At 48.0% G+C, this 51,618-nt stretch carries 44 protein-coding genes, 1 pseudogene and 1 riboswitch; of the genes and pseudogenes, 23 read left to right on the top strand and 22 right to left on the bottom strand.

Annotation, left to right across the window (positions count from 1 at the left end):
* Positions 1–215: 215 nt before the first annotated feature.
* From B5G09_RS12185 to B5G09_RS12145, 9 genes are all read right to left on the bottom strand, one after another.
* Positions 216–890 (bottom strand): DUF4304 domain-containing protein, encoded by a 675-nt coding sequence (locus B5G09_RS12185; RefSeq protein WP_087405381.1) that lies wholly within the window; start codon positions 888–890, stop codon positions 216–218.
* Positions 891–940: 50 nt separating this feature from the next.
* The gene (locus B5G09_RS12180; RefSeq protein WP_162608280.1) at positions 941–1,969 is read right to left on the bottom strand and encodes a DKNYY domain-containing protein; all 1,029 of its coding nucleotides are present in this window, start codon (positions 1,967–1,969) and stop codon (positions 941–943) included.
* Between the two features lie 103 nt (positions 1,970–2,072).
* Positions 2,073–3,476, bottom strand: coding sequence for a mobilization protein (locus B5G09_RS12175; protein WP_087405380.1), 1,404 nt, complete (start codon positions 3,474–3,476; stop codon positions 2,073–2,075).
* Positions 3,477–3,701: 225 nt separating this feature from the next.
* On the bottom strand, positions 3,702–4,661 hold the full coding sequence (locus B5G09_RS12170) for a toprim domain-containing protein (RefSeq protein ID WP_087405379.1): 960 nt from the start codon (positions 4,659–4,661) through the stop codon (positions 3,702–3,704).
* A 207-nt stretch (positions 4,662–4,868) separates the two neighbouring features.
* Positions 4,869–5,945: an AAA family ATPase gene (locus B5G09_RS12165; protein ID WP_087405378.1), complete on the bottom strand. Its 1,077-nt coding sequence runs from the start codon at positions 5,943–5,945 to the stop codon at positions 4,869–4,871.
* A gap of 14 nt (positions 5,946–5,959) precedes the next feature.
* Positions 5,960–6,268 carry a DUF3853 family protein gene (locus B5G09_RS12160; RefSeq protein WP_008145895.1) on the bottom strand — a complete coding sequence of 103 codons (309 nt, stop codon included), beginning with the start codon at positions 6,266–6,268 and terminating at the stop codon, positions 5,960–5,962.
* A gap of 223 nt (positions 6,269–6,491) precedes the next feature.
* Entirely contained in the window at positions 6,492–7,511 is a 1,020-nt protein-coding gene (locus tag B5G09_RS12155; protein ID WP_087405377.1) for a hypothetical protein, read from the bottom strand.
* A gap of 7 nt (positions 7,512–7,518) precedes the next feature.
* Positions 7,519–8,814, bottom strand: coding sequence for a PDDEXK nuclease domain-containing protein (locus B5G09_RS12150; RefSeq protein ID WP_087405376.1), 1,296 nt, complete (start codon positions 8,812–8,814; stop codon positions 7,519–7,521).
* A gap of 69 nt (positions 8,815–8,883) precedes the next feature.
* Positions 8,884–10,167: a site-specific integrase gene (locus tag B5G09_RS12145; RefSeq protein WP_087405384.1), complete on the bottom strand. Its 1,284-nt coding sequence runs from the start codon at positions 10,165–10,167 to the stop codon at positions 8,884–8,886.
* 421 nt (positions 10,168–10,588) lie between these two features.
* Here B5G09_RS12145 and B5G09_RS12140 point away from each other — a divergent pair, with 421 nt between their 5' ends.
* The gene (locus B5G09_RS12140; protein WP_087405375.1) at positions 10,589–11,917 is read left to right on the top strand and encodes a phage integrase SAM-like domain-containing protein; all 1,329 of its coding nucleotides are present in this window, start codon (positions 10,589–10,591) and stop codon (positions 11,915–11,917) included.
* 106 nt (positions 11,918–12,023) lie between these two features.
* Here the strand turns inward: B5G09_RS12140 and B5G09_RS12135 are convergent, their stop codons facing one another.
* From B5G09_RS12135 to B5G09_RS12115, 5 genes are all read right to left on the bottom strand, one after another.
* Positions 12,024–13,307: a DUF5074 domain-containing protein gene (locus tag B5G09_RS12135; RefSeq protein ID WP_143256558.1), complete on the bottom strand. Its 1,284-nt coding sequence runs from the start codon at positions 13,305–13,307 to the stop codon at positions 12,024–12,026.
* A 21-nt stretch (positions 13,308–13,328) separates the two neighbouring features.
* Positions 13,329–14,804, bottom strand: coding sequence for a DUF5074 domain-containing protein (locus tag B5G09_RS12130; protein ID WP_087405373.1), 1,476 nt, complete (start codon positions 14,802–14,804; stop codon positions 13,329–13,331).
* A 24-nt stretch (positions 14,805–14,828) separates the two neighbouring features.
* Positions 14,829–15,854 carry a PKD domain-containing protein gene (locus B5G09_RS12125; protein WP_087405383.1) on the bottom strand — a complete coding sequence of 342 codons (1,026 nt, stop codon included), beginning with the start codon at positions 15,852–15,854 and terminating at the stop codon, positions 14,829–14,831.
* A gap of 21 nt (positions 15,855–15,875) precedes the next feature.
* Positions 15,876–16,949 (bottom strand): DUF5074 domain-containing protein, encoded by a 1,074-nt coding sequence (locus tag B5G09_RS12120; protein WP_232009258.1) that lies wholly within the window; start codon positions 16,947–16,949, stop codon positions 15,876–15,878.
* Positions 16,950–17,036: 87 nt separating this feature from the next.
* Positions 17,037–19,043: a TonB-dependent receptor gene (locus B5G09_RS12115; protein WP_087405372.1), complete on the bottom strand. Its 2,007-nt coding sequence runs from the start codon at positions 19,041–19,043 to the stop codon at positions 17,037–17,039.
* Positions 19,044–19,081: 38 nt separating this feature from the next.
* A riboswitch (cobalamin riboswitch) is annotated at positions 19,082–19,280 on the bottom strand.
* 277 nt (positions 19,281–19,557) lie between these two features.
* Here B5G09_RS12115 and B5G09_RS14430 point away from each other — a divergent pair.
* Positions 19,558–19,698, top strand: a pseudogene (locus B5G09_RS14430) (AAA family ATPase); the annotation flags it as partial.
* Positions 19,699–20,104: 406 nt separating this feature from the next.
* On the opposite strand, the gene B5G09_RS12105 reads toward B5G09_RS14430, so the two are convergent.
* Positions 20,105–20,446, bottom strand: a complete 342-nt coding sequence (locus tag B5G09_RS12105) for a hypothetical protein (RefSeq protein WP_143256557.1) — start codon at positions 20,444–20,446, stop codon at positions 20,105–20,107.
* A 370-nt stretch (positions 20,447–20,816) separates the two neighbouring features.
* Here B5G09_RS12105 and B5G09_RS12100 point away from each other — a divergent pair, with 370 nt between their 5' ends.
* A complete protein-coding gene (locus B5G09_RS12100) occupies positions 20,817–23,291 on the top strand; it encodes a tetratricopeptide repeat protein (RefSeq protein WP_087405369.1) in 2,475 nt (824 codons plus the stop codon).
* Here the strand turns inward: B5G09_RS12100 and B5G09_RS12095 are convergent, their stop codons facing one another.
* From B5G09_RS12095 to B5G09_RS14560, 6 genes are all read right to left on the bottom strand, one after another.
* Entirely contained in the window at positions 23,292–24,401 is a 1,110-nt protein-coding gene (locus tag B5G09_RS12095; RefSeq protein WP_087405368.1) for a carboxypeptidase-like regulatory domain-containing protein, read from the bottom strand.
* Positions 24,394–25,464 carry a hypothetical protein gene (locus B5G09_RS12090; RefSeq protein ID WP_087405367.1) on the bottom strand — a complete coding sequence of 357 codons (1,071 nt, stop codon included), beginning with the start codon at positions 25,462–25,464 and terminating at the stop codon, positions 24,394–24,396. Before B5G09_RS12090 ends, B5G09_RS12095 begins: the two co-directional genes overlap by 8 nt.
* A gap of 1 nt (position 25,465) precedes the next feature.
* The gene (locus B5G09_RS12085; protein ID WP_087405366.1) at positions 25,466–27,487 is read right to left on the bottom strand and encodes a hypothetical protein; all 2,022 of its coding nucleotides are present in this window, start codon (positions 27,485–27,487) and stop codon (positions 25,466–25,468) included.
* 32 nt (positions 27,488–27,519) lie between these two features.
* Positions 27,520–27,804: a RyR domain-containing protein gene (locus tag B5G09_RS12080; protein WP_087311504.1), complete on the bottom strand. Its 285-nt coding sequence runs from the start codon at positions 27,802–27,804 to the stop codon at positions 27,520–27,522.
* 73 nt (positions 27,805–27,877) lie between these two features.
* Positions 27,878–28,135: a hypothetical protein gene (locus B5G09_RS12075; RefSeq protein WP_087405365.1), complete on the bottom strand. Its 258-nt coding sequence runs from the start codon at positions 28,133–28,135 to the stop codon at positions 27,878–27,880.
* 13 nt (positions 28,136–28,148) lie between these two features.
* Positions 28,149–29,090, bottom strand: a complete 942-nt coding sequence (locus B5G09_RS14560) for a hypothetical protein (RefSeq protein ID WP_343285490.1) — start codon at positions 29,088–29,090, stop codon at positions 28,149–28,151.
* Positions 29,091–29,804: 714 nt separating this feature from the next.
* Here B5G09_RS14560 and B5G09_RS12065 point away from each other — a divergent pair.
* From B5G09_RS12065 to B5G09_RS14425, 20 genes are all read left to right on the top strand, one after another.
* A complete protein-coding gene (locus B5G09_RS12065) occupies positions 29,805–30,917 on the top strand; it encodes a transcriptional regulator (protein WP_087405364.1) in 1,113 nt (370 codons plus the stop codon).
* Between the two features lie 52 nt (positions 30,918–30,969).
* Entirely contained in the window at positions 30,970–32,907 is a 1,938-nt protein-coding gene (locus tag B5G09_RS12060; protein ID WP_087405363.1) for a nucleoside-diphosphate sugar epimerase/dehydratase, read from the top strand.
* The gene (locus B5G09_RS12055) at positions 32,894–34,108 is read left to right on the top strand and encodes a glycosyltransferase (protein WP_087405362.1); all 1,215 of its coding nucleotides are present in this window, start codon (positions 32,894–32,896) and stop codon (positions 34,106–34,108) included. Before B5G09_RS12060 ends, B5G09_RS12055 begins: the two co-directional genes overlap by 14 nt.
* Positions 34,105–35,145: an EpsG family protein gene (locus B5G09_RS12050; protein WP_087405361.1), complete on the top strand. Its 1,041-nt coding sequence runs from the start codon at positions 34,105–34,107 to the stop codon at positions 35,143–35,145. The genes B5G09_RS12055 and B5G09_RS12050 overlap by 4 nt, the downstream gene beginning before the upstream one ends.
* The gene (locus B5G09_RS12045; protein ID WP_143256556.1) at positions 35,138–36,316 is read left to right on the top strand and encodes a glycosyltransferase family 4 protein; all 1,179 of its coding nucleotides are present in this window, start codon (positions 35,138–35,140) and stop codon (positions 36,314–36,316) included. Before B5G09_RS12050 ends, B5G09_RS12045 begins: the two co-directional genes overlap by 8 nt.
* The gene (locus tag B5G09_RS12040; protein ID WP_087405359.1) at positions 36,303–36,893 is read left to right on the top strand and encodes a hypothetical protein; all 591 of its coding nucleotides are present in this window, start codon (positions 36,303–36,305) and stop codon (positions 36,891–36,893) included. Before B5G09_RS12045 ends, B5G09_RS12040 begins: the two co-directional genes overlap by 14 nt.
* Entirely contained in the window at positions 36,877–37,545 is a 669-nt protein-coding gene (locus B5G09_RS12035; protein ID WP_087405358.1) for a DUF1919 domain-containing protein, read from the top strand. The genes B5G09_RS12040 and B5G09_RS12035 overlap by 17 nt, the downstream gene beginning before the upstream one ends.
* Positions 37,542–38,522 (top strand): glycosyltransferase, encoded by a 981-nt coding sequence (locus B5G09_RS12030; protein WP_087405357.1) that lies wholly within the window; start codon positions 37,542–37,544, stop codon positions 38,520–38,522. Before B5G09_RS12035 ends, B5G09_RS12030 begins: the two co-directional genes overlap by 4 nt.
* Positions 38,519–39,697, top strand: coding sequence for a polysaccharide pyruvyl transferase family protein (locus B5G09_RS12025; RefSeq protein WP_087405356.1), 1,179 nt, complete (start codon positions 38,519–38,521; stop codon positions 39,695–39,697). The genes B5G09_RS12030 and B5G09_RS12025 overlap by 4 nt, the downstream gene beginning before the upstream one ends.
* A 2-nt stretch (positions 39,698–39,699) precedes the next feature.
* Positions 39,700–40,683 carry a glycosyltransferase family 2 protein gene (locus tag B5G09_RS12020; protein ID WP_087405355.1) on the top strand — a complete coding sequence of 328 codons (984 nt, stop codon included), beginning with the start codon at positions 39,700–39,702 and terminating at the stop codon, positions 40,681–40,683.
* The gene (locus B5G09_RS12015; protein WP_087405354.1) at positions 40,683–42,119 is read left to right on the top strand and encodes a lipopolysaccharide biosynthesis protein; all 1,437 of its coding nucleotides are present in this window, start codon (positions 40,683–40,685) and stop codon (positions 42,117–42,119) included. The genes B5G09_RS12020 and B5G09_RS12015 overlap by 1 nt, the downstream gene beginning before the upstream one ends.
* 7 nt (positions 42,120–42,126) lie before the next feature.
* Complete coding sequence (locus B5G09_RS12010; protein ID WP_087405353.1) at positions 42,127–43,200, top strand: polysaccharide biosynthesis protein; 1,074 nt, start codon at positions 42,127–42,129, stop codon at positions 43,198–43,200.
* 93 nt (positions 43,201–43,293) lie between these two features.
* Positions 43,294–44,496, top strand: coding sequence for a capsular polysaccharide biosynthesis protein CapF (locus B5G09_RS12005; RefSeq protein WP_087405352.1), 1,203 nt, complete (start codon positions 43,294–43,296; stop codon positions 44,494–44,496).
* Positions 44,497–44,541: 45 nt separating this feature from the next.
* Entirely contained in the window at positions 44,542–45,462 is a 921-nt protein-coding gene (locus B5G09_RS12000) for a hypothetical protein (protein WP_206384447.1), read from the top strand.
* Between the two features lie 4 nt (positions 45,463–45,466).
* Positions 45,467–46,654, top strand: a complete 1,188-nt coding sequence (wecB, locus tag B5G09_RS11995) for a UDP-N-acetylglucosamine 2-epimerase (non-hydrolyzing) (protein WP_087405350.1) — start codon at positions 45,467–45,469, stop codon at positions 46,652–46,654.
* Positions 46,655–46,657: 3 nt separating this feature from the next.
* Positions 46,658–47,584: a glycosyltransferase gene (locus tag B5G09_RS11990; protein ID WP_087405349.1), complete on the top strand. Its 927-nt coding sequence runs from the start codon at positions 46,658–46,660 to the stop codon at positions 47,582–47,584.
* A gap of 7 nt (positions 47,585–47,591) precedes the next feature.
* Positions 47,592–48,737 carry a glycosyltransferase family 4 protein gene (locus B5G09_RS11985; protein ID WP_087405348.1) on the top strand — a complete coding sequence of 382 codons (1,146 nt, stop codon included), beginning with the start codon at positions 47,592–47,594 and terminating at the stop codon, positions 48,735–48,737.
* An 8-nt stretch (positions 48,738–48,745) separates the two neighbouring features.
* A complete protein-coding gene (locus B5G09_RS11980; protein WP_087405347.1) occupies positions 48,746–49,708 on the top strand; it encodes a glycosyltransferase family 4 protein in 963 nt (320 codons plus the stop codon).
* 2 nt (positions 49,709–49,710) lie between these two features.
* A complete protein-coding gene (locus B5G09_RS11975) occupies positions 49,711–50,097 on the top strand; it encodes a WbuC family cupin fold metalloprotein (protein WP_087405346.1) in 387 nt (128 codons plus the stop codon).
* A gap of 199 nt (positions 50,098–50,296) precedes the next feature.
* Positions 50,297–51,280 (top strand): SDR family NAD(P)-dependent oxidoreductase, encoded by a 984-nt coding sequence (locus tag B5G09_RS14425; RefSeq protein WP_087405344.1) that lies wholly within the window; start codon positions 50,297–50,299, stop codon positions 51,278–51,280.
* Here the strand turns inward: B5G09_RS14425 and B5G09_RS14225 are convergent.
* A complete protein-coding gene (locus B5G09_RS14225; RefSeq protein ID WP_143256554.1) occupies positions 51,264–51,500 on the bottom strand; it encodes a hypothetical protein in 237 nt (78 codons plus the stop codon). The two genes, B5G09_RS14425 and B5G09_RS14225, sit on opposite strands and share 17 nt — an antisense overlap.
* Positions 51,501–51,618 lie beyond the last annotated feature (118 nt).

The following is a 51,618-nucleotide window of genomic DNA, read 5'->3' as shown; positions in this document are numbered from 1 at the left end:
CATGGGATTGTGTGGTATTGTAGAATATCACCATTTTGGGCGAACAAGAAAATTCATTTAAGCGACAAGGATTTTGGCATTGTATGATATTCTATGATATACAAGTTATTAGTGCCTCTCTCTCCGCAATAAACATTGAAAATCAATGTTTTACAAATTAAACACCCGATTTTACACCCAAGAATGTAAAGTCGGGTGTTTTCTTATTTAAAGGGTTATGGGCTAATCCCCCTGCTTTTATACATTTCGTCTATTTTGTCTAATAATGAAGTGTTTGCCTTTCGTTGCTCCATTTTGCTTCTCAACGATTTTGCCTTTTTCGCTTTTCCTGTCGCAAGGCACAACATATACAAGCCGATAGGGGTAGCCCAAAAGACTTTTTGTTTAGACCTGACATGAAACAGTTTAATTAGGAAAGTGTGTATTGAGTGATTGTCCTCTATTAAATCCCATAAATCATTCAAGCATTGATGTTGTTTTAATAAGGGCAAGACTCTATTCTGTAGTATAGAGCAAATCAAATCTTTTATTGGTGAGCAATCTTGATTTGGGTGCAAAATGAACCAATAATCCTCTTTTCCAATAAAATTCCCTATACGAGTTCTTATCGGACAGGAATTTTCCAAAGGAAAATCACAGACCTCATTAAACAAACACATTGCATAATCTCCCCAAGTTACACCAATGTTGATTGTGAATTGCCATGTGTTTGAAGAATCATCAAATCCCCATCTGTCTTTTTGCATATTGATACACCAATCTAATTCTCCTACATGAGCATAAAAGTTATTGCCGTTTTTCTTAAACTCAGCGGATTTTAAAATAGGTGCTATACCTTCTTTGATAATATCGTAGAATTGTTTCTTAATATTTAGTTTTTCTTCTGTCATATTAACCTAGACTTTATTCATTGGGGAAATATCTGTTTATGATTGATTTCTTAATACTCTTTCTTCTTTTTATCGAACGGATATTCATCGTTCCATGAATTTTCTTTTATAGTATAGATGTAGTTTCTATCTTCAAAGACTTCATCGCTAATTTGATGAAAAGTAGCGGCGTTAATGTCATTTAGTTGCTTCCTGTCAAAGAATACATACTGTTTGTCGGTTGCAATACGCCCGTAAAAATAGAACGTGGCATTTTCTACATCTAATGAGTCTTTGAGGAAAGGTTCTCCATTCAAGAAGAGCATATCATTAACTAAATATTTGCCGACACCGATTTCCTCAAAACGTTTAATATCTATATTCCGAACGATTACAGAATCACCATAAATAACATTTCTGCCATTGCGGAAATATTGATACCCCGGCTCAACAGGATGTTGCAAGGAATCTATACGCTGTAGTTCCCACTGTCCTGTTTTAGAATTAGGTACAGTCTGATAGACATAGTTCTTGTCTATAAACCAATCCTCGCCTATAATCCTAAAACTGTTTCTATCGACATCAGTTCTCTTATCATTGTAGTAAACGTAATTTTTGTCTCGTATCCACTCATCCGACCTGCGGCCAAGACGATACACGAAATATTCGGCAGTTTCAGCATCTATGCTGCTATGGGAAGGTCTTATGAATGAACTGCTGCTGGAGAAATCGCGGATATAGACATTGTTTTTATCACACGCAACTCCGTTGGCATTGATATGGAATGTTTTGGCATCTACGTTTTCTATCAACTTGCTTCCAAACCAGACATGTGTTGCATCCTTTGCCAAGTTGTCATCTAATACCATAAATGTTGCCTTGTCCACGTCTTTGAGGTATCCCCAATTACCGTAATTGATCAAGTTTAGCGAATGTTCAACAGAGATATAGTATATGCCTCTGATATTTTGATAGTAGGTATAATAATCACTGTTAACTTTATGACCTCTGGGTATAGGGAAGCCAAAAGACAACAATGCAAAAACATATAGGCCAATTATAGAAGCTGTGATAATTGCTATTTTGGAATACCTTTTCATTATATATTTCCTATTTTGAAATCCGATAACAAAATTACAAAAAAAGTACCGTTTATCAGTCATTTATGGACGGTACTTTTTTGTTTCTCAATGCAATATCCGATTACAGTTTCATCCCCCTGCTTTTCCTTTGCGGCTGTATGGGACAGCGAATGTTCTGCCTTAATTTGTTGAACTGTTCCTTGAACCATTCGCCAATCGGTTGCCTGTTTATGGTCAGCATCAGTTTGTTGTCATCAGTCGGATTCTTTTCCACCTTGAAAACATCGTTCTTGATGTCAAACTTCCGTCTGTGTTCTTCGGAATAAATCCTGCCATTGCACCTGATAGCCTCTTTCTTTGTCAGTAGGTTCTCTATCATTTCTTTGGTGAAGCCGATAGCTGCGCACAACTTTTCCATTCTAAGCATCTCCCTAAGCATCGGGAACCATTTGAATGCCTTTTCAAGAATAGTATTCAGCCGTGATATTTCCTTGTCTTTGGCTTCAAGTTCCTGCTTGTGTATTCCTTGCAGGCTGCGTATCTGCCTGCCGTGCTGTTCCTGCATGTGCTGCATTTGGGCTTTCAAGTCATCAATACCCTTGTCCCGTTTGGCAATTTCCTGACGCAATTCGTCATTGGACTGCTCCAGTTTCTTCATTTTTCCGCTACCGAAAAGAGAACCCACTCCGCTTGCTATGACTGTGGCAGCATCGGTAGCCGCGCTTTTGAGCTTGTCCGTGCGTATCTCCGATTTCACCTGTCTGAGTTCCTGTTCGGCAAGGTTCACCTGCCGTTCCTTATGCCGCTTTACGGCTTCTATGCGTTGCAGTTCGGCTTTCTGTTTTTCAATGATGAAGTCGTTCCGTTCCAGGTGTTCTTTGCCTGTTGCGGCTTTTGACTTTCCACGCTCCATTAGAAGGATGTCGGATGCCAAGGTCTGCATCTGCACCATGTCATCGTCATTGAGTTTGCGGCTTTTGCCTGTATCGTGGTTCATCCAATCGAATACGATATGCGCATGGTAATTCGGCTTGAACCACCTTTCGCCAACCTTGAAACTCTCCCTGTCCTCCGGGTCAGACTGTCCGTTCAGCCAATGCCCTTCGTCTTTGTGCAGGAAGATTTGGAGCGGTGTAATGCCCCAGCGTTTTTGGCATCCTTCGCCAAACTTACGCACATCTGCCAGTGTGGTGTCAGGTCTGATGAGCAATACTCCCTCACGGATGGGTGAACATCCTGCTATCTTGATAATCTTGCCGTTCTTCCCTTTGCGCTCACGCTCCTTTTCCTGCATGGCACGACCAGTCTTTTCCTTGACCATCCGTTTGATGTCCTCATAGTGCGCCTGCAATTCGGGATTGCCGAAGTCCGGATTTATCCACTGCTCGTTATTCGCAGAGAGTTCGGATACCACATATACCTTGGATTTTCCGATGTTGCGCATATACTCGGCAGTTCTCCGGTTATGAGCCTCGCTTGATGCTACGTTGCAAGGCTTGATATGTATGCTTGATTTTGTTGCCATATTTTCAAATCTTGATTGTGTTATTTACTAATCTTGTTTGTTGCTACCGCTCATATCCGCAAGGGGTTCTTAGTGGTGTAACCCATGAGCGGAGTTTCCAAAGAGAGGGTCACTCTTTGGTCGGGTTGCACAGGGCTGAAAGCCCTTGCCGGGTTCTTAGGGCAGCGTCCTAAGCCCCTCGGGAGAGCCCACAACTACGCAAGCGAAGCGTGTAGTTATAGTGAGCTATAACCGGAAGCCTTTCGATTTCTTGGATAACGCATCATTCCTCTTTTTGACGGATTGCATTTGCTCTTTTCTATCCGCCATGCGTTTCTGCAAATACTCGTTCAGGTCTTTGCATCCGCTGTAGATTTGTGAAGCGTCCCGTATATGCTGGGTGCTGTCGTATTCCTTGCGGATTTGCTGAAGGGCTTCCATTCCTGCACGGTCATTGTCAAAAAAGCAGTGGATGCGCTCATATCTTCCCAACGGATAGAGTGCTTTGGAAACATTGGCAACAGAGTTCAGAACCATGTAATCCTGCCTGTCGAAATCAGGGTATTGCGGACAGCTTTCGAGCCGCAGGGTCAGAAATGAGAGGTAGTCCATAAATCCCTCGAAAACGAAACACGTGCCCTTTGGCTCTCCCGACTGTCTGATGTGGGATATTTCCTTCGGTGCGATACAGCCCTTGAAATATCGGTTGCGGATTTCATAGCCGCCCGACATGTTGGGAAACGCAATGGCGAAGTACCGTTTGCCGTTGTGCGTAAACCGCGCTTCCTTACATTCTTTTTTCGCCAGTACCGGATTTATTCCCCTTTCCTGCAAGTAAGCGAGCAAGGCAGGAGAAGAAAGCGGCACGATTTCCAACTGTTGGAAACTCGGCTCTGTAAATGACTGCTTGCGAAAAGAGAAAGAAACGGGGCGCACGCGCGGTGCCTGTTCCTCTATGCGTTTCAAAAGGTACGGCACGCTGTCCGTTGCATAGAGGTGCGAAGCCAGCGCGATGATGTTGCCGCCCTTGCCGAGCGCAAAATCATACCATTGGTTCCGCTCGGTGTTCACCTTGAACGAGGCTTCGGTTTCTTCCCTGAACGGTGATTTGTACCAGAGATTGATGCCCTGCCGCTTCACCGGGCTATATCCCAAGCTGTGTAGGTATTCTTCCAGTCTGATTTGTTTTGCTGTCTGTATGTCCATAAATGATTGTTTTTATCGGTTATTGTTTGTTTTTCTTTTCGCCAGTACCTTTTCATATAGGTTACTGGCTGTATAATCACTTCACTTTATTGTCGTATATATAGGATACGGCTTAAAGTGAAGCGGTTGAGTGTGCCCCTACAATCACTTCGCTTTATCCTAATATATAGACCCTGAGAATAAAGTGAAGTGATTGCGAGGATTGGGCTAATAGTGGAAATCCGGTTCGTACCTGTACTTCCTGCCATTTTCCTGCACTATCATCCGCTTGTTCTTCAACACTGTGATGAGTTTAACCAGCTTGTTGTCGCTTAACGGAACACCCACAAAGGCATACGACTCTTTCAATGCTTTGCTCAGTTCCTTATATCCGTATTCGTCCTGTAACGAAAATGCTGCTTCCAGTGCTATCCGGTGCTGTTGCTCGGAAATGTCCTTGCAGGCATCGAACCTTTCGCCTTGGGGTCTGCCGGGTGCTTTGGCTTCTGTCTGATAATCCTCTATCAGTTCGGGCAGTGCCCTATCATTAATGCGGAAGGCAAATGGCTCGAAGTCCATTGCACGGATGTGCATGGCGGAAACCTTGCTTATGTCCCCGTTGCTCTTGTCCTTTTCAACAAGTAGCACGGTTTCTGCCTTGTTGTTCAGTTCCGTGCCGATATGTCCCCTCGCGTTCTCATCCCCCTTGTTCTGGTGGAGTATCGTGTGGATATGTATCTGCCTGTCGTCCGTCCACTGCATCAGTTTCGATATGATGCGTGTCGATTCGCTGGGGCTGTTGATGTCATACACCATGTCACGGATGCCGTCTATCACCACTAGACCAAGGTTCGGCGTATGGTAGATTGCCTGTTCGACAATCCTTATGCGCTGCTCCGGCGTGTATTTCCGCAGGGCAAGGAACTCAAGGTTCTCGTTGTCCCTGTCATCGGGCAGCCCTGCCATGCGCATGATGCGTTCCATTACATTCAGGCAGTGGTGGGGGCTTTGCTCCGTATCTACGTAAAGCACTTTCCGCTTTGCTTCGGGAAGTTCAGCCGCATACCTGAGCACCGTGCCGTTCTTCAATACCGCAGCCACGATAGCCGACACATTGAATGTTTTCTTGCTTTTGGCTTTGCCGATGGATGCGCTGAAATTTCCCAACGTACCGATAACTGAACCTTTCACGCTGAGGATTTCGGGTGCTTTTTCGTATTTTCCCGACAGGCTCAACCGTGAGGCTTGCCAGAGGATTACCGCCTGTTCGTCCGATATTTCCCGGATGTCTTTCATATATTCCATAGCGATTCCTCCCGTTACTTGCGTCCACCTGTTTTCTTTCCTGCCAGTTCAAGGGCAAGTTCCGCGTCCACGATAATCTTGCGCCCTATCTGGGTGATGGCCTTGTCTATCTTCCCGCTTTTCTTTATGCGGTTGGCAGTGGGCAGGCTGCACCCGAACAGCTTGGCTATGCCGAGTATGCCGTACACATATTTCCTGCCTGTGTCCGTTACGGGCTGCGGCTGCGCTTCCGGCTGACCGGATGCGTGCCTGCTTAACATGATGAACTCTTCGCCTGTCATCTGCCAGACGGGTTTGGATAATAATTCTTGGATATTTGTCATCGTCCAATCTAATTAGTCGTTAAACAATCAGCCCTGCGCACTGGCTGTTATTTCTGTTCTCGAACGATGCAAAATTAGGTAGGGTTATGAGTGGTAAGGATGGGGACGGTATAATCCGAATATCGCTGTATCTTATTGAATATCAGAAAATAAAAATACCACTCAAAAATTAATTTGAGTGGTAAAAGTGGAACTTTCGTAAAGAATCAGGATATATCACGGATTATCTGAATATATGTTCCATTTCTTTGGCGAAATTCTGGTTGCTGTCACTGGGGAAATCAGAAACGGGCTCTTTGTACTTGGACTTATAATAACCGTCATCAATATCCAGCAGTTTGAGCATTCCGGCTTTCCATTTGTCCCTGTCCTGTTTGGGGAGCTTTTCGCTCATGAGGAATATCAGGTAACATACACGTATCTTCTCTCTCGGTTTGGTTTTCAGCTTGCAGTTACAGGGTTGCAGGTTCATGTTGGCATAGAAATCCGGTGCGGAAATTTCCTCGAACTGTTCTCCCACACAGACCTCATGAATGAGTGAGAGCAATTTCATGCTGAAGTATTCTTGTTGTTCATCCGTCGTTTCCTGCTGGCTGACGGGTTTGCCCGGCTCGTCCTGTCGTTTCCCGTCAGGAATGTATTTCTTCAATATATCCAGAAAAAGGCAACTTTGGCGGTATATGTCCGCACAACGGTTCTTCATATATTGGAATGCCTCCTTTCTTGTTGCCTTTTGCTGGTCATAGAGTTCATTCAGTTTGGCTCTTTCCTTGTCATATTCAGCCTTGCAGCGTTCATATTCTTTTTCAGCCTGTTTCTCCTCTTCGGCAGTATGTTCCCTGTAACCAATGGAATCATACCTGTTGTTGGCTTCATTCAGCGGTTTGCTTAGGCTCCTTGTTACATCCAGTTGGGCTTCAATTTCAAGGGAATACCTTTCCATATGCTGATGGCAAACACGCTCTACGGCACTGTCACTTATGGGGTGTGTTTCATAAGCCTGTATGCTCTTTTCAATTTCGGTTTTCAAGCTGTTGAGTATCAAGGTGTATTGTTCTTTTTGCCTGTCAAGCACCAGTTCAAGGATGGCTGCTTCAAAAGATTTCATGTCATTGTATTCCTGACAGAAATCAGAAATGAATTTCTGACTGTCAAAAGAGAAAACGTAATTATCTATATAGTCCCTGTATATTCTGTTGAGTTCCCCGTATCGGGGAATCATCGTCTGTATCTTGTCTGCCATAAGTGTCCTACTTTTGTTTGTTCTTTTCATTGTCAAGAAGCATCGTCAGTTCTTCTTCCACCTGTTCTATGCTCGGCAACGCCGATTTCAGGTTCTCCGGCACAGCCTTGCTGAGCTGATAATCGCTGATGCCGATAGGCTGGTCATAGCCTGTCAGTGCATATTGTGCTACAATCTCATCCTTGCCCTTGCATAGCAGCAGCCCGATGGTCTTGTTGTCATTCTCTCCCCTCAGTTTGTCATCCACCACATTGATGTAGAAGTTTAACTGTCCGGCATATTCCGGTTTGAACGGGGTCGCTTTCAGTTCCACGACCACATAGGCATGAAGTTTTATGTTATACAGGATTAAGTCGGCATAGAAATCGCTGTCGCCAATCTGGAAATGCTTCTGTCTTGCGACAAAGGCGAATCCGCTGCCCATTTCCAAAAGATAACGGGTAACATGCTTCACCAACTGTTCTTCTATGTCTCTTTCGTCCGCACGTTCTTTGGCTCCTGCCAAGTCAAAGATATACGGGTCTTTCAACAGGTAGTCGGCAAGGTCGCTTTGAGGTGCAGGAAGCGTAGCGATAAAATTATTGACCTTGTGGCTGTTGATTTGCCTTTCGTACAATTTGCTTTCAATCTGCATTTTAAGGACATTACTGCTCCATCCCATTTCCACAGATTGCTTCATATACCAGTAATCGACACCTAACGGAAGGGAACTGTTCAGCAGAATCACATGGCTTGCCCAATTGATTCTTGCGACAGGTGATGCCAGGAACAGTTTTTCCATGTCCTCAATCGGTACTTGATAAACGGCGGCTACTGTTTGGACTACATCCTGAATTTGTGCAAGAGGTTCTTGCACAATTGCAATTTCCTTATTGTCTGAGGATTGAATTTGCGCAAGAGGCTCTTGCGTAAATGACACATTGTTCAGGCTTTGGATTTCATCCGTGATTTTCTGCACACTTGGAGCAAGTAATTTCGCATCGGTTTCTATGAAACTCCGTAATGCGCCCAATGGATAGGAGCGTGCGAACTGGCACATATAAGCCAAGTTTCTGACCGAATATCCTTTCTTTTCGGGATAATTGAACCGTATCGCCTGCGCCAGTTTCTTGATGACCTTGCCGCCCCAGCCTTGTCGGTTCTGGTGGTACAGGATGTAATTGCCCATCTTCCAATAATGGAACAGCATCTGCGCATTGGCGGCACTGATAAGCCGGACTTGTGCCTGCTCTATCTCTGAACCGATGGCATTGACAAAAGCCTCGAAACTTCTTTTTTCTATATTGTTATCGTTGTTGCTCATTGTTGTATGTATTGAAAGTTACAAAGGTAAGCCCAGTAACAGGCATCCCGTGAAACTTGCTGATTGTTTTTACAGTTGATTGAATTTATTCATTGCATTTGCCTTAATGTCATCTGCGATGTCAATGTAAGGTTTCATGGCTTTATAATCGCTGTGTCCCGTCCATTTCATGACCACTTGTGCCGGGATACCGAGTGCCAAGGCATTACAGATGAATGTCCTTCGTCCGGCGTGAGTGCTTAACAGTGCGTATTTAGGTGTCACTTCATCTATACGCTCATTTCCTTTATAATATGTTTCCCTTACAGGCTCGTTGATTTCGGCAAGCTCGCCCAACTCTTTCAGATAATCATTCATTTTCTGATTGCTGATGACTGGCAGTGCCATGTTGTTCTCAAAGTGAATGTCCTTGTATTTTTCAAGTATGGCTTTGCTGTATTTGTTCAGCTCAATGTTCAGGCTGTCCGCCGTTTTGACGGTAGTAACTTCTATGTGGTCGGATTTGACGTCACTTCGCTTCAAGTTACGGACATCTGAATACCTTAGACTCGTAAAGCAGCAGAACAGAAAAACATCCCTGACACGTTCCAGATATTGTTTGTCTTTGGGTATCTGATAGTCTTTCAGTCTATTCAATTCGTCCCATGTCAGGAAGATTACTTTCTTTGAGGTGGTTTTCAATTTTGGTTTGAATGTATCGTATGCAATGTTTTGATTATATCCTTTCTTGAAACTCCATCGCAGGAACCATTTGAGGAATCCCATCTGTTTGCCGATGGTACTGTTTCTCATGTCTTTCTTGTCACGCAAGAAGTTTACATACTCGTTTAGTCCGAACTCATCGAAATACTCAAAAGTCACATCTTCTTTGAACTCTTTCAGGTGATTTTTTACGGCTGCAAATTTTTCGTATGTGGATTCTGTCCAGTTGTTCTGATTGCCACATTCCTTAACAAACTCATCAAATACCTCCCAAAAACTTATTTTAGTATCTTCCTGTTGCTCCTCGCTGTCATTTTTCATTCGCAGATTGAACGCATCTTTCAACTGTTGGGTGGTCGGCATTGTTTCCTGTACCTCAAATTCTTTGAACACGTTTTGAATTTCTGCATAGTATCTTAGCAAATCAGCATTGATTTCAGATGAGCTTTGCTTCAATTTATTGGTACATCCGTTCTTTACACGCTGCTTGTCAGCGTCCCATTTAGTCACATCAATCCTATATCCAGTTGTAAACTCGATGCGGTGGCTTGCGTATATGACACGCATACGGATGGGAACGTTATCCACGATTGGAACGCCGTTCTTTTTGCGGCTTTCAGGTGCAAAAATGATGTTTCGTTTGATGTTCATGACTGGGTGTATTTGAAATTCTGCACCCAAATATACACCCAAAAATTGAAATAGCGAGTGATATTCGATAATATTTAGATTTAATTATGATTGTAATAATCTGGTTATTAATAGGCATTTGCGATTGTGTGATATTTTGAGATAGTACAGGTTCAAGAGCCTCTCTCTCCGCAAGGCACATATGCTAAAACAATGAAAACCCCTGTAAATCACGCATTTACAGAGGTTTTATTTTGACCGAAATGCAGAAAAAGGCATCGAAAAGCGGGTTACCTGTGGCCTATTCGGTGTACTTTTTTCCGGGCCGAAAAAGTACACCGAATTGCTCGTAACAGATTGGTTTGCACCTGTTTGCAGCGATCTTCCTCTTGACATGAGACACTTGGGAAACTAATTTTGTAACCCTTAATTCGGTGTACTTATGGAAAGGACAACATTCGGACTGTTGTTTTACATTCGGCGGGACAAGACCAACAAAAAAGGCGAAGCTCCCGTGTTTATGCGTCTGACAATCAACGGAGAACGTGCTGACGCCTCGATCAAACGCTTCATCGAGCCGCACGCCTGGAACTCGGCAAAAGGAAAAGCCAACGAAAAAAGCCGCGGCGGAAAGGATTTAAACCTCTATCTGGATGCCATTTCCGCCAACATTTTACAAATCCAAAGAGATTTCGAACTCGATAAGAAGGAGGTGTCCGCCCAAATCATTCTGAATCGCTATTTGGGCAAGGATCAGTCGGATCGTCATACCTTGATGGAAGTTTTCCATGCTCATAATAAAAAGTGCAGAACCCTTATCGGTATTAACTTCGCTCCTGATACCGTTCTTCGATATGAAACTTGCTTACGTCTGACTGAAGAGTTTATGCGCAACACCTATAAGAAAGAGGATTGCTACTTGGATGAGGTTACCAAACAATTTGTTGAGGAATTTGAGTTTTATCTCAAAACAGTCCGCAAATGTTGTCATAATACGACGACAAAATATCTTGCCAATTTCAAGAAGATTGTCAGAATCGCTTTGGCTAATGGTTGGATGAAAAAAGATCCTTTCGCACAAATCCGCTTCCATTTAGATGCAGTTGAGCGGGAATTTCTTGAAAAACAAGAACTGAAAACTCTTTTAAATAAAAATATTTCGATTCCTCGTCTGGCACAAATCCGTGATATTTTTTGTTTTTGTTGCTTGACTGGACTTGCATTCTCAGATGTTAAACAACTTAAATCTGAACACTTGGTAACAGATATTAACGGAATGGTTTGGATTCGCAAAACTCGACAGAAGACCAAAAACATGTGTAATATTCCGCTGCTGGAGATCCCCGCGCGGATTCTGCAGCGCTACCGCGCGGATCCCGAGTGCGTCGCGCACAACGTGCGGCTGCCCGTGTCGAGCAACCAGAAGATGAACTCCTACTTGAAGGAGCTGGCCGACATCTGCGGCATCCGCAAGAATCTCTCAACGCACACCGCCCGCCACACCTATGCAGTCCTGCAGTTGGCGAATGGAACTGATATCTACACCGTAAGCAAAATGCTGGGAAAAGCCAAGCAAACCGTCTATACGCTTTCCCGTTTAGGCGAAATCCCCAGCTGTCGTCAAGGACGCAAAGCCTATTTCTACGAGGACGAATTGCTGGCATGGATCAACAACGGCAAAATCAAGACGGCTCAGGAGATCAAAGAGGATGCGGAACGAGCGATTTATCGGGGAACCCGGCACGGTCGTCAGCATAATACTCTTTCCTGAAAGATTCACCCCCTGCCACATCATGACAGGGGGTGAGATCATTAAAATCCAGTTATTTTGACAGGCTCCTTCTTCAATCGAGTTTGTTGCGAACAACCTCCGGCAATCAATAAAACTGCGATACCGGATAAATTCCGTTGGGATAGCTCGTCTTGCCGGCAATATTTTGTACGAGTTTCGGCTCATCACCGCTGATGTCGTACACCAGGATATTTCCCGGAGAGGGCACATTCTCAGCATACTCCTGTGATACAGCAACGTAGAGATACTGTTTTTCCGGATCGGCCGCCACATTGCAGTTGAGATACCGTGCCGTGGGCTCGTCGGCCGTCGTGTCGATGTATGCCGCCTCCGGTTTCCATGTTTTGATCGAGGTGCGTCCGACGGTCGTCGAACCAGCAGCATGGTAGATATGATCTCCGCACAACGTAATGCCCGGAGAGTCCCTGAACTCGGCTGAGATTTCGGAACCGATAGCCTTCGTCTGGGTGATCGTCCAAGTGTCGAGATCAATAAAGTGCAGAAAATTTGAACCCTCACCCAAGCGTCCGCAGGTCCCTACGATCAATTCATGATCCCCGTTTTTGCAGATTCCACTGATGAAATTGCCTTTCGGCAATTCCAGCTCACGGTTTACCTCATCTTTTCCCTTGACAAACTCCAGAAGTTTCGTCGATGTCCAAAAACCGCTCGCACACGAATAAAGCCTATCTCCGATAACCGCCATACCGCGTGTCGAAACAATCGCTTCGAGGTTATGTACCGAGCTTCCCTGATTGGCAAGAGCATACGATCCCTTGACAATGACGTTCTCCCCGGTTTTACTATTGAAGCGAAACAGCCCTTGCGCATCTGAAAAATAGATGTTTTCCTCATCCATCACTACAATATTTTTCAGCGACATTACCTGCATATATTCAGATTCTCCATTTGTCTCGGGAGGTCGAGGAAATTGAAGCTGGCCGCATGTGAAGACTTTTTCTTTCTTCAAGGTTACGGCATCGGCAATGATCAGTGCGCCGTCTCCGACAGGCAGGTCATCAGGATGAAGCTGATCATCACAAAGAATGTACAGTTTGCCATCGCACATATAAAGATCTGCAGCATCGTTGCCGAGTTCCGTTCCGTTCACGCGTTTGTAAACATCCGCCTCGACCGTTCCGTCGGGAGCGATATAAGTCAGCGATCCGTTCTCGTTAGGACGTGAACCTCCATTCAAAATCAGTACGCCGTCGGGATCGGCATATCCGCCGAGTGTTTCCCCCGGTTCATTACCTCCGCCATTTCCGCCGGAACCTTCCGGGCCATCCTTCCCCGAATCTTCCGAACAGGCTGCCCACAGCATCATGCAGGATATTGCGGGCAACAGACAATAAAATATGCGTTTCATCATCTAAAATATTTTACGGATTTATTTGTCGGCCGGAAAGAATGTTCCGGCCGGGAAGTTAGTATAATCTTCATATGTCTGCACCGGTTCGCCCGAGGAGGGATCGACTACCCAGATGTGGTTCGTCGTGTAAAACGGGCCCACGCCTTTGATGGTATTGACATAGAGGTTGCCTGTCACAGGATGTACAGCCAGACCGTTGTAAAGCTCTTTGGCATCGTCGTCGCCAAATCCCGTGATGTCCGCAAACCACGCCGCACCCGGCTTTTCGACCGTTACCGTACCTCCCTGATCGTCGGGGTCTTCCTGAATCACGGAGAAATCCAGATGGTAGATCGTCGTACCCTCGGCATAGTAGAAATCGTCTCCATGAGTGGCGAATGCTACGCCCGATGCCCCGATATTCGTGAGTCTCGTTTTTCCGACACGACGCTGTTCAAATCCATTGGGATCGGCAGGATCGACTTTCCCGATAGCCAGGTTTCCCGCTCCGAACGAAAAGAGCCAGAGTTTACCGTCGTCGGAACTCCGGATACCGTAGATATTGCTCAGGTCGTACTTCGTGACAAAGGGCAATTCGATTTTGGTGATCCCGTCCTTTTCCGGGCCGATTTCCCACAGATACGTCCCTAACATAACGGCCTCATACGAGTAGATTTTACCGTTCAATACGGCAAACGGAGTTTGTGGGGCGCCATCCGAGCCTTCGATCTTCGTCAGCGTCGGATTTTCCTGGTCGGAAATATCGAGTCGGTAAATACCGACCTTGTCGCGAAGGTAGATATGCTGCTCGTCGAGCACGGCGATATGCGTGGGCCAGTCCAGCGTCGAAAGCTGCTTCCTGCCGAACGAGGCGACCTTTTTCAGCGTCTTGGCATCCATGACGACCAGCATCCCGTCGTTTTCGAATTTCGTGCCGACCGCATTCTCATCGCCGTTCTGGGAAATGACATAGATTTTGCCGTCGTGGAAGGCCATGTCCTGCGCGACATTGCCCAACTCGGAGCCGTTCACCGTCTTGTAAGCGTCGTCGAAAACGTAACCCTCGGGCGAGATCCAGATCAGCGAGCCGTTTTCGGTCGTCATATTGCCCTCGTTGAGCACGAAGGCGCCGTTGGGATCGTCGAAGGCATTGAGGCAATAGAGGTCGACCGTCGCCGAGGCCGTTTCCGTCCCGCCTCCGGTTGCCGTAAGGGTCAGCGTCGCTTTTGTCTGGGCATCTTCCGTTGCCGTAATGTCGATGCTTCGATCGCTTTCGTCGATCGTAACCGTCCATCCCTCGGGAAGCGTCCCCGCCGAAACCGACGAAACGTTGGTCGCCGAGTAGGTCAACGCCAACGACTGCCCGGGGACGACGAATAGCGGCGTATCGGCATCGGTCCGGGGCGTCAGTTCGAATTCAGGGGACGGAATCACCTCCTCCTTGTCATCGCTGCAACTCGTGGCACACAGCACGGAGGTCAGCAGCAATCCCCAAAGTAACAATTTCCGTTTCATTTCTTTTCCAATTTAAATTAAATATCATTTTTTCAAAGCGGAACTTTCGATGCGTATCTCCAACAGGTGCAGATCCTCAACCCCCATGACCTCCGTAGAGTTTTCTCCGAGCCAGCCGTTCTGCTGATTGACGCCCGTGTAAATACGGATGAAATCCGCACCCGGAAGGTCGACCGGATTGCCTTCGGCATCCACGGCCCATCCGATGTCGATGGCCGACGCATCGGCCGTGTTCGTTTCGTTGTCGGCATAACCGTAAGCGAATTTGTAGAGTGCGAAGTTATTTCCTTCGCCGGAGAGGTCGAGTCCGTTCTGAGGCAGCCGGGTTCCCTCGAACGTCAGTTCATTCCCCTCGACCCATTGCGGAAAGTACGGCTGTGCATGGTATCCGTTTTTCGCAATATAGCCGCTGCCGTTTTCGCTGTCCGTCCAACGGATATACTTCTCCGCATCGGCGGGAGTTTCCGTCTCCGGACGGTAATAGGTGATCCGATAGTCCGTAACGGTCCGGATGTCGTTGCCCGCAGCTTGCAGTTCGTCGAACCACGCTTCCCTGCCGCCCGGATGGGCGCTGCCGGCGATTTCATACCATTCGTCGTCATCGGGGCGACCGTTGCCGTTGGCATCGTAGGCCACCTGGATGATCCCCGGCTCGCTGCTGCCGTACTCCGTCTGCCCGCCGGCATTGAATGCGTTCCCCAGCACACGGAAGTCGCACAGCCCCGGTTTGTTTTCGATCGTGTGGTCGAATCCCACGACGACATAGCCGCCGTAACCACCCAGAGAGATCATCGTCCGACGGTTGTCCCTGATGGCTTCGAGTACTTTCCGGTTCATATCCTCCTGCGTGTCGCCCTCCTCGTACTCGGGCATCGTATTGGTGAATTGCCCCACGGCAGGACGATAGTCGAGGACTTTCGTCACATACGGCGAAAACCCGTCTGAAGAGGGCGTATCGGAACCCTCATCGTCGTTACAGGCCGTTACGCCGAAGAGCAACGCCGAGCCGAGCAGTGCCGGACACATGCGTTTCAACAACATTTTTTCCATTGTCTCCATAAAATTCAGGTATCAATAAAATTCGTATTCCGAAAAAACGATATGCGCCGGGATGTCGCCCGTACGGACTTTCCATTGCAGTTTTCCTTCGGGAGAGAAACAGTAGAGGTAACCCGGCGTCACGTAGTCGGTCGCATCGCACACGAATATCTCCTTCGTTTCGGGGTTCACAGCCAGTCCGTAGGGCAGGGCGATCTTCTTTTCGGAGCCGTCGGTGATGAAGTTGCCCGGCCGACGCTCGTCCGCGGCGGTGTCGTATACGGCATACGAGACCTCGTTCTTTCCCGTCGTGTAGTTCCACTCGGTGCTGATCGTGTAGAGCAGGTCGTCGTCCATGCACATCTCGCTGGCCGGGATTCCCAGGTTGCCGACGACCTGCTCCGTCGCCGCATCGATCACGAAGATGTCCGATCCCGTGCCGTAGTAGTCGCCGCGCGAGCTGACGTAGATACGGCCGTAACGATCTTTTTCCATACGGTGCAGGTTGATGGCCACGTCGATCGTATTCACGACCTCGAACGTGCCGAGGTCGACGACCGACACCCTGCGGTCGTAGTTCGGGAACCGGTAGCCGCCCGAATTGGCCACGTAGAGCCGCCCGTTCACGACGACCATCTCTTCGGGTTGGTATCCCACGACCGTCTCGCGGGTGATGCGCAGCGTCCGTGTATCGATCTCCACGACCTTGCCCGGACGGGCGTTGGGGTCGATCTGCACCGGTCCGGCATAGGAACTGACGTAGGCCCTGTCTCCGTCGAAGACGATGTAGCGGCAGTTGGGGATGTCCACACTGCCGATGTGTCGGGCCGTGTAGACGTCCATCACCTCGACCATGTTCGAGCAGTTCACCACGACGTACAGGCGGCCGTCGTGGATGGCGATGTCGTTGCCCACATCGCCCAGCTCCTTCACCACGTCGGGGTTGCGCTCCGGATAGATGTTGCGCAGATAGCCGCCCGTGCGGAAGTCGAAGTGGTCAACGGTGCACTTGTTGCTGCCCATGTTGCCCTCGTTGACGAGGAAGAATCCCTCGATGCGCTCCGGATTTGTCGGCAGCGCGACGAATTCCGCCTCGGAGCGGATCATCGGCAGCTCCTTCCGGCATCCGGCGAGCAGCAGGACGAAGAGTGCGACAGTTATAACGTGATATCGTTTCCGCAGATTCATAATGACTTAAAAGGTATATTGCACGATCAGCCTGAAGTTGATGCCCGGCATCGGGTAGCAGACCACCACTTCGTATTGCTGGTCGAACAGATTGTTCACTTCGAGCGTCGTTTTCAGGTTGCCGCCCCACAGCCGCCAGTTTTTCGCCACCGAGAGGTCGCTCGTGTACCACGGCAGCTGATAGTTGCAGGGGATATTGGCCTGCGACGAATAGCGTTCGCCCGTGTAGATAAAGCTGTAACTCGCCTCCCACGTGCACCATGCGGCATTCAGCACCGCCGAACCGCTGTGCCACGGGATGTAGGGAATCTGCCCGCCGTAGAATTCGCTCCCTGAATCGGTAAAGTCCTGCGCTTGCTGGTAGGTGTAGTTCAGCCGGCCGACCATCGAGAGGGCGCGCCCCGCGGTCCACTCCGTCTGCACGGCAACATCGACGCCTCGGATCTCCACCTTGCCCAGATTGACCATCGTCCAGCGGAAGAAGTTCGACGTAGGCGTGGCCACGATCTTGTTCTCCACCTCGTTGTAGTAGACGTCGGCCTGCATTTCCAGCGCACGCAGCCACGTGCGGGAGAACTCCTTCCGGTAGGTGAAGCCCGCATTGTACTGGGTGGTGAATTCGGGGTCGAGGTTCGCATTGCCCACGAACGTGTAGTAAAGGTCGTTGAGCGTCGGCATACGGAATATGCGCTTATAGAAGGCGCGCAGGTTCAGGTCCGCCCCTCCGAACGGCCGCCACGAGATGATGACCGCCGGAGTGAGTCTCCGTTTGTCGGGAGCCGTCTCGCCTCGGGTGCGGTCGCGAACCAGCGTGCCGAGCAGGCTCGCCTGCACCTCCACGCGGTCGAAGCGGAACGCCGTGGCCGCGGCCGCCAGCATCGTGTGGCGGCGGGGATAGACGAAGTCGCGCAGGTCGGCGTCCAGCAGGTTGAACTGATAGTCGACCGAGAGGTTTGCCTCCCACCACGGGAAGATCGTGAAGCGGTTGGCGGCGGAGAGGTACGCCTCCTGCTGGTAGTAGCGGTTGTTCGTGTACATCAGCGACTCGTCCTTGTTCGGGTCGGCCAGATAGTGCAGGTAGTCGTAAGCGTACTTGGCATTGGCCATCAGGCTGTACCATGAGGTGAAATCCTTTTTGAAGGCTCCTTGCACGAAGAAATTGGTGTCCCACTGGCGGTCTTCGTGCGAAAACTTGTTGCGGACGACAGCACCGGGGTATCCGCGTTCCGAGTTGTAGAAATAGACTTTCGCCCGCCAGTAGCCGCGGTTCATCCGGCCGTAGAGACCACCCTCCGCCCGAACGGCGTTCACGTCGCCGTTGCGCCGCACGGCGGTCGTGTCGTAACCCTCCTGCATACGGTAGGTGAACCTGTAACGGCCCGACGAACGGAGGTATTCCGCACTGAGCGAGCCGTTCACCTGCCCGCCGAGTTTCTGCTCCCAGAGCAACGCCGGATTGACGACGCCGAACGAACCGGTCTTGAACGAAGCTTTCAGACGGTGGGTTTTGCCCGCTTCGAACCGCGGCGTGCGCGATTGCAGGTAGATGGAACCCGAGGAGCCGAAGTCCTTGGCGGGCTGGAACACGGCGCTTTTCTGCCCATTGTAGAGCGTCACCGACTCCATGTTGTCGAGCGAGAAGCGCCCCAAATCGACCGTGCCGTTCTGAGCGTTGCCCAGTTCGATACCGTCGTAGAAGACCCCGACGTGGTTGGTGCCCATGCTGCGGATGTTCACCGTTTTCAAACCGCCGACACCTCCGTAGTCCTTGATCTGGATGCCCGAGAAGTAACGCAGCGCGTCGGCTACGTTGTGCGAATTGAGCCGCTGGAGGCGTTCGCCCGAGAGCTCCTGCACGGGAATCACTTCCCTGCGGATAACATGACCCGTCACAACGACTTCCTGTACATGTTGAAGGCTATCCAAACGCCCTTGCGCATGTACGCCGCCCGGAATACCTCCCCCTGCAAAAATCAGGAAGGATAACAAGAATCTAAAATACCTGCCAAACATTTATATCACATATCCAACCGACCGATCCACGAGTACGGTTAAATCCATAAAACATTGGCAGGTCTTCTGACTGACTCCTCATCCGAACCCTTCCCGGTAAAAAACCAGTGGTACAGATTTTTCGGATGATTGAAGGAGCTTCACAGCAGCGGGTCTGTCCGGGATTCCCACCCGGTTCCCTTTTAATCCGATGACTCGGAAAGAGCCATATCCGGCACCAATCGGCTGCAAAGATAATATTTTTTTCAGCATTCAAAATTTCTGCAACCGCGAATTTTATGCAAGTTTCCAATTATCACAACCCGTAAATATCCGATATCTCATTTCAATACAGATATTTATCCATCGCAATCCATATCCCGTATTCAGCTTTGTAACCTTCCGCCATCATAGGCTCCGACACACGGAAGAAGCGCAATTCGCCCGGAGTGTAATTCATCAAAAACAGGAATTAAATAGGCTCAAAAAAGCGAAATTAATTTGTCGTTACACTGTAGAAAAAGAGAAACTGATTATGAAATACCGGAAGAGAATAGCGGATGAGCAGCTGAAACTGCGTTTAGAGGCATTTGGGACAGTCCAGATAAAAGGTCCTAAATGGTGCGGGAAAACAACCACTGCAGAGATGCAGGCCCGGAGTGTAATCAAGTTACAAGTTTACCGGGACAAATCTTATATGAATTGTTCCGGTTTTGTGTGGCAACAAATCTCAAAAACGGGTCTTCGCAGAGCTAATTTCGAATGAAACCGGCGAAAATCCACCGGCTGTCGGAAATTCGGTGTTGGCACATGGGGCACCCTGTAAAAAGCGACGACTTCGGAGGAGTTTTCAACCGATTTTCGGTGGTTGAGGATGCAAAATCTCGGTCATTCAGAACCGGGCTTAGTCCCGTTTTTCTCGTGGAAAGTCCGGCTCAAACGACGGTTTATTGCGGGAAACAGCGCACCGGTTTGTGGCCCAGTTCCAGCCCGCGGAAGACGTCGAGCGAGCTGGGACGGCCGTCTGTGCGAAGGGCATAGACGCTCTCCTCGGCCATCGTGGCGATGGTGTAGTTGCGGGTTTAGGCCGTTTGCCAACCCGTTCGGCGGGCGTTGCGGACGGCAAAGATCAGGATGCGCTGCTCGGCCAGGGCCTCTTCGATGACGGGCGGATAGCGGCGGTAGGGGGTACGCCCCAGGGCCCAGATCACCGGGTGACGGGCTTGCAGCAGGAGTTCAAAGACGGATTTTTCGAGCGGGGACTGGAAGCCGCTGATTACGACGCAGTCGGTAGCGCAACACGCCTCGGCCCAGCGAAGGGCCTGCTCCTCGACGGCCGGTGAGACGACGCGCGAGGCGAAGAAGGCGACCTTCCGGCGGTCGAGCAAGGTAGGGTTTCCGGTGTAATCGCAATCGAAAGCCATAAAAAAACGTGGGTTGCCGCATTGACTTACCTCACGCTCAGGCCTTCGCTGCCCCACATTGAAACAAGTAACACAGACAGCCCACGCGAAACGTGTATCATGCACATAACAAGCCAAAGGCTTGCGGGCACAATACATGCGTCCACGAGGCGTCCAGCTACATTTCTTTCAATGTGTCAAGTTTGCGAAGTTTGAGCGTGAAAGAAAACGTAACGAAACGTTCGTATAAAATGTCCGGCTCCGCGGATCGGCACGGAACCGTCTACAAATGTAGAAAAATATTTTGAACCGGGCTCAACCCGACGCCTTAAAATCAACGGTTCTGAAAAGGAATCGTTATCTTTGTAGAACAACCCAAACGATTCCCTCCATGAAGCATCTCGTCATCCTCGGCCTCTCGTGTCTGCTTTTCACCGGAACAATCCGGGCGCAGGTGGTCCAAAAGGGCAATGTCCGCATCTACAACTCCCACAAGACGCCGCTGGCCGGCGTGCAGCTGCTGGCGGCGGGCGCCCCCGCGACGGACTCCGACGGAGAGGGACATTTCTGTCTGGATTTCATCCACGCCCAACCGGGCACGGCGATCAGCTCCCCGTTCGTATACAAAAAGGGGTACGAGCTCGTGAACGAAGAGCTCCTCAACGGTTGGATTCTGACGGAGAAGCGCCCGATGGAGATCGTCATGGCCCCCGAGGGAACCATCGAGGAGCAGAAAAACCGCTACTACGCCATTGCCGTCGAGCATTTCACCAGACTCCGCAACCAGACCATCGACAGCATCAACCGGCTCTATACCCACCGGGAGATGAGCCAGGAGGAACGGGCGCAACGGTTGCGAAAACTGGCCGAGGAGAACCGGGCCTATCTGAAAACGCTGGACGAATATGCCGGAAAGTTTGCCCGCATCAATCCCGACGATATCGACGAGATGGAGAGGCAGGTGCTGGAACTGGTCGACAGCGGACGTCTGGATGAGGCCATCGAGCTGTACCGCAACTCCGGACTGATTGAACAGGCCGGCCAAAAACTACAGCAGCGTGCCGAGGCCGACGAGGACATAACGGCTCTCGTCGAACGGATGTACCGCTACGCCGATCTGTGCACCCTGACCGGCGGAGCGGAAAACGAACGGAAATCGTACGACGTCTACCAATGGATCGCCCGAATCCTGCCCGACCGGTTCCCCTATGTGCTGAACTACACCCTGCGCAAGATCAACCGTTTCGAGGAGGATCTGGACGAGTGGATCGACCGCTGTCAGCAGCTGGCATACGACGAGAAGTCGCTGCTGCTGGTTCTCTCCCTCCGGATGACGGTGACGCGCAACCTCCGGCACGACTACACCCAGGCGCTGGAGTACGGCATTCAGGCGCTGCAGATCCTGCAGCAGGCCCACCGTGCGATGCCGTCGGGCGATTATCTGGCCATCTACCACCAGACCTCGTTCAATCTGGCGCAAACATACGAGGCCATGCACCAGTGGGACGATGCCGAGGAGATCTATCTGGATGAGATCCGCGAGTTGCAGGATGAGATTGCGCAATCCGACAATCCGGTCTTCGTCCGAGTTCAGAAAGGCACGCTGGTCAACACCTACACGGCCCTGATGGATCTGTATGCGGACAGGGAGGAGGTCCAAAAGGCGGAACAGATCTTTGCGGAGGTTCGGGACTTTATCGCGCAACACATGCCGGATGACGAGCAGACGGCGCTGGCGTTGAATCAGGAGCATCTGGACATGATGCTGAAGCTGGCCATGAAGGCCGGAGACCAGCAAAAGGCCTATGCCGTCGCCAAGCAGGCGTGGGTGAATGCGGAGGAGAGGTTCCGGAAAAATCCCTACGCCACGGCTGCCGAATATCTGGGGCGGTACAAGATCTATCTCACCCTGTGCATCACGGCCGACAACGACGCCTTCCTGGAAGAGGCGGCCCGTTTCCGGGATCGAATCGAGCAGGAGTTTGCCGGGTTGTCGACCGAACCGCGAATCCAGGCGCTGGTCGATCTGGAGACCATCTACGCCACCTTCTACGCGCAGAAAGGGAATCTCGCCGAGGCCCGGCCGCACATCCTGAAGGCCAACGATTATGCCGAAGAGCTGAATCGGATCAACGCCTCGGGGAATGCCGAGACCATTCTTCTGGTGCGTGCCAAATACATCGACGATCTGCTGACGTTGTCCAAAACGCAGGAGGCGGCCCAGGCCGCACTCGATCTGGAAACGCTCTATGCCATGCAGGCGCTCTGGGGGTACGAATCGCTGGCCGTAGAGAACAGCATCGGCACCGCGCTGATCACCGGCGGCCTCTCCGATCTGGGGTTGAAATATCTGGAGCACGTGAAGGAGGCCCGCGAGGCCGAGCTGAAACGGCACCCCGACAACTCGGAACTGAAATCCAGCCTGAGCACGACCTACAACAACCTCGCTTTGGGATACGGCAAGCTGAAAAAATATCCGCAGGCCCTCCGCGAACAGAAGAAGGCCTACGAACTGATGAAGGCGCTCTACCCGCTCAACAAGGTGTCCATGGGCACCAACTACATGCTCATGACCATGAATACCAGCATCTGCTACTACCGGACCGGCGACAACGAGCAGGCGCTCGGATATGCCACGGAGGCGCTGGCCGTCGCCGAGGAGATGAAGCGCCTCAACCCCCTCTTCGTCACCTATCCCATCCTGATCAAACTGGCCAAGGGAGAGCTGCTGAACAAGCTCTCGCTGCCGGGAGGCCGGGAGATGCAGGCCGAGGGGCTGAATTACCGGCCGGGGAGCCTGCCCAACGACACGCTCCTGCGGTTCAGCATCGAGGAGTACCACCGGAACGGCTATTACAACCAATAATCAGCGGCGGTGCAAAATAATCTTCCAGGGGACCTTGTCGGATACGGGACCGGTAAAGTCCCATAACTCGTACCCCTCCTTGAAGGCCTGTACGCGTTGCTGGGGACGCTGCCGGTCGGAGGGGATCCGCAGGCGGAAGTTTCCCGTTTCGTCCGAAACCGTCTGCAAGTCGAATACCTGCAGGGTGACCCCCGCCAACGGACGGTTGTTCTCGTCCTTGACCGTTCCATAGAGCAACGAAAGGCTTGCGTCGCGACGGATGGGGATCACCAGTCGCTTCTCCAGATCGAGCAGCGTGTCGACCGGTTCGTAACCCCGGGAGGAGACCGCAATCTGCACCGGCCGACCGACATGCCGCGCATGGATCTCCTTGAAGATGACCTCGTCCGTCAACCGCTCCAAATGTTTCGTCTCGCTTTTATCCGCGTAGATCAGCGTGATGTCGGCTCCCTGAAACGGCAGCTGCGACGGCGTTCGGTCATCCAGGCAGATCGTCACGGTGACGGGGACGAAGCAGAGCCCGACCATGATGACCAGAAAGGCAACAACGGCCGGAGCCAGTACATGGGAGAAGGCGAATTTCAGCCGTTCGGCCATCCTCTCCCGCTTGCGGGGAGCCCGGATGAAGCCCTCCTCCTCGAGCATCTTCAGCTGCCGGTCAAACTTCACATGCCAGTCGTCATAGGTGGCATATACGTCACAAAAGTGGCCCAGCCGCTTTTCGCAGTACTCTTTGAAGTCCCGCAGGGCGTCATCCTCAATTCCCTCCTCCTTGAAATAGACAAAGATCCGGGGGCGCCGCCCGTTCTGACGGAAAGCCGCCGAGGCAACCTCCAGCTCCTCGCGCGTATAGCGCCCCAGCCGCGTATGGAAGAGAAAGATCACCAGATCGCACTCGCGGATGAAATCATTGTAACGATCCTGCAACCGTCCCTCATTCAGCGAACTGCTGAAATCCTTCCAGGTCCGGTGGTCGAATACGATCCGCTCCTCACGATACAGTTTGTTCTTGTCGGAGAAGTACAGATCGAACATCTCCTTGTCCTGATCCAGCTCCGCCGACGAGGCGATGAAAACCCGAATCTCGTTATAGTCTCCTTTCTTAATCATGGGTCCAACTGTTTTCCTTTATTTTCGCCCAGTTCATCCGGGCATTTATGCGGTCCTGCAGCAGATCGACTTTCCGCCCGAGGCTCTTCGACAACGTCGCTCCTTCCAGCAAACGGTGCAGACTGGCCTCAATGCATTCGATTTCGGCCACCGTCTGCGCCTCCCGCACCAACACGCGATACTCATCCAGGGCAGCGCTCCGCTCCCCGACCGCAAATCTCCACTCGACAACTTCCAGTTTCAGAGCGACCTCCGCAGCCGCAGCACCGATCAGACGCCCCACGGAATCACATCCTTCGACATCACCGAGCCGCCGCATGATCCGGAAGCTGTTCATCAGCGAGGGGACCAGAAGCCGCAGATCCTCATCGGCCACATTGCGGCCTGCCACCCGCCGGGCCAACACCGAATCGGTGCGCATCTGCTCGTAGAGCCCGATCGCACCCTCCACGTCTCCACGGTCGAGCAACGCCAGCGCCTGTCTCTCCCCGGCATCCAGTTCGTCCCGATTGATACGCGCGAACAGCGCGGCATAGCCGTCCACCTGCTGCCTCAATCGGGCATGAACACGGGTGAGCGAGTCGAGTTCCCGGGCATACTGCGCTTCGGCAATCCGCTGGATCCGGCGGCGGGTCTCCAGCTCGGTCACCGATCGCCGATAGGCCTGCTCCACGGCAGACATACCAATCCGATAATAGCGTTTTCGGAGGGAATCAATGACCTCCGTACGCCCCAAGACCACTTCCAGGACCGCATCGGCGGACAAATTCCACTGCTCCACCTTTTCCCGGTTCACCAGCTCGAACCCCTGTTTATAGATCCGGTCCAGAAAGAGCGGATCACCAGGCAGAGAGGCGGGAAAATTCAGTTCGAACACACCCTTCATATCGCTGTCGGAGGGGGCGGCACCGACCGCCCTCACCTCGACGCCCGAAACGGGCCGCCGCCCGCTGCTCATCTCCAAAACGACGCCCCGCTGCACGATCTGGGCCGCCGCCGGAACAAGGGAGCAGCCCCCTGTCGCAACTCCCACGGCAATCAGTATTTTGATCCATCCACCCATCTTACGCCTCCATGATAAACAGCAGATACTTCGCCAGATAGCGATCCTGATCCCGGGTCTCGTCGTCCAGTTCGCCGTAGGGTCGGATGTCGGGATGGACGAAAAGCCGGTTCTTGTACGCAGCGCAAACCGTCTTGTCCCGGCAGAGGATCTCCTCTTCGCACGTCGGCCTGCGGTATCCCAGCAGGAGTTTCTCCATGTTCCAGCGGTTGTGCTCCACCTCGGCCAACAGTTCGATCTGCTCCTCCGTCAGCCGCACCTCGGGCCCGGCTGTCAGGCACAGCGACCGCAACTTGAGGTCGGCCGAATCGGCACAATAGAAGTTCGACCATTGACGAGCCACAGACAGCTGATCCCAGGCCTTCTGCAACACGGCCTCCGAAGGGTATTCCGAGGGGCCGGCATGGTGTCGGCAGCGGAAATCATAGATATAGTTGACCAACTGCGCACGACGGGTGTTGCGCCGGTCCAGATCGAACGGATGGGCCAGCATGCCGAACGGAAAGACGTGCGAATAGCGGTTCAGCGGCTCCCTCTTGAGGCGGTTGTTAAGCAGGTCGAGCAGCGCGCTCGAGGTCTCCTGCCGCACGAAAACCGGAATATCCCGCGCATAAATCTCGTCAGGCAGGTAGAGTCCCAGCGCCATGCTCCGGGGCGGGAAGTTCAAACAAACGGCAATCGACAGTTGTTGTCCGGGATCCACGGCCCACTCCGCCAGCAGTCGCTGCACGGCCGGCGTCTCGGCGCGTCCCTTGATAAATTCGAACTCCACGTCGAGGAAATCCACCCCTGTCCCGTAGGCACGGTTCGGCGGCAGAACACGGCTTGCAGCCGGATGCTCCATATCGCGGTAGCGGCTCGGCGCCAGATCGAAATAGTGGCGGTAACGTCCGCGGAAGAAGTTCATCTCCTCGTCGGCCGCGGCGTCGATGAAGGTGATCCGGCTCTTCAGCCGCGGGTCGCGGCAGAAGTTCGGGAAGTGGAGCAGCTGCGCCGCCTCGACGCCCAGAGCTACCCCCATCCGGCTCATGCCGATGATCACGAAGTGAACCGTCCGGTCGCTCTCCCGCGTGATCGGCTCACGATCCAAAGCCGGATATTCGACCCGTGCATCTCCCTCGCCATAGCTCCGCCGGACCAGCAGTTTCTTGGCCCACTCCTCGTAGAAGTTGAAGGGATGGAAGTCGATCTGCTGGCGCCACTCTTCGGCCAGATCCGAGATCTGGAACGCCGCATAGGTGGTCTGGTACTCGAACAGCACCGAGACCGGAATACGCGGGCAGTCCGGCGTCCGGCGGTGGATCGCCACGATCTTCTGCAGCGAATCGATATTGAGCGAATCGTGGTCGTATTCATCCGCCTCACCGATCAGAAAGAGCTCGCGGGCCCGGGTCGTGCAGAGTTTTTCCAGCTCCTCGGTCGAGTTGCGCTGGGCGTGCAGCACCAGAATGCGCCGCTCCTGCCGGGCATCGAGCACCGTATGGATCCGGTTGCGCACCTCGGCGGCGGGCCGCACGCTCTGGATCAGGATATAGCAATCCCCGTAGCGAGGATCCGAGCAGATCTGATGCACCAGCATCGGCACCATCTCCTCAAAACCGATCACCACGACATGGTTTTCGAGCGGATAGGCAATCTCGCCCTCGCGGTAGCGTTCGACCCGTCGCTCCAACATGTTCGACACCACCGAGATCAGCAGGCCGCTGAAGAGCAGCAGCCCCAGAATGGCAACCCCCAACGCAAACCAGCGCAATTCGGGCTGAACGTTGGCCACGCTGCCCGGGTCGATAAACAGGCAGATCAACTGCAGCAGGCGGCCCATCGGCGCCTCTTCCCCATCCGTACGCAGCGGCTCGGAAGCGAAGGCGCCCGACGGTTCCGGGAAGGCAAAAAACCAGCTGACCAGATAGATCCCCCCGAAAAAGAGCAGCAGAATGCCGACCAGCCAGGCAAACTGCGTCCGTCCGCGCCCCGAGAAGGCCCGGTCGAAACACAACGTAAAGAGACGTCTGAGAGAGTTCATGAGGCGGTTGTTTGAATCCCGGCCGGAGACAGTTAGCGTTGAATCCGGAAGCCGAGGCGGAGAATCAGTTTAAGGGTCTGCAGGGCCGTCTGACGGTCGTATTCGCGTTCGGACTCCGGCAACTGCTCGTAGGGGACCAGACAGGGATGGGTTTTGAGTTGATCGTCACGTCGTTCGCCGTATCGCCAACCCTCCGCAATACGGCCCTGCGCCCAGACTTCGTGCACGTTGCGGGCCAATTGCTCGGTCAGTTCATCGAGTGACTCGGGGAGTTGAATCTCCCGCGTGTCGAGCGGGGTCGGGGTATAGGTTTTCATGGGTAGCGTTGCCAGTGGATTTTGCCCATGCAAGTTACAAAATTTATTCGACACTGAAACGATCAAATCCGTTTTACTCACGGATCCGGTTCTCTCCGCACCCGAATTGCGGGCCGCGACGGCTGCCGTCGGCATCCTTCCCTGAGAGTTCGCAGAACGAGCCCCACGTTCCGACGTCGTTCCAGCCGAAATCCGAACTCCGCACAAAGACGTTGTCAGCCCGTTCCAACACCCCGCAGTCGATCGAAATCGGCGGGCTGCGGGCGAAGATCTCCTCCACGGCCCGCCGTTCGGCGGGCGTGATGACACAGTAGCGATTGCTGGCTGCCATAGGTCCTGTCGGCTTATCGCTCGGCCCGCATCGGGTTCTCCAGGAAGTCCTTGCAGGCAAGGCGGATACCGTCCTCGAGTTCGGTCTTGTAGGTCCAGCCCAGCACCTTGGCCTTCGAGACGTCAAGCAGCTTGCGCGGCGTGCCGTTCGGCATCGAAGGATCCCAGCGGATCTCGCCCGTATAGCCGGCCACCTTGGCAACCAGCTCGGTCAGCGCCTTGATCGTCAGTTCCTTGCCCGTTCCGGCATTCACCGTCTCGTTGCCCGAGCAGTTGTTCATCAGGAAGACGCACAGGTTGGCCAGAATGCTCAACGCCAGCACAATATACAGTTGAACATCAATTGAGCAACCGACCATGCAGCTGATCCACCAGCACAGCACCACAAAGAAATTCAAGCTCAGAATCGCAAGGGTAGTCGCGGCATGCGAGCATCCCAGGCGGATGAACAGGTGGTGCAGGTGCGTCTTGTCCGGGTGGAACGGAGACTTACGTTTCAGGATGCGTGTCGTCATCACGCGGAATGTATCGAAGACCGGGACGGACAGGACCGCCAGCGCAATCACCTCATATTGCCCGGGTTCGACACAGAGCAGCGGCACATACATGCAGTTCTCCACACAAACCATCACCTCCTTGCGGCCCCCTCCGGGCTGAATGATGACGCTGGCCTCAACCCCCTTGAACGGCCCCCGGTAATGCGGATCCGGTCGCCCTTCATCAGTCGTTCGGGACCAGGCGTGTAGACCCGGCAGCACGTCGGAATAGGAGGCGGTCGCCCACTTCAGGTTCTCCATCGCCTCGTCCGAAAGGTAGGGATAGCAGGCATCGTCCTTCTCGCGGACACGGGGCAGGAAGTTATACTGAGGCAAAAAACGTTTCATCCGGCAGATCTCCGCCTCCGAGGCGTGGATGAAGACGTAGTTGCAGAGCAGCGGATGGTTCGTGCAGACCAACTCCCCGTGTTGTTTCCGAACCCCGACATACGAAGGGGCAAAGTATTCGAAAACAGACTCACCGCTCCGTGACCGAATCTGTCCAGCTCCAACCGATTTTGTTCGGACTTGCCATGATTTGCAGCCGGAAGTGAAAATGCCCGGAGATTCATCACAGAATCCAGTCGATCGGCCAAACTCCCCCCCCCCAAAAAAAATCTCACGTCTCTATTTAAGAAACCATACTGGACCTAAATTGTTTAACAGTCAAAAGCATACGGATATTGGCCGTTTTACCATCCATTCAGGAGGCGCATTTTGTGTAGAATCATGGCACAATCAACCTCTGGCATATCTGGAATGCGGTTCATGAAACCATTGGCAGAACCTGGCGCGAAGTGATAGTTTTAAAGTTCGGAGTATGAACTAAATAAAGACCTCACAAAATGATGTTCCAAGGATGAGAAATATGCTGATTTTTTTGTTCTGAGTCCCATTTTTTTTACCTTTGTGGCAGTGATGTGGATTTCTTAAATAGAGACCTTACTTCCGCATAAACGGGAGGTAATTCTATTACGGGAAAGCAAAAGAAGTGCGGGATTATGTGCGGTTGAAACACACGTGCGAAACTGTATGAAATTTTCAAGCATCACTCAAAAGAAATTCGCAATTTATTATTTGTCAGGCTATTACATTTAACCTGACGAGGTCGCGGAGCGCAATATCCCGAAAAGAATGACAAAATCCGTGTCGTCCGCACTCACCCGAACCGCCGATACATCCGAATCCGCCGCGACCCCGGTTTCCGAGGTCCAGAACCGCCATATCGTGCGCTGGTACGTGCTGGTCTACCCGACCAGCAGCCGGGCCATGACCGAAGGACTGGATCGCGAACTGACCCGCAGGCGGTGCGACAACGAGCCTCTGTTCGAGTATTTTGCACCGGTTCTTGTCGAGGCCAGAAAGATGAACGGGCGGCTGGTGACAACCCGACGTTCGCTGTTGTACAACTACCTGTTCATACACGCCTCCGAGTGCGAGATTTACCGCATCAAGCAGCGTCTCCCGCAATACAACTTTCTCCCGAGGGTCCGCGATGGCAAGGATTCGTACCATTATCCCTATCTGACCGATCAGGCCATGCGCGACCTGCGATGGATTGCCCGCTCGTATGCCGAACCCGTACCGGTCTGTGCGGCCGATCCCGTCTGGCTGGTCAAGGGTGACCGGATCCGTATCACCGAAGGACGTTTTGCAGGAATCGAGGCCCGGGTCGTCACAACAGCCCCCTCACGCCACAAGGAGATTCTGGTCACGATCGACAACTGGATGTGCGTCCCGCTGCTGAAGGTCCAGCCCGGGGAGTATGAGGTGATTGAACTGAATGCCGAGACCTCGAGTTATTACTCCCGACTGAACAACGGCAAACTGTTCGACCGGATTCATGACGCGCTGTGCAGGTATTTAGCCGGGGGGGGGTCTGCGGAAGATCGGGCTATCGCCACCGAGGTATTGCAGGAATACGGTAGCCTGACACTCGACTCCGACATCATGCGCAGCAAGCTCTATGTCCTGCTGCTGCAGGCCTACACAATTCTCGCGGAAGAATCGAAGCGCAACGATCTGCTTCAAACCATCCAGGAGATGCTCCCGGCCATACAGGCCGAACAATCTCGGGCCCTTTTGTATGTTACGCTGTATGGCTGTACGGACAACAGCCTGTACTACGACTGGGCGCATAAATTGGTGGATCCGTGGATAAAGGAACCGACTCCCAAAAAGAATAAAGCCATGCTGATTCGTTACCTGGCTGATTTCGACCGGCTGTTTAAGCACGACAAAGCGTAAAAATTCACCATAAAAAAAGCTCAAAAATTACTTCATACAAACACATCCTGTTATGTATCGAATTATTGAAAAATTGCGTCTTGATCATTATGTAAGTTCGCGATTAATTCTTGCCCTGGACTTATTGATTTCAGTCGGGGCATCCATCATTTCTCTATTATTGGCTAGTGCCTTGCTTGGCAGAGAGATCCTGACGTGGAGACTTGTAGGATGGTGGCTGGGCGGTTCCTGGTTTTTTTCCTGGATTGCCTTTGTTCTGCTTCAAACCCATAAATCCATTATTCGTCACGCAACCCTGCGGGAATTGGCCCGCTTGGGTGTTGCCGTTTTCTTCAAAAGTATCTGGATTGCCATTCTACTGGCCTCGGGTGCTGCCGGGCCTGTATTTCCCGCCATCTGGGGTGCACTGCTGTTCGATTTTTTGCTGACCCTTTCAGCCTTGATCGTTATGCGTGTCGCCATGGTCGTTTTTTACGATCTCCTCAAAAACAGCCGTCAAAGACATCACAAATGTCAACGGATCCTGATCTACGGAACCGGCGACAAGGGCGTGTCACTCGTCACCCAGCTCCAGAACTCGCAGGAGTATCAGGTCGTCGGCTTCCTGACTTACGGTAAGAGGCTGAAGAACCACATGCTGGCCGACCTCCCGGTCTACTACTTCGAGACCGAGGAGAATATCAAATACCTGCACAACCGCAAGGACATCGACGCCATCCTCTTCGCCCACGTCCGCGAGGCCCGCGAAGAGCAGGAGCGTCTGATCCACTACTGCACGGAGTGCAACCTCAAGGTGCTGATCGCCCCCTCGATCGACGAGGTGGTCGACGGCAAGGTGCAGAAACAGGCGATCCGCGAGATCAAGATCGAGGACCTGCTCGGGCGTGAGGAGATCAGGATCTCGATGGACGAGATCATCGCCAACTTCCGCGGCAAGACCATCATGGTGACCGGCGCCGCCGGCTCGATTGGTTCGGAGTTATGCCGGCAACTTGCCACGTTCGGGATCAAGGAGCTCGTGCTGTTCGACAACGCCGAGACCCCGATGCACAACATCCGCCTCGAGCTGGAGGATCGCTTCCCCAATCGGAAGTTCATCCCCGTAATCGGCGACGTGCGCATGATCCCGCGTCTGGACTTCGCCTTCCGCACCTACCGTCCGCAGGTGGTCTTCCACGCCGCCGCCTACAAGCACGTGCCGCTGATGGAGGAGAATCCCTGCGAAGCCGTGCTGGCCAACGTCGCCGGCTCGCGTAACGTGGCCGACAAGTGTATCGAATACGACGTCGAGAAGATGGTCATGATCTCAACGGACAAGGCCGTCAACCCGACCAACATCATGGGTTGTACGAAGCGTCTCGCGGAGATCTACGTACAGTCGCTCGGTCTGGCCATCGAGGCCGGCAAGGTGAAGGGCAAGACGAAGTTCGTCACGACGCGTTTCGGCAACGTGCTGGGTTCGAACGGTTCGGTAATTCCCCGCTTCCGCGAGCAGATCGCCAAGGGCGGCCCGGTAACGGTGACGCACCCCGACATCACGCGCTTCTTCATGACGATCCCGGAGGCCTGCCGGCTGGTGATGGAGGCTGCCACGATGGCCACCGGGACGCAGATCTTTGTCTTCGACATGGGTCAGTCGGTGAAGATCGCCCACCTGGCCAAGCGCATGATCGAGCTGGCCGGTCTGGAGGTCGACAAGGACATCAAGATCGAATACACGGGACTTCGCCCGGGCGAGAAGCTCTACGAAGAGGTGCTGTCGAACACGGAGAACACGCTTCCGACGTCGCACGACCGCATCCGCATCGCCAAGGTTCGCGAGTACGACTACGCCGATGCCCTGAAGGCTGCCCAGGAGCTGGAGGAGCTTTCGCGTGCCGTCATCATTCCGGATATGGTTCGCCTGATGAAGAAGATCGTCCCCGAGTTCAAGTCCAAGAACTCGCGGTTCGAGGTATACGATAAAAAGAACATCGATGAAGATTGTTGAAATTAATACAGTTTGTGGAATCGGTAGTACAGGGCGCATTGCTACCGATCTCGCAAAAGCCTTATCAGAAAAAGGACACGTATGCGAGATCGCATATGGGCAATATAGTACAGATTTCCCGCTTTCATATAAAATAGGGAATACACTAGATTCATTTCTACATAAACTAGGATCTAGGATATTTGATCGGCAAGGCTTCTTTAGTCATAAAGCAACGGCCAAATTATGTAAACATCTTCAAGAATTCAAACCTGATATCATACATCTGCATAATCTTCATGGGCATTATCTCAACATAGATCTGCTTTTTCAATATTTATCAAATAATAAGATTCCCATAATATGGACTTTACATGACTGCTGGGCATTTACCGGCCATTGCGCATACTTCGATTATGTAAATTGTAATAAATGGGTTACGGGATGCTTCAATTGTCCCAACAAGCATGAATATCCACCTTCATGGATTTTTGATAACTCCGCCAAAAATTGGCAACAAAAGAAAATTATATTCAATCGGCCTTCAAATATGGTATTAATCACGCCGTCAAAATGGTTGGCTGATCTTGTTAAGGATTCTATGCTTTTTCAATATCAGGTTTATAATATTCCAAATGGAATCGATACAGAAATATTTAAACCTATTAAAACGGATCTGAAATCTCGATTAAATTTAGACAATAAAATTATTCTCCTAGGTGTTGCATTAGGAGGATTTACCGGGCGAAAAGGTTTGTATTATTTTATTGAATTATCTAAACTCTTACCTAAAGATTATGTAATAATCTTAGTAGGGACAACCAAAAAAGAGCTAAAATGCCTGCCTCCTAATATTCAAGGGATAACACAAACCTATAATGTTCATGAATTAATCGAATATTATTCAATAGCCGATATTTTCGTAAACCCAACATTAGAGGATAATTTTCCAACAACTAATCTAGAAGCATTGAGTTGTGGAACTCCCGTTATTACATTTAATACAGGGGGGAGTCCTGAAGCTATAAACGAGAAAACCGGCATACAAATAGCTAAAGGAGATCTACATTCCTTATATAAAGCTATCTTAAATATGAATAAGTCTTTTAAAGAAGAGAATACAACCTATTGTAGGCAACGTGCTGTGACAAAATTCGACAAACATATAGCCCTTGCATCCTATTTAGAATTATATAAAAAAATTCTTGAAGAAAGAAGATGATTCCATATATTACGGCCATTCTCTGTATATTACTTTCCCGACTTGCATTCGGGAATAATTTGTTATGTGGCAAACAAAAGGTGGCTTACCTATTTTGGAGTATATTACCCATATTTATTTTATTAGCATTCCGAGCAGACTCTGTAGGGATGGATACACCTAATTACATAAGGTCTTTTGAAAATCAAAAGCTACCGGAACATCTGCAATATGAGGATGATCGCATAGAAATGGGATATGTATTTCTTGAAGGATTAATTGCAAAAACACTATCTAACCCTCAATGGCTATTTATAATTACAGCTCTGTTTATTTGCCTAAGCATTGGCCACTTTATTTATCAAACAGCTAAAGAGCCAATGCTGGCATTATTGTTTTTCATAACACTAGGTTTTTTTCAATTTACGTTAAGTGGTATTAGACAATCAATTGCGTTATCTATTACGCTATGGCTCTATCCATTTATCAAGCAAAAACAATTTATTCGTTTTATTATTGGTCTATTTATTGCATCTTTATTTCATAAATCCGCGTGGCTATTTCTACCAGCATATTTTATTGCGCAACAAAAGATTACTCCAATCAGAATCCTAATAGAACTATTAGGATTCCTTCTTTTATTTTTATCCGCCGAACGACTATTACTCATTACCGCAGATATAATGGATTATAACTATGGTATTGAAGAGACAGGGAATGGATACATCTTTTTCATTATTGTACTATTAATAACGATTTGTGGAATATTTAACCGAACGGCCATTATACAACAAAACCCTACCAACAAGTACGTCCTAAACTTAAACTTCATCAGTTTCTCATTATGGGGCTTGCGCCTAATTAGTCGAACAGCAGAAAGAGTAACACTATATTATATGCCCTATAGCTATTTGCTTCTTGAGGAAATGATAATGTCTCAAAAAAAGAGTATAAAACAGTTTTACTTATTCATTGTTATATTGTTAGCCATTTCGTTATTTTTTTATAGATTATCTAAAGATTCAAGCATATCTCCTTATACTTTCTATTTTGAATAATTCTATGAGAATTGTTTTTGCATCTAATTACTTTAATCATCATGAAAAGTACTTTTGTGATGAATTATCGAAAATGCCGGGAATTGATTTTACATTCGTTCAGACTCAAGAAATGACGCCCGATCGAATCGAATTGGGTTGGGGAATCAATATCGACAATATAAAATATTGCATTTGTTCATACAAATCCCGTGAGGAATATAACAAAGCAATAAAGATTGCAAATAATGCAGATATTCTACTTCTAGGAAGTGCTCCATACCAGTTCGTCAAAGAACGAATTCACCATAATCGATTGACATTCTACATTGCAGAGCGATTATTCCGAAACGGCTTATGGCATATGCTATATCCGCCTACATTCATTACGGTATTAAAACGATTCATCATTCCTGGGCATTTGAGTAATTTTTACATGCTATGCGCAAGCGGATATACAGCTGGAGACGTATGTAAAATTCACACATTCACTAAAAAGTGTTTTAGATGGGGACACTTTGTTTCCACAGACGCGCCTCTACGGGAATCACCCAAAGACATCATAAGAATTCTTTGGGTTGGAAGAATGATTCCATTGAAACATCCCGAATATGCGACAATGATCGCAACCTATTTAAAAAATAAAGGAATCAAATTTCATCTAGATATAATAGGAACAGGCCCCTTAAAGGAATTACTAAAATCAAACATCTTAAAACATAAATTAACAGATAGTGTAAATTTATTAGACTCAATGCCTTCTAGAGATATCCGTCAATATATGGCAAATGCAGACATATATCTATTCACAAGTGATTTCAACGAAGGGTGGGGGGCTGTTTTAGGAGAAGCAATGAGTACTGGTTGCGCTGTTGTTGCAAGTCACGGAATTGGGGCCGTACCATTTCTCATCGAGCATGGCAGAAATGGATTAATTTATCAAACAGGAGATCCCAAAGATTTCAAGCAATGTGTTGATATGCTTGTTAATTCACAAAATCTACGAAATCAATTAGGACAATCTGCTAAAGAAACAATGCAAACGTTATGGAACCCGCAAATTGCAGCACAACGATTTGCCGAAGTTGCAAAAGATTTACTAACTCGAGGCTATTTTACTCCATATGAAAGTGGCCCATTAAGCGTAGCACCAATCATTAAGAATAATTGGTATCACCATGATTCAATCTAAAGAAGATTACCTTTATTATCTTGCTTGTGACAAAATAGCATTACAGCAAAAACGTGAACATCCCCGATTTATGCATGATATTATTTGGTCTTTCGAGCGCCTCATGCGTAAATGCGAATATTATCAAAATTGTAGACACGGACTCATTGATAGTATTATACTTAAATGGCTAAAATTCAGATATGTAAAGCTGAGCCAACACTTAGGGTTTTCTATTGGGTTTAATACCTGCGGGCCTGGATTATGTCTCGAGCATTACGGATGCATAATAATAAATCAACATGCAAAAGTCGGATCGAATTGCCGTATTATTGGAGATGTTATTATCGGAGCTACAGAGCCTAATTTAGTTCCACAGATTGGTAATAATGTGTTTATCGGAGGTGGAGCAAAAATAATTGGAAATATTTATATTACTGACAATGTATGTATAGGAGCTAACGCAGTAGTAGTAAAAAGTATATTAACACCAGGAGTCACTATTGGAGGAGTTCCAGCCCATAAAATTAGCAATAACGATTCCTCAAAATATATCATAAAAGCAACTGAAATCATCCAAAATGAAGGACAAAATTAAATCCATACTACGACCATACTATCGACGATTTGTCTATTTCCTAAAGAGCTATCGTCGGATCGGTCTGAAAACTCATCATTTTACAATTATATCCAATAATTGTGGGGGGGGGTACGTTTATCAATATTTTGGGATACCATATTGTTCTCCGACCGCAGGGATTGGGATTCATCCTGACGACTATATCAAATTAGTAATGAACCCTCATTACTATTTTACTCAGCCCATTCATTTTCTATCAGATCCTCAAAAGGCTCGCCACTATCCACAACGGAAAAATGCGCCAAATTACGGGAATTATCCTGTCGGGACCATCGGTGATATCGAGGTATTCTTTACACATTACCATTCAGAAAAAGAAGCTCAATCAAAATGGGAGAGACGTTGCGCCAAAATCTCTTATGATAAACTAATTTTTTTATTTATAGAGAACGAGTGGATGACCGATAGGGAGCGTCAAATATTCCTCTCAGAACAAATCAAGGGTAAAAAGATTTATTTACGTCATACCCATCCAGAAATCCCTGCAGCTAAACAAGCTGGAGAAATCTTTATACCCAATGTTCCCATTAGGAATGGAATCGCAGCTTGGACTCCGACAATCATTACAAAACACATTCCTTGGAAGTTGATAATTAATTCATTAGCATGACAAAACCAAATCTAATTTCTATCATTGTCCCTATATACAATATGTCAGCATGGCTTAGCCGCTGCATACAAAGCCTAATAAATCAGACATATACAGCCTTAGAAATCATCTTGGTTGACGATGGATCTACAGACAATAGTTTACTATTATGTAAACAATACGCCGAACAAGATCCACGCATTATTGTCATCCACAAAGAAAATGGAGGCCAAGGCAGCGCTCGAAATACAGCCTTAAATATTGCACACGGACAATATATTGGATTCGTAGATCCAGATGACTGGATAGCATTAGACATGTACGCATACATGCTTAATTTATTGCAACAAAGGCACGCGGATATTGTCCAAATAGGATGGATTGAAACCAACACAGGGATAATTTCACCTACACATATATTCAAAGAACAAAACTGTTATAAAAATAAAGAAGCATTATCTCTTCTCATACAAGGTTCTAATAAGTTAAACACTAGCGTGTGCAACAAATTATTCAACGTTCAAATATTAAAAAATCTTCGCTTTACAGAGGTCCGAGCATATGAGGATGATGAATTCGTATATAAGGCAGTATGGAGAGCGTCAAAAATCATAATAGACAATACGCCTAAGTACTTCTATTTTATCAGACAGGACAGTACAATGACAGCTAAGTTTAATCTAAACAAACTAGCACTGCTGACAATACAAAAAAATATTTGTGATTTTATTCAAGAAAATATTCCAGAATGGTTTAATAAACAAGAACGGATTCTATGCTCTAAACAATTTTACATATTATCTTGCTTACTAACCAATAAAAATATTGACCCCGATAAAAAATATTATCACGCAATAAGAAGTGATATCTTAAATTCATATAAAGGATATATGCATAATCCCCTTATGGGAAGAAATTGCATTATACTATATCTTCTAAAACATTTTCCCTCTTCAGCCAATATAATTTTATCCTTAAAATTTCATCATAAATTATGACCCGTATATATATACATAGTAATGGAGATGCAGCTAATCATGGTTGTGAGGCAATTATCAGGACGACATACAACATGTTAAAACCAATAACATGTGAGATAGGTTATCCAACATACGACATTACCAATGATAAAAAATATGGAATTGATAAATTAGTTACTTTAATTCCATGTAAGCGGCCTATCATACAATATAGATCTGTTCGCTATTTTTACAATAGGCTACTTTCCAAGATTAATTTCGATAAATATGCAGCATCTCTATATCAAGATCTACTAACCAATTCATTGAATTACGACATTGCATTATCAGTCGGGGGAGACAACTATTGTTATCAACAATCTTACTTACGGTTAGCATATATTAATCGTACATTAAAAAAATCAGGGCTAAAATCCATATTATGGGGTGCATCAATTGAGCCCTCACTTCTAAAAATAAAAAGTGTGAGAGAGGATTTAAAGAAATATGATGCATTATTTGTACGTGAATCTGAGACTTATAAAGCATTACAATCTGCAAATATTAACTCTAACGTATATTTATATCCTGATCCAGCATTTAGTTTACAACGCCAGCCATATAATCTACCCAAAAATTTTATCGAGGGAAAGATGATCGGCATTAACATCAGTCCATTAATCCAAAATTTAAATTCCAATCCTACTCTCGTAATCAAAAATTACGAAAACCTCATAAAATACATTCTCTCAGAAACCGACTGCAATATTGCTTTAATTCCACATGTTGTATGGTCTCACAATGACGATCGCACTCTTCTATATACGATTTCTAATAGTTTCAGAAATACAAACAGAATAATTAACATTGGCGATGCAAATTGTATGCAATTAAAAGATTGCATAGCTCGATGCCGTTTTTTTATTGGAGCTCGCACCCATGCAACTATCGCAGCCTACTCATCATGTGTGCCTACTCTTGTTGTTGGATATTCTGTAAAAGCAAAAGGAATTGCAACAGACCTGTTTGGCACAGAAAAGAATTATGTACTTCCTGTTCAAGAAATACACACTGAAACAGATTTGGTCAAAACCTTCAGATACTTATTCGATCATGAAACTAACATATCAGAACATTTAAAAATAATCATGCCCGATTATATTAAACAAGCATATAAAGCAGGATCCACTCTTTGTAATTTAATAAAGTACTAAAAATGATCACAGCTCTTGTTTCTGTTATTGCACCATGCTTTAATGGCGAACATTACATCGGACGTTTTTTAGATTCTATATTGGCACAGACGTATCCCAACATAGAACTCATCCTGATAAATGATGGTTCCAAAGATAAAACAGAAGAAATCATCATGTCTTACAAACCCCAACTAAAAGTAAGGGGAATTAGTTTAAAATACGAATATCGTGAGAATGCAGGTATTGGAGCTGCGATTGATAGAGGTTTGAAACTAATATCAGGAGAATATTTCACTTGGCTAGGGACTGATGATTTCTGTCATCCTGACTTTTTACTGAAATTAGTAAATTTTATGAATAACAATCTACAGTATTCTGTTGTTAGAAATGATGGCTACATTGTCCAAGAGTCAGACCCATCTATCATTATCGGGAAAATGGCAGATCATAATCATGATAAACACAATGAGAAACCATTTATTAATGCAATATTAGAAAGGAATTTCAACTTTGGTTATAGCCTTGTTAGAACAAAAGATTTTTTCAAAGTTTGTCCCAATAAAACAATATATCCCTCCAGACAAGGCCAAAATTGGCAAATATTGTTACCCTTATTTTATTATGGCAAAGCCGCATTTTTTGAAGAACCGCTCTATTATGTTGTTTCGAATCAAAATAGTGTATCAAGAAATCCCGCCAAAAATGGAATGGAGGCTTTCATCGCTCAAAGAGAGGAACATAAAAATATTCTAGTACACACAATCTTGTCGATGAATTTACCCAAAAAAGAAAATGATTATTACCTAAAGTTAATAGATATAAAATATATACGAGTAAAGCTCCAAATTGCCTATCAATACCATAATAAAACTTTATTCAAAAGTCAATATGCATTATTGAAAAAATACAATGCAATTTCACTCAGAGATTTAATTCGTTATGTCCAGTTTCATCTACCTTGGATTGACAAACTAATTAAAATTATACGCCGGAGGAGGAACTAATGAATTCTATCAAATCAAAGGTTATTTCAGGTATATTTTGGCAATATGCACAACGATTAAGCGCACAAATTGTGCAATTCATCGTATCATTAATTTTAGCCAGATTATTATTACCTAAAGATTTCGGCACGATAGCCATTATCGGAGTTTTCATCACTATATCTAACCTTTTTATTGATAGCGGCTTTGGGAATGCCTTAATCCAAAAAAAAAATATTGACGATATTGATTGCTCATCTGTATTTTATCTGAACCTTATCATCAGTATTATATTATATGCAATACTATTTTGTTCAGCTCCATATATTGCCTCGTTCTATGAACTTCCCATCTTAACTCCCCTTCTCCGAGTACAAGCGTTACTGCTAATAGTTATGGCTTTTACTTGTGTCCAAAATGCCATACTAGTTCGCAATATGGAGTTTAAGAAAAACTTTATCATTAATATTTCCGCAGTCGCATTATCTTCAATTGTCGGGGTTGTAATGGCTTATACGAATTGTGGGGTTTGGAGTTTAGTCCTATCACAATTAACCATGCAAATAACATGCGTAATCGGATATTGGAGTTTAATTGGTTGGCGACCCAAAACTATTTTCTCTTGGAATAGAATTAAAAGCCTATATCAATATAGCTCACGAATTTTTGCAGGGTCTCTTCTGAACGTATTATACAATAACATCTATAATATAATAATCGGGAAACAATATTCAGCAGAACTATTAGGCTATTACAATAGAGGTGTACTCATTCCAACCATATTAGTCGAAAATGGGGCAAATACATTAAATAGCGTTATGTTCCCAGCTCTAGCCTCTATGCAGGATGAAAAAGAGCAAATTAAGATCATTATACAGAAAATGGTTAAGGCTGTTGCTTTCATCGTTTTTTTATTAATCGCAATCTTAATGCCTTTAGCAGAACCGCTAGTATCTATTCTACTTACTGACAGATGGTTGCAAGCAGTTCCTTTTTTACGGATAGCTTGTATAACTGTTTGTTTTTCTCCATTTATACTTATCAATACTTCCATCCTAACAAGCCTTGGATACAGTAATCTTTATTTAAAAGCGACTTCATTTGCCAAAATGCTAGCTATTGGACTTATATTTCTAGGAGCTCAATTTAATATTTATATCATGGTGGCAGCCGGCAGCGTAGGAGCTTTATTTTCTATGATTATTACATCCTATTGGAATAAAAAGCTAATAAAATATTCATTATGGAATTTTATTATAGATATCACACCTCCAGCAATTCTTGCAATCATTACCGGAATTGGTTTATATTTATTCACCCTTTGTAAATACAATCAATGGTCAACTATATTAATCGGTGGAACTTGTGCTATCATTTTTTATAGTACAATATCATATTGGCTAAAATTAGAGCCTATGGATTTATTTATCAAAACACTAAAATCCAGATTTAAATAATTATTCTATGTCGATTTTCAAAGACAAAGTCCTGTTAATCACAGGCGGTACAGGCAGTTTCGGGAACGCCGTACTTCGTCGCTTTCTCAATAGCGACATCAAGGAGATTCGAATTTTCTCGCGCGATGAGAAAAAGCAGGATGACATGCGTCATATGCTTCAGAGTTCGAAGGTGAAGTATTACATCGGCAATGTTCGCGACAAATCGTCGGTAGATATCGCCATGCGTGGTGTTGACTACGTCTTCTCGGCTGCTGCCCTCAAGCAGGTTCCCTCCTGTGAGTTCTTCCCGATGGAGGCAACCCGTACGAATGTCCTCGGAACAGGCAACGTTCTTGAGAGTGCTATCGAACATGGTGTCAAGAATGTCGTCGTTCTTTCGACCGACAAGGCTGCCTATCCGATCAACGCCATGGGTATCTCCAAGGCCCTGATGGAGAAGGTTGCCATTGCCAAAGGTCGTGAACTGGGCGAAGGTGCCGCTACGACCATCTGCTGCACGCGTTACGGCAATGTAATGGCAAGCCGTGGATCCGTAATTCCTCTCTGGGTAGAGCAGATGATGGAGGGTAAACCCATCACGATCACCGATCCCAACATGACCCGATTCATGATGACGCTCGACGATGCCGTGGATCTTGTGATCTATGCCTTCCAACATGGACACAACGGCGACCTCTTCGTTCAGAAAGCTCCGGCTGCTACGCTGGCCACACTGGCCGAGGCGTTGAAACAGATCTATGCCAAGATCGATCCGAAATACGGCGAGACGGAGGTCAAGGTGATCGGTACGCGTCACGGAGAGAAGCTTTACGAAACGCTGGTTACCCGAGAGGAGATGGCCAAGGCAATCGACATGGGCAACTACTACCGGATTCCGTGCGATACGCGGGACCTGAACTACGACAAGTTCTTCACCGAAGGCAACGAAGATGTCTCCCACATTGAAGATTACCACTCGCACAATACGGCTCGTTTGGATATCGAAGGCATGAAGAAACAGTTGCTTCGCCTGCGGTTCATCCAGGAGGATCTGGGACTGATCGAACGTGCAAAACCGCGCGATATCCGTTCGGAATAGACTAAACTCTTCCATTTCACGTCACTCGTCCGAGACGTTAAAACGGACAAATCCATTTCGCCCTTTATCAGGAACCGCAACCCAAAAAGCACGATGAACATATTGGTAACAGGAGCCAAAGGCTTCGTAGGGCGCAATCTGTGTGCCCAGTTACGCAACATCCGGGACGGAAAGGCAAAGAACTATGCCTTGGGGACGGATCTTGCGATCTTCGAATATGACATCGATTCCACCGCCGAGGAGTTGGGCGAATTCTGCCGCAAAGCGGATTTCGTCTTCAACCTCGCGGGGGTGAATCGACCGCAGAACCCCGAAGAGTTCATGCAAGGAAATTTCGGCTTCGCATCGACCCTGCTCGATACCCTTCGCAAACACGGGAACACCTGCCCGGTGATGCTTTCGTCATCGATCCAGGCGACACTCGTGGGACGTTACGCCGAAGGCGATTACGGCAAGAGCAAGAAGGCCGGCGAGGAGCTCTTCTTCGAATATGCCCGCGAAACGGGAGCCAAGGTGCTGGTCTACCGTTTCCCGAATCTCTTCGGCAAATGGTGTCGTCCGAACTACAATTCGGCCGTAGCAACCTTCTGTAACAACATCGCCAACGATCTGCCGATCAAGGTTAATGACCCGGCCGTCGAACTGGAGCTGCTCTACATCGATGACCTGGTGGATGAGATGATCGCGGCACTGAAAGGGGAAGAGCATCACTGCGAGTTCGAAGGGGTGGAGACACGTTTGACCCCCGAAGGTCGCTACTGTGCCGTTCCGACGACGCACCATGCGACGCTTGGTGAGATTGTCGACCTGTTGCATACGTTCCACGATCAACCCTCGACACTCGTCATCCCCGAGATTCCGGAAAACAGTTTTGCCAAGAAGCTCTATTCGACCTACCTCTCCTATCTTCCGAAAGAGAAGGTGGCCTTCCCGCTGAAGATGAATATCGATGCCCGGGGAAGTTTCACGGAGTTGCTCCGCACGAAGAACTGTGGCCAGGTATCGGTGAACATCTCCAAACCGGGAATCACCAAGGGTCAGCATTGGCACAATACCAAGTGGGAGTTCTTCATGGTGGTTGCAGGGCATGGCCTGATTCAACAGCGGCGCATCGACAGCGACGAGGTGTTGAACTTCGAGGTTTCGGGCGACAAGATCGAGGCCGTACACATGCTTCCGGGCTATACGCATAATATCATCAACCTCTCCGAAACGGAAAACCTGGTAACGGTGATGTGGGCCAATGAATCATTCGACCCGGGACGCCCCGATACCTATTTTGAATCTGTCGAATAAAGTATATTCATGTCTAAACAGACTGCTTCCAATCGTGGAATCATTATGATTCCCTATGCATACCTGGAAAATTCCAATACCGGGGTTAATATTGCCAATCGATCAAAACAAGTTGACATCTACATGAAAAATTGTTGTGTTGCTTGTTTGTCTGCAAAGAAATATAATGATTCAGATACCGATGTTGCTTTAGTAACGAATATCGATCCACCTAAAGAATATCGAGATATTTTGGAATCTCACAAAATAAAGATAATCCATGCGGATTTTGATCTCTTCAACTTTAGTGGAGAATATACATGGGCTTTAGCTTTTTATAAATTATGTGCCTTGCATCATGTTCTCCATGAATATGATTATGATTACTACGCATACCTAGATTCAGATGTATTTATACAATCTAGTTTTAACAACATATGGACTGAATGTGATGCTTATATCCTGTTATATGATATCAATCATGGGCTACAGGTAAAACACTATCAGCATATCCTCTCAGAAATGCGGGATTTTATGCCATCTCTATTTAGTAACGGGAATCTACCAACGCATAGGGGGGGGGAATTTTTTGCAGCAAATCGAGCCAATACTCTGATCTTCATCAAAAATTGTGAAGAGATTTACGCAGAGATGTGTCAGAAAAAATTCAATACGACCCACGGAGATGAGTTTATAATTTCCATAGTTGCGGATAAGTTGGGCTCCTTGGTAAAGAATGCAGGAGCATATATCTATCGCTTTTGGACGGGATCTTTCCGCTTAATATCAACCTGTTATATGTATAATCCGGTCGTTGTACTGCATGTGCCTGCGGAGAAAGAGTTCGGTATGCTGGCGGTATACGATAAGTACATTAAACAAGGAAGATTACCTCATAATATTAACAAAGTATATAGACTTTTACATTTAACTCATCGGAGTTTGAGAACTCGAATTGCACAATTGGTAAAACGGTTTAAGCATTAATTTCATGGAACCGATCAAACTGGATTACTCGGATATTCAATTTGCAGACAACGGCAAACTCAAGCTGCTGATTATCGTCGGGACTCGCCCCGAGATCATCCGGCTTGCCGCCGTCATCAACAAGTGCCGACTCTATTTCGACACCATTCTGGCACATACCGGACAGAACTACGACTACAACCTCAATGGAGTATTCTTCAAGGATCTGAAACTGAAAGACCCCGAGGTTTACATGAATGCCGTAGGTGACGACCTTGGCGCAACGGTAGGCAATATCATCAACTGCACCTATAAACTGATGGTTCAGACTCAACCCGATGCCCTGCTGATTCTCGGTGACACGAATTCGTGCCTTTCAGCCATTGCCGCCAAGCGTCTGCATATCCCGATCTTCCACATGGAGGCGGGCAACAGGTGCAAGGATGAATGCCTGCCGGAGGAGACGAACCGCCGTATTGTGGATATCATCTCCGATGTGAATCTGGCCTATTCAGAGCATGCACGACGTTATTTGGCTGAATGCGGGCTTCCGAAGGAGCGAACTTACGTGACGGGATCCCCGATGGCCGAGGTCCTGCATGCAAACCTGGACGAAATCGAAGCCTCGGATATCCACAAACGGTTAGGCCTGGAGAAAGGAAAATACATGCTGCTCTCGGCTCATCGCGAAGAGAACATCGATACGGAGAAGAACTTCTTGTCGTTATTCAACGCCATCAATGCACTGGCCGAGAAATACAACATGCCGATCCTTTACAGCTGCCACCCGCGGTCGAAGAAACGGCTCGAACAGAGTGGGTTCCAACTCGACAAGCGGGTAATCCAGCATGAGCCGCTGGGGTTCCACGACTACAACTGCCTGCAGATGAACGCAGCAGCCGTGATTTCAGATTCGGGGACACTGCCTGAAGAGAGCAGTTTCTTCACATCGGTAAGCAAGCCCTTCCCGGCAGTCTGCATCCGCACCTCGACCGAGCGTCCCGAAGCGCTGGACAAGGCCTGCTTTATCCTGGCCGGCATTGATACGAAGTCGTTGCTGCAGGCCGTGGATACGGCCATTGCCCTCCAGCAGGCTGCCGATTATGGTACTCCGGTACCCAACTATACGGATGAAAATGTCTCGACAAAGGTCGTCAAACTCATTCAGTCATATACCGGTGTCGTCAATAAAATGGTCTGGAGAAAAGAATAAAGAATGGAACAATTTCACCCTTTAGTTAGCATTATTATTCCTGTATACAACGGTGCTAACTTTTTAGCTCAGGCGATAGACTCAGCTCTGTCACAAACATATGACAATATCGAAATTCTGGTTATCAATGATGGTTCTACAGACAACAGAGAAACAGAACAAATTGCTTTATCATATGGTAGTAAGATTCGTTATTTCGATAAACGCAATGGGGGCGTATCATCTGCATTAAACCTTGGAATAGAAAAAATGGAAGGTGAGTATTTTTCTTGGTTAAGCCATGACGATTTATACGAACCTGAAAAAATAAAGAAACAAATTGATGCTCTACAAAGCTTACCCGATCATAATAAAACTGTTATCATGTGTGCTGATCGGTTAATAGATGTCAATGGAAAAAGTATTTTTCATCCTTACATTCCATTCTCTGGTTATTTCTCTGGAATGGCCATGTTCGAGAAATTTTATTCATCTCATGTGAATATAAATGGGTGTTCATTGCTCATTCCTAAATCCATATTCTTGAATTTAGGAGGCTTTAAATCTTTTAAATATGTACAGGATATAGAATGTTGGACACGATTTATGCTTCACGATATTGCTTTCTACTGCATACCGGACCGTCTTTCCATTATGCGAGTTCATCAAGGTCAAGTAACAGTTCGTTTTCCAGAGCTGTATTACTCAGAACGACATGATCTGGGAAGGATTATTGTAGACCAATTAATAGCTGAACCCACAAGATACAAATCTATAACAAAATGCTTTTTGCTATTTTGTTATAGAACGCTTGATTCTGATACGGCAAATTATATTGAAAACCGGGCCCATATATCATATCCCTTAAAACGAAGCATTCTAACAATCAGAGGATACATTGAACAAAAGCTACGCTTGATTTACCAGCATATTATTAAACGAGCTAAATAATATTACCATGCTAAAGATTCTTAATGTAGTTTGTGTTTTCTTTTCAATACCCTCTTTTTTTGGAGATCAATTATCGTATTTTACAAAAAAGGGATACAATATTCATTTAAGTTGCAGCCCATCAGATAAATTATTATCTTTTGCAAAAGAGCATGGTTGCTCTGCCGTAGAAATCCGGATTGATCGTAAATTTTCAATATGGCATGATCTGATCGCATTATGGAAATTATATAAATATATAAGAAAGGAGAAATTCGACATAGTATCAGGCCATACTCCCAAAGGAGGTTTATTATCTATGATTGCAGCTTACATTGCTGGAGTTCATAAACGTATTTTCTTTAGACACGGGTTAGTCTATGAAACTAAAACCGGCATAAGTCGGTTCATCTTAATTAACGCAGAACGTATTGCATCCCTATTAGCTACAAAAGTGGTATGTGTTAGTCCTTATCTCATAGAAAAAAGTTTACAAGATCATTTAACATCAAAGAGGAAAATGACTTTGTTAAATATCGGATCTTGTAACGGAGTGGATGCTTTAGAAAAATTTAACCCCAATAATATAATTATAACGAAAAAAGACTCTCTCAAACAAGCCTTACAAATTGATAACGATAGTTTTGTTATAGGTTACACCGGTAGGCTTGTGAAAGATAAAGGTATTGTAGAATTAGTTGAAGCATTCCAGACTCTAGACAAACAATACAACAATCTGCGCCTCTTATTAGTCGGGCCTCTAGAAGAACGAGATGCATTACCTAATGAAATCGTACAAATTATCAAAAATCACCCGAGAATAATCTTTACCGGTTTAATTGAGGACAATATCCAATATTATTATTCTTTAATGGATATATTGGTTCTCTGTACTCATCGGGAAGGTTTTGGAACTTCTATCCTAGAAGCTTCCTCTATGGAAAAACCTGTACTCACAACGTCACATTCCGGCAGTCGAGATGCCATTATAAATGAACAAACTGGATATTACATCGAAATGACTGCAGCTTCTCTTATTGAAAAAATATCTTTTTACATCAATAATCCAGAGATAAAATTTAAGCATGGGGTGAACGGGAGATCATTCGTTTTAAAAAACTTTGAACAAGAAATTATCTGGGAGGAAATAGAAAACCGGCTCTATAAAAACTAGTATATCATATGATTTATATTTTGATTAGCATAATTATATTAGAATTAGCCTATTTTCGGATTGCCGATCGATTCAATATCATCGACAAACCCAATGAGCGAAGTTCCCACAAAAGTATCACACTGCGTGGGGGCGGTATCATCTTCCTACTCGGGAGCTGGCTGTATGCCGCATTCTTCGGATTAGAATATCCCTGGTTTCTGACCGGACTCTCCCTGGTTGCCATCATCAGCTTCATCGATGACATCCATTCTCTGCCCGACAGCATTCGCCTGATCGTACAGTTTATTGCCATGTTCCTGATGTTCGAGCAGTTCGGAATCCTGAATTGGGAAAACTGGTGGATCATTCTCATTGCCTTGATTGTCTGTGTCGGAGTTTCGAATGCATATAACTTCATGGATGGGATCAACGGGATCACCGGAGGATATTCGTTGGCCGTTATGATTCCACTGATGTTCATCAATGCCCGAACGCCATTCATTGATCCGAATTTCCTCTACGTCGTAACGTTGAGCCTGCTGGTCTTCTGCTTCTTCAACTTCCGGAAGAAGGCGAAATGCTTTGCAGGCGATGTTGGATCGCTGAGCATTGCATTTATCGTAATTTTTGCCCTTGGCCGATTGATCCTGCAGACTGGAGACTTCACCTATATCCTCTTCCTGGCCCTATACGGCGTGGATTCGGTACTGACAATCTGTCATCGGATCATGTTGCACGAAAATCTGGGGCAGGCCCACCGGAAACACGCCTACCAGTTGATGGCCAACGAACTGAAGATTCCGCATGTGGTCGTATCTTCCATCTATATGATTATTCAGCTCGCCGTCTCTTTCGGATTGATCCTACTGCCGATTAACCACTGGCTCTACACAATAGTAATCCTGCTTCTATTGGCGATCATTTATCTCCTCTTCATACGGAAATATTACCCGCTGCATGAAGCTTATCTTAAATCCAAACAAGCCTAATTATGCTTATCGACGATAAACTTCTGGACGAGGTAGCAGCATTGGCCCAGACCTCTGAACGGCTTCGCATGAATCGTGACATGCGGAACTCAACGGCAGATACTTCTCAGCGAATGTTAAATGCCCTGGAGATCGGCACCATCCTCCCCATCCACCGCCATCCGACAACCTCCGAAACTCAACTTCTGTTGCGCGGCAAGATCGACGTAATGTTTTACGATGATCAACGCCACGAAATCGAGCGGTTCCACCTCGATCCGCGAAACGGGATGTATGGCGTAGATATTCCGGCCGGCACATGGCACAATCTCGTTGTTATTGAACCGGCCGTTATCTTCGAGACAAAGGACGGAGCCTATAAGCCCATCTCGCCCGAGGACGTTTTATAGATCCAAACTCATCCACGTTATACGGTCCGGAAGAATGATCTTTCGGGCCGTATTCATATTCCATATCCAACACCCCCGCAAAACCCCGAAACTTCCTCCCCTACCGACCGTACTCCACGGCTCGTTAACCGAAAAATCGGCGACAGTGTTTTGTTCCGGTGACCGGCCTGCGCTATCTTTGTGGAAAAATCCGAAAACCATGAAAAGACGCGTATTCGTTACGGGTGGTGCCCACGGAATCGGAAAGGGTATCGTCGAGGCCTTTGCCCGGCAAGGTGATGAAGTGGTCTTCTGCGACATCGATTCCGTCCTCGGCACCCAAACCGCAACCGAAACCGGCGCCCGCTTCTGCGAGGTGGACGTCACCGACGCACAAGGCATCGAAGCATGCATGGAGCAGCTCTTCGCCGCACAGGGCGACATCGACATCCTGGTCAACAACGTCGGAATCAGCCTCTTCAAACCCCTCACCGAGCTCTCGATCGAGGAATTCGACCGTGTTCTGGCCACCAACCTGCGTCCGGTCTTCATCACCTCGCGCCGGCTGGCCCTCCACCGCCAGCAGAACGGCAACCGCAGCTACGGCCGCATCGTCAACCTCTGCTCGACACGCTACCAGCAGAGCGAGGCGGGCACCGAGGCCTACTCCGCCTCGAAGGGCGGCATCTACTCGCTGACCCACGCGCTGGCCTTCTGCGAACGTCACCCGGAGATGCTTGACGGCCTGGTGCTGCTGAGTTCCACCCCGAATCCCGACAGCCCGGAGAAGGCCGAAAACCGGCGCCGTGAGATAGCACTTGTCCGCGCCGGACGCAAGGAGCTGCTGGCCCGTGTGGCACCGGCCGCAGGCTTTGCCGAGGAGAACCGCGACCGGATGAAGGACTACATCGAGGATCTGACCGAGCAGGTCTTCATCACCGAGGACGACGGTATCGTGGCACTGCTCAACGGCATGATAGACCGCAAGGATCAGAACGAAATGCTGCGGCAAACGAAAGTACCGGTCCTTTTTATCCTCGGTCACAAGGATAACTACATTCCCTTGGAGGTCGCCGAGAAGATGGTTGCCGACCACCCCGAAGCCCGAGTCGTCTGGCTCGAACACGCGGGGCACATGGGCTTTCTCGAGGAGCCCGAAGCGACGGCCCAGGCCCTGCTTGACTTTGTTAAAACCGAAAAATAATCCGACAACACCTCACTCTCTTTTCAAGACGGGGAAGATCATCTTTCCCGTCTTTTCTTTTGCCGTACGCCATAAATGACCGGCCGCCCCACACTTTCTCCGCATTCGCAGCCACACAAAACAGCCCGCACGCACCGTCCGCCTCCGGCGACGCCATGGCTGCATGCCATTGCGTACACACCGTCTCCACCACCGTCCAGCGGGTCATGGCGTCGATCATCCGCGCCGGGAGGGGTTCGTTGCAGGGCAAAAAAAGGTCAGACCTTACGATCTGACCTTGAAGAGGCGGCTACCTACTCTCCCACGGGATAACCGCAGTACCATCGGCGTAAGTGAGC

The sequence above is a fragment of the Alistipes sp. An54 genome (assembly GCF_002159375.1).
Classification (GTDB): domain Bacteria; phylum Bacteroidota; class Bacteroidia; order Bacteroidales; family Rikenellaceae; genus Alistipes; species Alistipes megaguti.
Note: the sequence above shows the minus strand (reverse complement) of the source record. Positions and strands in the feature narration are given on the sequence as shown.

Coding starts and splice junctions, on each gene's coding strand:
- B5G09_RS12115 (WP_087405372.1), bottom strand. CDS start 19,043: ATGTTTGGCAGGTATTTTAGATTCTTGTTATCCTTCCTGATTTTTGCA.
- B5G09_RS12130 (WP_087405373.1), bottom strand. CDS start 14,804: ATGAAACGGAAATTGTTACTTTGGGGATTGCTGCTGACCTCCGTGCTG.
- wecB (WP_087405350.1), top strand. CDS start 45,467: ATGGAACCGATCAAACTGGATTACTCGGATATTCAATTTGCAGACAAC.
- B5G09_RS12090 (WP_087405367.1), bottom strand. CDS start 25,464: ATGGGTGGATGGATCAAAATACTGATTGCCGTGGGAGTTGCGACAGGG.
- B5G09_RS12100 (WP_087405369.1), top strand. CDS start 20,817: ATGAAGCATCTCGTCATCCTCGGCCTCTCGTGTCTGCTTTTCACCGGA.
- B5G09_RS12160 (WP_008145895.1), bottom strand. CDS start 6,268: ATGACAAATATCCAAGAATTATTATCCAAACCCGTCTGGCAGATGACA.
- B5G09_RS12105 (WP_143256557.1), bottom strand. CDS start 20,446: ATGGCTTTCGATTGCGATTACACCGGAAACCCTACCTTGCTCGACCGC.
- B5G09_RS11980 (WP_087405347.1), top strand. CDS start 48,746: ATGATTTATATTTTGATTAGCATAATTATATTAGAATTAGCCTATTTT.
- B5G09_RS12000 (WP_206384447.1), top strand. CDS start 44,542: ATGATTCCCTATGCATACCTGGAAAATTCCAATACCGGGGTTAATATT.
- B5G09_RS12060 (WP_087405363.1), top strand. CDS start 30,970: ATGTATCGAATTATTGAAAAATTGCGTCTTGATCATTATGTAAGTTCG.
- B5G09_RS12050 (WP_087405361.1), top strand. CDS start 34,105: ATGATTCCATATATTACGGCCATTCTCTGTATATTACTTTCCCGACTT.
- B5G09_RS14425 (WP_087405344.1), top strand. CDS start 50,297: ATGAAAAGACGCGTATTCGTTACGGGTGGTGCCCACGGAATCGGAAAG.
- B5G09_RS12085 (WP_087405366.1), bottom strand. CDS start 27,487: ATGAACTCTCTCAGACGTCTCTTTACGTTGTGTTTCGACCGGGCCTTC.
- B5G09_RS11985 (WP_087405348.1), top strand. CDS start 47,592: ATGCTAAAGATTCTTAATGTAGTTTGTGTTTTCTTTTCAATACCCTCT.
- B5G09_RS12015 (WP_087405354.1), top strand. CDS start 40,683: ATGAATTCTATCAAATCAAAGGTTATTTCAGGTATATTTTGGCAATAT.
- B5G09_RS12030 (WP_087405357.1), top strand. CDS start 37,542: ATGACAAAACCAAATCTAATTTCTATCATTGTCCCTATATACAATATG.
- B5G09_RS12075 (WP_087405365.1), bottom strand. CDS start 28,135: ATGGCAGCCAGCAATCGCTACTGTGTCATCACGCCCGCCGAACGGCGG.
- B5G09_RS12080 (WP_087311504.1), bottom strand. CDS start 27,804: ATGAAAACCTATACCCCGACCCCGCTCGACACGCGGGAGATTCAACTC.
- B5G09_RS12065 (WP_087405364.1), top strand. CDS start 29,805: ATGACAAAATCCGTGTCGTCCGCACTCACCCGAACCGCCGATACATCC.
- B5G09_RS12125 (WP_087405383.1), bottom strand. CDS start 15,854: ATGGAAAAAATGTTGTTGAAACGCATGTGTCCGGCACTGCTCGGCTCG.
- B5G09_RS12035 (WP_087405358.1), top strand. CDS start 36,877: ATGAAGGACAAAATTAAATCCATACTACGACCATACTATCGACGATTT.
- B5G09_RS12095 (WP_087405368.1), bottom strand. CDS start 24,401: ATGATTAAGAAAGGAGACTATAACGAGATTCGGGTTTTCATCGCCTCG.
- B5G09_RS11975 (WP_087405346.1), top strand. CDS start 49,711: ATGCTTATCGACGATAAACTTCTGGACGAGGTAGCAGCATTGGCCCAG.
- B5G09_RS12150 (WP_087405376.1), bottom strand. CDS start 8,814: ATGAGCAACAACGATAACAATATAGAAAAAAGAAGTTTCGAGGCTTTT.
- B5G09_RS11990 (WP_087405349.1), top strand. CDS start 46,658: ATGGAACAATTTCACCCTTTAGTTAGCATTATTATTCCTGTATACAAC.
- B5G09_RS12145 (WP_087405384.1), bottom strand. CDS start 10,167: ATGAACATCAAACGAAACATCATTTTTGCACCTGAAAGCCGCAAAAAG.
- B5G09_RS12135 (WP_143256558.1), bottom strand. CDS start 13,307: ATGAAACGCATATTTTATTGTCTGTTGCCCGCAATATCCTGCATGATG.
- B5G09_RS12040 (WP_087405359.1), top strand. CDS start 36,303: ATGATTCAATCTAAAGAAGATTACCTTTATTATCTTGCTTGTGACAAA.
- B5G09_RS12055 (WP_087405362.1), top strand. CDS start 32,894: ATGAAGATTGTTGAAATTAATACAGTTTGTGGAATCGGTAGTACAGGG.
- B5G09_RS12010 (WP_087405353.1), top strand. CDS start 42,127: ATGTCGATTTTCAAAGACAAAGTCCTGTTAATCACAGGCGGTACAGGC.
- B5G09_RS14225 (WP_143256554.1), bottom strand. CDS start 51,500: ATGATCGACGCCATGACCCGCTGGACGGTGGTGGAGACGGTGTGTACG.
- B5G09_RS12025 (WP_087405356.1), top strand. CDS start 38,519: ATGACCCGTATATATATACATAGTAATGGAGATGCAGCTAATCATGGT.
- B5G09_RS12170 (WP_087405379.1), bottom strand. CDS start 4,661: ATGGACATACAGACAGCAAAACAAATCAGACTGGAAGAATACCTACAC.
- B5G09_RS12185 (WP_087405381.1), bottom strand. CDS start 890: ATGACAGAAGAAAAACTAAATATTAAGAAACAATTCTACGATATTATC.
- B5G09_RS12165 (WP_087405378.1), bottom strand. CDS start 5,945: ATGGAATATATGAAAGACATCCGGGAAATATCGGACGAACAGGCGGTA.
- B5G09_RS12140 (WP_087405375.1), top strand. CDS start 10,589: ATGGAAAGGACAACATTCGGACTGTTGTTTTACATTCGGCGGGACAAG.
- B5G09_RS12120 (WP_232009258.1), bottom strand. CDS start 16,949: ATGATCCGCTCCGAGGCGGAATTCGTCGCGCTGCCGACAAATCCGGAG.
- B5G09_RS12020 (WP_087405355.1), top strand. CDS start 39,700: ATGATCACAGCTCTTGTTTCTGTTATTGCACCATGCTTTAATGGCGAA.
- B5G09_RS12155 (WP_087405377.1), bottom strand. CDS start 7,511: ATGGCAGACAAGATACAGACGATGATTCCCCGATACGGGGAACTCAAC.
- B5G09_RS12180 (WP_162608280.1), bottom strand. CDS start 1,969: ATGAAAAGGTATTCCAAAATAGCAATTATCACAGCTTCTATAATTGGC.
- B5G09_RS12005 (WP_087405352.1), top strand. CDS start 43,294: ATGAACATATTGGTAACAGGAGCCAAAGGCTTCGTAGGGCGCAATCTG.
- B5G09_RS12175 (WP_087405380.1), bottom strand. CDS start 3,476: ATGGCAACAAAATCAAGCATACATATCAAGCCTTGCAACGTAGCATCA.